The sequence below is a fragment of the Pseudomonas sp. S2_H10 genome (genome assembly GCF_054668285.1).
On the sequence record NZ_CP162754.1, the window covers coordinates 862,938 to 920,107 of the forward strand.

Below are 57,170 nucleotides of genomic sequence, written 5' to 3' on the forward strand. Positions count from 1 at the left end.
AATCCTCGATGACAAACGGGTGCCAGGCGCCAATGGCCAGGCCGGTCAGATAGCTGTCGATATGCTCGGCGACGCCCTGCAATGAGTAAAACCCAGGGTCGCGCGCATCGATATGCGCTTCGAACCATTCACGGTTGCGGATTTCGAAAGCCAACAAGGCTTCAGTGTCAGTCTTTTTCAACTCGCGAACGCTAAACGACTCCATTCCTCGCCTCTCCTTTGTCTTGTGCCGAAACGCCTCGAGTCTACCTCATACCTGATCAGCCTTGCCTTCCTGAGTCCCGCCGGCTTGCACAGTACATATGGAAAAACGTATATTCGAATAACCACATGTATCGAACCATGCCAATGCTCAATCCTGCCGCCGTATTCAAGTGCCTGTCCGACGAAACCCGCGCCCGGGCCACTTTGCTCATCACCCGCGAAGGCGAGCTGTGCGTGTGCGAGCTGGTCTGTGCCCTGGACGACAGCCAGCCGAAGATTTCCCGCCATCTGGCACAGCTGCGCGGATGCGGCCTGCTGCTGGACCGCCGCCAGGGGCAATGGGTGTACTACCGGCTCAATCCCGACTTGCCGGCGTGGGTCCGCGACGTGCTCGAGACCACGTTGCTGGCAAACGCCGACTGGCTCGAAGACAACATCGCTCGCCTGAACGCGATGGGCGACCGCCCTCTGAACACCTCCGTCTGCTGCTGACCTTCATTGCTCGAGAGATTCCACATGTTGATTGCGTTTGGCATTTTCCTACTGACCATGGTGCTGGTCATCTGGCAACCCAAGGGCCTGGGCGTCGGCTGGAGCGCTTCCCTGGGCGCCGTTCTGGCCCTGCTGGCCGGCGTCGTGACGCTGCACGACATTCCGCTGGTGTGGGCCATTGTCTGGAACGCCACCGCCACGTTCATCGCGCTGATCATCATCAGCCTGCTGCTCGACGAGGCCGGTTTTTTCCAGTGGGCCGCGTTGCATGTGGCGCGCTGGGCCAAGGGTGACGGGCGGCGCCTGTTCGTCTTCACGATACTGCTGGGCGCCGGCGTATCGGCGCTGTTTGCCAATGACGGTGCAGCCCTGATCCTGACCCCCATCGTCGTTTCAATACTGCTCGCCCTGCGTTTTTCGCCGGCCTCTACCCTGGCGTTCGTCATGGCGGCCGGTTTTATTGCCGACACGGCGAGCCTGCCGCTGGTGGTGTCCAACCTGGTCAACATCGTTTCGGCGGACTACTTCGGCCTGGGCTTCAGCGAATACGCCGCCATCATGGTGCCGGTCAACTTCGTTGCCGTGGCGACCACGCTCGCCGTGTTGTACTGGTTTTTCCGGCGTGACATTCCCCGGCACTACGCCCTGGAAGACGTGCAGGATCCACGCCGGGCCGTACGTGATCCGCTGACCTTCCGCGTCGGCTGGGTGGTCCTGGCGCTGTTGTTGATCGGGCTGTTTGCGCTGGAACCCATGGGCATTCCGGTCAGCGCCATCGCCGCGGTCTGTGCCGCGCTGCTGTTCGCCGTGGCGGCGCGCGGGCATGTGATTTCCACCCGCCGGGTGCTGCGTGAAGCGCCCTGGCACGTGGTGATCTTTTCGCTGGGCATGTACCTGGTGGTCTACGGGCTGAAAAACGCCGGACTGACCACCTACATGACGATGGCCCTGAACCACATGGCAGCGTTCGGCATCTGGGGCGCCGCGCTGGGCACCGGTCTGCTCACGGCATTGCTGTCATCGGCCATGAACAACATGCCCACGGTGCTGCTGGGCGCATTGTCGATCCAGGCCAGCGACGCCACCGGTGTGGTGCGTGAAGCCATGATCTACGCCAATGTCATCGGCTCCGACCTGGGCCCCAAGATCACCCCGATCGGCAGCCTGGCCACCCTGCTCTGGCTGCATGTGCTGGAGCGCAAGGGCATCCGCATTACCTGGGGTTACTACTTCAGGGTCGGCGTGGTGCTGACGCTGCCGATCCTGCTCATCACCCTGTCTGCCCTGGCCCTGCGCCTGAGCGTTTAACCCTGTGCGACTGCAAAGAGGAGCCACCATGCGCGTTCTGTTTATGTGTACCGCCAACAGCTGTCGCAGCATCCTGTCCGAAGCCATGTTCAACCATCTCGCCCCCGCAGGTTTTGCAGCCATCAGTGCCGGCAGCTTCCCCAAGGGACGCGTGCTGCCGCGCACCCTGAGCACCTTGCAAGAGGCCGGCATTGCCATCGACGGCTTGAGCAGCAAAGGCAACGAGGCGTTCGAAACCAACCTGCCGGACATCGTCATCACGGTCTGCGACAAGGCTGCCGGCGAGGCGTGCCCGGTGTACTTCGGGACGGCACTCAAGGCCCATTGGGGCCTGGAAGACCCATCGGACATCAAGGGCGATGAAGCGACGGTATCGGCCGCGTTCCACTCAACCCTGGCGCACATCGAAACGCGCTGCCGGGCATTGCTCGCCCTGCCCTTTGCACAACTTGACCGCGATGCGCTGGAGCGCGAACTCGAGCGCATCGGCACGCTGTAAGCGCAACCCGCATGGACGCGGGGAGATTACCCAGCGATGAACTTGAACCCCCACAGCACCGCCATCCCCACAGCCAGGGTCAGGACGGTGCTTCGCGTCTTCCAGGCGATCCACGCCGCGATAATGGCTGCGGGTATCTGCGGGTTGGCGAACACAAACGCTCCCTGCCCGCCGGGGTACACCACCGCGGGTAACACCAGGGCTGCCAGCACGCTGGCCGGCACGTACATCAATGCCCGACTCAGCAGCGGGGGAATTCGCCACCGGCCATAAAGCTCCACAAAGGAAAGGCGCATGACAAAGGTGCCAATGCCGACCGCCAGAAACATCCCCCACAATGCCCAATCACTCATTGCGATTCCCTCTCGACGTTACCGGTTGAAGCACTGCCCGAGGTTTTCCTGCGAGCGTTTTCAATCAGCAACCCTGCAATGACGCCACCGATGGAAGCGGTTACCAAGCCGAGGTTGTAGGGCAGCTTTACGGCTGACACTGCAATCAGCCCCCCTGTCACTGCGGCCCCCAGGCTCGCCGCACTGCGTATGCCCGGAACCAGTAGCGCCAGAAAGGAAAGCGGCACGGCAAAGCTCAACGACCACGCCTCGGGAATGCTTGCCCCCAGGTAAACCCCTGCGAACACTGACAGCTGCCAGGTCAGCCACATGGCAACGGCTGTGCCGGCATAAAAATGCGGCGCGAACCGACCCAGTTCTCCCGAGGAAAACTTCAGCGTGCAAAGGGCATAGGACTGGTCGGAAAGCAGGTAGGACACCGGCCACGTCCAGCGACGCGGCAAGTGGTGCAGGTAAGGGGCCAACGAAGCGCTGTACATGATAAAGCGCAAGTTGATGATCAGGGCCGTGACCACCACCGTCACCGGCAAGGCACCATTTTGCAGGAGCTGCAGTGCAACCAGCTGAGCGGAGCCAGAGTAGAAGAGCAATGTCATCCCCATGCTCATGCCGGGCGACATGCCCATCTCGATCGCCATGACCCCGGTGATCAAACCGAACGGAATGACCCCGGGAGTCAGCGGGATGAGCGTGCGTACGCCGTGGAAAAAAGCTTCTCTACCTGTTCGGTACGTCATGTCGTGTCCTTCAGTTAAACGGGCGACTCCCCTGCAAGCTGCAATCTAATAGCCTTTGGACCGATCGTGAAATGGATATTCGCCATCAGTTGTTTTTCAATTGCAGCAGCACCCATCCCGACATTCTTGGTATTCGGGACGGGTGTGCATAGCGCTGTCATCAGCCCGGTGAACTACCGGTCAGAGACGTCGATCCAGATGGTCTTGATTTCGGTGTACTGGTCATGGGCCCAGATTGACTTGTCGCGCCCGCCAAACCCCGACTCCTTGTAGCCGCCAAACGGCGTGGAAGCATCACCTTCACCGAAGCAGTTGACCGTCACGATCCCCGCACGGATTTCACGCGAGAGCTTGATGGCGTTGCGCAGGTTATCGGTATAGACCGAGGCTGCCAGGCCGTACACCGAGTCATTGGCCAGGGCGATGGCCTCGTCGACGGTGTTGAAGGTCGTCACCGCCAGCACAGGGCCGAAGATCTCTTCCTGGAACAGGCGGCTGCCGACACCAACACCATCGACAACGGTCGGCTCGACAAAGATTTCGCTCTCGGTGTTGCCGCCATAGACAACGTCGAGTTTCTCGACCGCGGCTTGCTCGAGGTAGGAGCGAACCTTCTCGAAATGCGCTTTGCTGACCATGGCGCCGAGGCGATTTTCCGGATCCAGTGGATTGCCCATTTTCCATTCGCGCATCTGCACACCGATGCGCTTCAACAACTCGTCCTTGATATCGGCATGCACGATCAGACGGGAGGATGCTGAGCAGTTCTCGCCCATGTTCCAGAACGCGCCATTGACGACGTGGCTGGCGACCAGGTCCAGGTCTTCGATGTCATTCATCACCACGGCCGGATTCTTGCCGCCACACTCCAGCACGATGCGCTTGAGGTTCGAGTCCGCCGCGTAGTTGAGGAACTTGCGGCCGGTGGCTGTCGAGCCGGTGAAGCTGACCATGGACACGTCCATGTGCCGGCCAAGCGGCTCCCCTACTTCGCCGCCCCCGCCAGACAGCACGTTGAACACACCGGCCGGCACGCCGGCTTCATGCGCCAGTTCGGCGACACGCAGTGCGGTCAAGGTGGTTTCCTTGGCCGGCTTGACGATGATGGAGCAGCCCGCGGCCAGCGACGGACCGATTTTCCACGCCAGCATCAGCAGCGGGAAATTCCAGGGCAATACCAGGCCCACCACGCCGATGGCTTCGCGCACAACCAGTGACAAGGCGCCGGAGCCGACCGGCGCGGTGCTGTCGTAGATCTTGTCGATCAACTCGGCATGCCAGCGGATCATGTGAATGGTTTCCGGTACATCCGTGAGCTGGCACTCGCGCACGGGTTTGCCGCTGTCCAGACTTTCCAGGACAGACAGCTCGTGGGAGTTCTGCTCCAGCAGATCGGCAAAACGCAACAGCACCTTCTTGCGCTCGCCCGGGCTCAACTTATGCCAGCGACCGTCTTCGAAGGCCTCCTTGGCCTTGGCCACCGCGAAATCGACGTCTTGAGCGTTGCAGGCGGTAATCTCGGCCAGCACGTCATTGGTCGCCGGGTTGGTTGTCGTAAAGGTTTTGCCCGATACCGAGCTGTAGGACTCGCCGTTGACGAACGACTGAGTCGGGAACTTCAGCTCCCGAGCGATGGCGGCGTATTCTGCCGCGCTGAGAAGGCTTGTCATTTTGCGCTCCCGGTCACCAGGGCGACGTCACGTTTGAGAGTGGTGATGATGTCCTGCAAAGCCTGTTTCTCGTGTTCGTACATCGGCTGCAGAGGCGAACGCACGCTGCCGGTGCGAAGGCCGTTGAACTCGCAGCCCACCTTGATCGACTGGACGAATTTCCCGCTTTCCAGGAAGTCCATCAGCGGCATGAAGGCGCTCATGATCTTGCGACCTTTATCGAAGTCCTTCTCGACGACACAGGCCTCGTAGAGTGCCACGTGCTCACGGGGAATGAAGTTCGAGCCGGCGCAGACCCAGCTGCGGGCTCCCCAGGCGAAGAACTCCAGCGCCTGGTCGTCCCAGCCACAGGACAGGCCGATGTTCGGGTATTCCCGGGCCAGGCGATGCACTTGCGCCATGTCGCCGGAGCTTTCCTTGATGGCCACGATGTTTTTGCTTTCGGCAACGGCGGCGAAATACTCCGGGCCCATGCTGACACCCATACGTGCCGGGTAGTTGTAGAGCATGATCGGCAAGCCGGCGGCGCGATCCACGGTCAGTGCGTGGATCGCGTTTTCTTTCTCGGTCGGCAGCGCATAAGGCGGGGAGCCCACCAGAATCGCATCGGCCTTGATCTCGCGAGCAGCCTTGGCATATTCGACGGAGTCTTCAGTGCGGATTGCACCGGTACCCACCACCAGCGGGAGACGTCCGCCGATGACATCCTTGGCCTGGGTGGCCAGTTCGATGCGTTCCTGAGCGGTGTGGGCGTAGTACTCGCCAGTCGAACCGCCAATGATAATGCCGTGCACCTTCGACTCGATCAGATACTCGAGCACATCGGCGAAAGCGGCCTTGTCGATTTCACCGCTCGCGGTCAAAGGAGTGATTGCCGGGGTATAAATGCCTTCGAATTTCATGATTGCCTCTCCATCACTAAGGGAATGTTTTTCAACCTGGCGTCCACCGCCATCTGTCACGGATCCAACTACTAATTGGTAAGCGCCGCCGCATCGCGCAAGTTCAGCGAACGTGTTTCGGGGGCCATGGCCCAAGCCGCCATCAGCCCGATAAAGGTGACCAACGCGGCGACGTACATGGTGTTGCCGATACCCAGTGTCTGCAGCGAAACAGGGACCAGGTAAGTACCCACCGCGGCGCCCACACGGGAAAGAGAAGTTCCGATGCCTACGGCAAATGCGCGAATTTCTGTGGGGAACAACTCATTCGGATAAACAAGTTGCAGCACCTGTGCTCCGCCGATAAACACCGCGTAGGCGCCGAACAGCAGGAGCACCAGCACTTCATTGCTGCTCGAGAAAGTCGCCAGCCCCAACAGCGCCAGGCCGGACCAGAGAAAGCTGTGAATCAGCATGCAGCGCCGGCCAATGGTGTTGATCAGCCTTGTCGCCAGGACACACCCCACAACAAACAGCATTGTGATCGCCATGGAGCCGTATGAGGCCCACTCGCCTTTCAGATTCAACGCCAGGAGAACCTTGGGGGCGAAGGCATAGACGGCAAACACCGGAATGATCGAGCAGGACCAGAAGATCGAAACAAAGAACAAGCGTTTCCCGTAACCGGAGTGAAGCAAATCCCGAAATGTCATTTTCTTCTGGTCTGGTTCTTCGGGCAGGTCTCGAAGCGAATAGTGCTGGCCGTACACACGCTTGATCACCTGTTCTGCATCTCCCTCGCGCCCTTTGCTCAAGAGCCAGCGCGCGGATTCGGGGGTGCCGACACGCAGCAACAGCAGCACCAGCCCGATGACGGCGGCACTGGCCAGTGCGTAACGCCAGGCGTCATCACCCCCTACACTCAGGATCGAAGTGCCGACCAGGTAGGCAAATGCCGCGCCGGCAAACCACAGGATGGTCAGCGCCGCGAGCCGGGGACCGCGTTGCTTCTTCGGCAGGAACTCGACCAACAAGGACGTGGCCACCGGATATTCGATACCCACCGCCAGCCCGATGATAAATCTGAGGGCGAACAATACCGGGGCTGACTCGACCCAAAACTGTGCCAACGAACAAAGGATGAACAATGTCGGCCCAACGAAATAAACTTTTTTGCGGCCCAACTTATCGGTCAGCCAGCCACCGATGAAACCACCAAAAAACACACCCATGAGTGCCGATGCGGCAATCATTCCCTGCCAGAACTCTGACAAGTCCAGCGCTGAGGTAATCTGCATCATCGCTATGCCGATAATGCTCAGTACATAACCATCGACAAATGACCCGCCCCCGGAGCGGGCCGTCAGTAAACGGTGAAAGTTATTAAGCGGAACATCCTCAATAGAGGTATTAGGACTTGTCATTATTATCTCCTGTTTCGCTTCGGCAATTCTTGGGGCTGAAGCGCAAAGCCAAATTCCGGGCAAACTAAAGCCGACTCGATAAGAAACCAGCGGCCTTGATGGACCAACTAATAAACCAAAACTTTAATCCAGAAACTTAGTGCTCAACTTGCCTGTCACTGTGTTGCGTAATCAGCTTTCTTTACCCGCCCGACACTGGCCCCACAGCAAGTTCATGTTCACGCCTGCGGAAAGCAGCGGTTCAGGTGGGTTTCTGTTAGGACCCGGGGACGACAACAGAAAGTCGATCAGCGGATCTTTCTTGCCTGCCAGCCAGTCGGCCAGCAAGGTCCCTGTCACCGTGCCACGGGTGACACCCAGGCCATTGCAGCAGAGTGCGCCATAGACGTTGTTGGCCAGTTGCCCGAAGTGCGCCATGTGGTTGCGCGACAACGCCAGCGACCCGCCCCAGGTGTACTCGAAGTTGACGTCGGGGAGCATGGGAAATCTGCGTTCAAACGAATCCTTGTGGCGCTGGCTAAAGCGCTCCAGGTATTTTTGATGGCTGCGGCCATCGGCATTGAAGCTGAAGCTGTTGCGCACCAACAGGCGGTTGTCCGTGGTCCGGCGCAACGTGGTGCCGAACGGATCGGCAGGAATCACGCCCCAGTACGGTTTGCCGCCCAGACGTGCCTGCTCGTCTGGCGTGAGCTGCCGGGTCAGGCTGCCATACGTGAAGATCGGCAGCATGCGCCCTTTCAAGAATCCGAAACTCATGGCGAAGGCGTTATTGGTCAGCAGCAATTTGTCCGCGACAATGCGCCCGTTCTTATGGGTAAGGATGGTTTTGTCGCCGTACTCCACCTCGGTGATCGGCGTGTTTTCATATAGCGTCACGTTAGCCGGCAAGCTGTCGGCCAGGCCTTTTACCAAGGCTGCCGGCTGGATGAGCGCGGTGCCAGGGGTGAACAACGCCTTGCGATAGAAATGCGTGCCGATGTGGTCCGGCAAGTCTTTCTCTTCGATCATCCGGTAATCCTGACCGAGCTTGTCCAGACCACGGCGATAAGCATCCAGAACCGAGATACCCCGGTCTTCAATGGCCGCCTGATACTTCCCGCACATACGGAACTGACAGTCGATCCGGTGCTTTTCCACCAGGTCCCTGAGGATGTGCTGCCCTGTCAGGTTCAGCTCCATGCTGATCTTCGCCGTGGTGATATCGCCGATGTAGTCATCGGCACCGATATCGTGAGGCAGGTCGATGGCGAACCCAGCATTTCTGCCGGAGGAGCCATAACCGACTTCCTGGGCCTCGATCAGGACGATCTCGTCATCCGGAAAATTCAGCGCCAGTTGGCGGGCGGCTGCAAGCCCGGTAAACCCGGCACCGAGTACGACCCAGCGGGCCGAGCGAATGCCGGATTGAGGCGAACGGGCCACTCTTGGCTGGCTCAGGTGGAACCAGCCGCATGTAGAGTCATCTGCAGGTGTGTATCTGATTTTTGCCATTTTTCGCGACCTGGGCTCTTTTATATTTGTAATGACTAAAAGCGTCCCTTCTGCACATGCTCTTCACACTGTTCATGCAAGTGGCATCGGTACTGCTTTCTAGTAGGTAAGTGCTACATCCAACCCTTCCGGCGCGGCGTATTCGGACATGCGACGTCGCGACAGTTCCAGATGCGCACGGACGATATCTCCTGCCAGAACCTGATCGTGGTTTTCAATGGCACTGATCATTTCGTCATGTTGTTGCGCCGCCACTTCCAGGTCCGCTTGCATGTCCACTGTCGTCGGATGGCGATAGAAGATCTTGCCCAACCGCGCATGGTCGATCAGCAAGCGCTGCAGGCTTGGCATCAAGTACGCGTTATGAGCCATCTTGCCGATCTGCAAATGGAATTCGTCGTTATAGAGCACGCGCTTCTCGACATCTTTTTCTTCGATGGCCGTGCGGAAAAACGCCTGGATGCGTTTCAACTCTGCAATCTCGGAAGGCGTCGCATGGGCAGCCGCCAGTTGAGTGGTGGCGATGTAAATCAGCGGTGCTGCCAGAAAGAAGCTTCGCAACGACTGGTAGCTCATCGACGAAACGCGGGCGGCGCGGTTTGCTTCGAGATCGATGTAGCCCTCGGCCGCCATCTGCCGCATCAGCTCGCGCACAGGCGGGCGGGAAAGGCCGAACTCGTCGCACAGGGCCAGTTCGTCGACGACTGCGCCAGGTGCCAGCTCCATGCTGAGGATCCGGCGACGCAGCGCCTCTCCCAGCACCGCTTTACGGTCAACGGGCAGATCCGTGCCGGCCTGTTGTTCGAGTTCTTTGGTAGCCATTTATGAGAAACCTTTGTACGGGTGAGTGAACGCTGTCTACTACCTGTATTCGAACTATAAAACAACGTTATTCTTTGTGTCTACAATTAAAATACACAAACAAAACAACCCTGAACACCTAGCGACAAGTGGTCGGTGAGACCGCGCTTTGGCGTGGCGGACAAGAGAACAAAGGGTGCTGGAAATCGGGCTCGGGCCCCGCTCCCCTGACGAGAAATCAAGGGATGATCGGGGTGCCTTTACTTGACCAGCCGGACTTCCTTCGACGGGCGATAGCCAAAGTAGGAGCTGTAGCACTTGCTGAAATGGCTGGGGGACACAAAACCACAGGCCACCAGCACATCGACCTGGGAAAGCTCCGTGTGCTGCAGGAGCCGACGCGCTTCGGTGATGCGCAGCTCCAGGTAATAGCGTTGCGGTGTAGTGCCCAGTTGCTCCCTGAACAGGCGTTCGAGCTGGCGGCGTGAGCGGCCGGCGTAGGCCGCCAGTTGCTCCAGCTCGAGGGGTTCTTCGAGGTTGGCATCCATCAGCTTGACCACCTCGCGCAGCGGTGCGCTCAAACAGATGTTTTCTGTCGGCTTGATGCGCCGGTAGCGCGACTCTTCAAACGCGAGAATGTCCTCGATGCCCTCGACCAGGGCTTTGTCGTGCAGCCCCTTGATCCAGTCCAGGGCCATGTGGAACGCCCCGGAAGGACTGGAGGCTGTCAGCCGGTCCCGATCGATCACATAAGGCTCGCTGCTGACTTGTGTCGCCTTGCAGAACTCGGCCAGCGCGGGACGATGCTCGGGATGGATGGCGCAGCGGTAACCGCTGAGCAACCCGGCGCGCCCCAGGAACCAGGCGCCATTCCACAGCCCGGCGAGCGTGATGCCCAGACCCGCGGCGGTCTTGAGCAACTGGATGAACTCATCGGACGCCCTGAGCTCGGTCCTGTAGCCGCCACAAATCACCAGCAGGTCCAGGTCCTGAAGGGCCAGACCATCAATACGCGCATCCGGGCGGATGACCAGGCCCAGATCACTGACGACCTCGCCGTCGTTCAAGCCGAATGTGCGGGAGGAGAACAGCCTGGGCCGCAGGAGATTCGCCGTGACGATCGTATCCAGCGCCTGGGTGAACGCTGGCAGGGAGAAATGCTCAAGCAGGAGGAATCCTGCTCGAACCATCTGCGCCGGCTGATTGGGGTTGTCATTCACATAGCGAAGATTTTTCCCCTTCATGCCTCCGCTAAACTGGCGTCTTTCGATCAATCTTCGATCCACTCTTTCACGTTCTGGAAGGCGTCATTTGCAACGTTGAGAAGCCCATCATCCTGATACCACCGCTGCCCGGTCAAGCAAGCTGAAAACCGTGACGAAGGGGATCCTTGTCGTCGACAAAAATAGTGTTGTGTCCGGTGATTTGCGCCCAGCCACCGATGCTCGGCCTGATGCCGTCAAACACCCCGACTTTCACCGACGCCTCAACCTTCCCTTCGAAGATCGTACCGATCAGGCTTTCGTTGCGGTAAGTCTGCCCGACCTTCAAGCGTCCTTTGCCAAACAGTTGCGCCATGCGCGCCGAGGTGCCCGTGCCACCGGGCGAGCGATCAATGGCCTTGTCACCGTAGAACACCGCACCGCGCCCATCGGCAGCCGTGGAGTGTTCTTCATCACACCAGATGACATGGTGAACGCCGCTGATCCTGCTGTTTTCCGGATGCACCGGATCACTGACTTGCACCAGGGCGGTGCGCAGCCTCTGACTCAGGCTGACGATGTCTGCCGTGGTCAATCCTTGCAAGCCGGACCAGTTTTCCTGCGGCTCGACCACCGCATAAAAATTACCGCCGTAGGCAATGTCGACGATGAGCTCGCCGACACCCGGCACATCGACCGCCACATCGGCGCTGTGCAGATAACTGGCCACGTTGAACAGGCGAATGGAATCGACATATTCGCCGTTCATGGTGTAGTCGACATCCACACGACCAGCCGGTGTCTCGATGGCCAGCCGGCCAGGTTCGCGAGGCGTGACCAGGCCTTCTTCGATGACGACGGTAGACAATCCGATGGTGCCTGCACCGCACATGGGCAAACACCCGCTGACTTCGATGAACAAGGCACCGAAGTCGCAATCTTCGCGGGAGGACGGGTAGATGATCACACCGGACATGATGTCGTGCCCACGCGGCTCGAACATCAACGCCGTGCGTATCCAGTCATGATCGCGCACGAAAATCTCGCGTCGCTCCGCCATCGACACGGAGGGCAACAATGGCCCGCCAGCCGTCACGACCCGAACCGGATTCCCGCACGCATGGGAATCAACACAAAAAAAGCTACGTCTCATTCTGGAAAGCTCTCACAGGAGTTTGCGTGGGGAGTGACGTTGCAGCGCGCCGCGAGACAGGCGATCGAGCAGGAGTGCAACAGCGACAATCGCCAGACCGGCACGCAGACCCAGGCCCATCTCCATCCTCGTGAGCCCTCGGGTCACTTCAGCCCCAAGACCACCCGCCCCCACCAGGCCTGCCAACACCACCATCGCCAGTGACAGGAGAATGCATTGGTTCAACCCCACCAACAGCGTCGGCGCGGCAGTCGGCAATTCGATCTTGAACAGGATCGACCTTGGCGAAGCACCAATGGCCTGGCCCAGCTCAAGGAACTCCTTGGGTAGCTGCTTGAAGGCCAGGGTCGTCAATCTGAGCATCGGTGGAATGCCGTAGACGATGGTCGCAATGATCGCGGGCACTCGCCCCAGGCTGAACAGCATCACGGCCGGGATCAGGTAAACCCAGGGCGGTACGGTTTGCATGATGTTGAGGATCGGCAGGAACGCCTCGTCGACCCGCTTCACCCGAGCGGCCAGAACGCCAAGTGGAAAGGCAATGGAGACTGAAATCAGCACCGAAACCGAGACCAGGGCAATGGTCTGCATGGATGCCATCCACAGCCCGGAGAACAGACAGAATGCCAACATCAATGCAGCAAACAGCGCCACTTTCTTGTTGGCAAAAAAGCATGCCAAGACCACGACCCCACCGATCAGGGCATAGGGATGCGGGGCAAGCAATGCACTCTCGACACCGCCCAGTACCGCCTCGATCACCTGGCTGATGACTTTGAACAACCCGTGCAGATGGGTGTTGAGCCAATCGACCGCGGGGGCGAGAAATGCGCCGGGTGAAAAATGGATTTGTGCAGCACTCATTTCGATTCTCCCATCCGCGACCGTGCCGCGCTCTGCGCCAGCCGATCCAGAATCATGGTCAGGATCACGATGGCAATGGCGGCGTTGATCGACTTGGCGATGTCCAGCGTGCGCACTGCACCATAGATCGATTCACCCAGGCCGCCGGAACCGACGATACCGGCGATGACCACCATGCCGAAAGCCATCATCAGGCTCTGATTGACCCCGGCCATGATGCTGGGCATGGCAAACGGCAGGCGGATCTTGAAAAACATCTGCCAGCCGGTGACGCCGCTGGCGTCCCCCAGTTCGATGAACTCTTTGGGCGTCATGCGAATCCCCAGGGAGGTCAGGCGCATGGCCGGTGGCACGGCCACGATGAACGTCGCCAACAGCGCCGTGGCGGTGCCATAGCCCAGCAGCGCAATGGCCGGCAGCAAGTAGATGTAGGGCGGCATGGTCTGGATCAGATCGAGGAACGGATCCACGACCCGATCGAATGAAGGCGCCAGACCCGCCAGCACGCCCAGTGGAATCGCGACCACCAGGGCAAGCACGGTAGCCGTCAGCACCAGAGCAAGGGTGCTGACTGTTTCCGGCCATAAACCGATGACGTTACAGAACAACAGGGCCAGCCCGCTCAGAATCGCAAAACGCAAGCCAACCGCGCGCCAACCGATCAGGGCAATGACAATCGCAATGACGTAATAAGGCGGATAGGCGATGCACCACTGCACAGCTTCGTAAACGCCCTTCAAAAACGCGTTGGTCGTGTCGAACACGGACTCTCCGTTGTCCATCAGCCATTCAAGGCTCGAATCGACGACCGAATCGAACTGGTCGGAAAAGTCAGGCGTGCTCATGTCGACGCCTCCAGCGCAGTGGCGGCAGGAGAAGCCGCGAACTCGTTTGGAATGCCTTGAACGCCGCGCAGCAAATCACGCGGTGTAACGATCCCGATCACCGCGCCTTTATCCACCACCGCGAGTGCGTCGCGCTCGGACTTCATCGTCAAGCCGATCAGCTCGTTGATATCGGCATCCACCGTGGTCTTGCTGAGCCTTGCGATGTCGCAGCCGGGGTTCGCGGCCTTGAATGCCTCGACGGGCGTCATGACGGAGTGCGCCCTGACCAGGTGCAACCTGGAGATGCCGGCGACAAATTCCGCGACGTAATCGTCAGCCGGGTTGAGGACAATCTCCTCGGCCGTCCCCACCTGAATGATCGCGCCGTCCTTCATGATCGCGATCCGGTCACCGATTCGAATCGCTTCATCCAGATCGTGAGTGATGAATACCGCCGACTTGCCCAGTTCCTTGGTCAGCTGGCGGAACTCATCCTGCAGCTGCCGGCGAATCAACGGGTCGAGCGCACTGAAAGGCTCATCCATCAGGATCACTTCGGGGTCTGCGGTGATTGCCCGGGCAAGACCTACCCGTTGCTGCATGCCCCCGGACAATTCGCTGGGGTAACGCGACATCCAGTCGCTCAACCCGACTTTGGCCAAGGCCTGCTCGGCGACCTTGTAGCGCTCGGCCTTACCCACGCCCTGCACTTCCAGGCCAAACGCGGTGTTCTCCAGAACCGTACGGTTAGGCAGCAATGCAACGCTCTGGAAAACCATGCCGATGTGACGCGCCCTCACCTCGCGCAGTTGTGCAGCATTCAACGAAGAGAGTTCCTTGCCCTTGACTACGATCTTGCCGGCGCTGGGTGTGATGAGTTTGTTCAACAGCCTTATCAGGGTAGATTTGCCACTGCCTGACAATCCCATGATGCAAAAGATCTCTCCCCGGCGAACCTGGAGACTGACGTCCGAGACCCCGACCACGCAGCCGTAGTTTTGCAGGATCTGAGTCTTGGTGAGCCCCTGTTGAACGACAGCATTCATCGCAGCAGGTGCGGCTTTCCCGAAGATTTTCCAGACTGACTGGCAATCTATCAGCACTTCGTTGGTATCTATGTTGGGCGTTGTCATTTTTCGTACCCGTCGAACCAGTTTTTCTGGTTTTTCTAATGAATCAAAGGGCGGCAGTGGCGTTTAAAAAGTGGCTCGTTATTTCTTTATGTTTTCCCAGCGCTTCAACAGATCTGCGTGCCCATCGGTCCAGCCCTGAATGGCTTGCTCCATGGTCTTGCCGTCCTTTACTTCACCGTTGATTGCAGTGATATCTGCGATCGGCACGTAGACGCTGGCCATGACTTCACGTGCACGTGGGTACTCCTTGGAGAAATCCTTATGACCAATCCAGTAGTAACCTTGTGGCGGCGGGAAGACACCTTTTGGATCCTTGAGGAACTTCAGGTCGAACTTCTGCGCCATCCATGAAGGCTCCCACACAGTGACTGCAACCCACTCTTTACGATCGACCGCCGATTTCAATGCCGCGGTCATGGCAGCGGTACTGCCTTCGAGCAATTGCAGCTTGATGCCGTAGTCCTTGACCGCCTTGCTCGCGTCATTCATCAGGCCCGAACCTGGTTCGATACCGATGATCTTGTTGCCGAACTTCTCGGCGTTGTCATTGAGTTGTTCGATTGAATCGATGTCGACGTATTTAGGTACGGCGATCGCCTGGTAAAGGCCATAAGAAACCGGAGAGAGTTTTTCCAGGCGATTCTTGTTTTTATTCCAGTAGTCATTCGCCGCGTAATCAGTTTGAGAGGCAAGAACCTGGATATCACCTTTGGTCAGAGCGGCATAAGCGATACCCCACTCGGAGAACTCAATGACTTTTACGCTATAACCGGAGTCTTCAAGCACCTTTTTGGTAATACCGGTAATAGGTGTCAAGTCTTCCCAGGTCAAGGTACCCATGGTGATTGTTTTTTCTTCCGCGTGAACAGGCAGCATGACCATGCCCATCATCGCGACCGCACAGACTGCCTTCCAAATCTTCTTCATGGCGTTCCTCGATCTACGTTTAAACTTATTGATAGTAGTCTCTAGACAATAGAGGCCCGTGGTGCACAGCTATAAGCTCACCATCTGTTTCAGTTGTTGTTGCCTATCAATCCATAGCCGGATTGATATTCAATGCCGTGTCTTCTTCGGCATCAACTTGCATCGACCCTCAAACTCTTCAGGCGAAGGTCGGTATTATTTAAGAGAAAGTGGCAGGTCTGCCTTCATCCCGTGGGGCGCGATAAACATTTCCATGTTTTCGCGAGAAAGTTCCCAATGTTCGAAAACCAGATCGACTACAGCGCTTTCGTCACGCTTCTCAATGGCTTCAATAAAACAATCGTGGTGCTCTGCGGAAAGCTCCAGCCGTTGTTCCATGTCCTCGTCGCGAGGGCGGAAAAAAGTATGGCCAATGCGTGCGTGATCAATCAGCAGTCTTTCGAGGCTGGGCTCGAGGTACTGGTTACCTGACATTTCACCCATGATTGCGTGGAATCGATTGTTTTCCACGACCATCATCAGAGCGTCGCGTGAAATCGTCGCTGCACGAAAACGGCGTTGCGTTTCCTTCAGGTCGACCAGTTGATGAGCCTTGAAATTCTGCACGGCCAGGCGACCTATCGCGGCGTACACCATGGGGGCGACCAGGAAAAAGTTTCGCAGCGTCGAGTGGTTCATGGGAATCACCCGGGCACCGCGGTTTTCCCTGATGTCGATGTACCCCTCACCCGCGAGACGCCGAAATACTTCTCGCACCGGAGTTCTCGACAGCCCGTACCGCTCGCTGATGGCAACCTCATCCAGCGCCTCGTCAGGATCGAGTTCCATCGTGAGGATCTGACGTTTGAGGTCGTCGTAAAGAGTGCTCTTGCCGTTTTTCACAATGACCTCCCAAGGCAGTCAAATCAGCGGTTACGGCTTGTTGTTGAATTCAGATTCGCACGGGTTTCGGGTGTCGTCAATGCTTTGTATTTTTTATGTATACACAGAAAATACTGTAAGAACACACATGTAAATTCTAATTATTTCTTATAAATCATGGCGTTATGTTTTCTATTCGAAATCGTATGGTCGTTAACAGAAATGTAACCTGTCGCAAATTGAACACCCTCTCGGCCCTTGGATCGGTCAGCCAACCGAACAGGATGTCCGCAGGCGTCATCGCATAGGCCGCATGCGACAGGCTATTGCCACCACCCACGCAAGAATCCTCGGGCCGAAAACGGACACCGTTGGCTATCAAGCAGCGGCTCCCTAGAACTTTTTCCTATTAATCGGTCTATGTGGACAGGCATATCCACTTTGCGAGCACGAAGGCTTCGCGAACCAGGTGCCACACGCCCAATTGTCAATCAGAGGTTGAATTCGCTCATGAAATTCCATGACCCACGGATGGTGCTCTTCGGCCTGTTCGCGTTCGCGGCGGTGGGCTCGGCATCGGCAGCACAGATGAAGACCTCGCCCCCTGCGCTCGCCACTGAGGTCGTGGCCGTCCAGGCCCCGGTCCAGGCCGCCGACAACCCCTGGCCGACCCTGGCCGCTATGCCCGGCAAGCAATCCGGCCCGTTGCTTGCCCATGACGACCGTTATTGGCATGACGGCCGCTGGCACGATCGTCGAGACGATTGGCGCCGGGACGACTGGCGCAGGGATCAGTGGCGTAGAGAACAATGGCGCAGAGAACAAGCCCGTCGAGAAGCCGAACGCCATGGCGACTGGGAGCGCCATCGCCGCTACGACGACGATGACCGCTACTATCGTCGCTAGTTCGACACCACGGAAAACTGTAGGAGCCGGCTTGCTGGCGATGGACTCCAGTACGCCGCGTTTATCCAGTTCATACGCGTTATCGTTAACGATCATCGCCGGCAAGCCGGCTCCTACAAAGGATCGCGTAATACCTGTAGGAGCCGGCTTGCCGGCGATGGACTCCAGTACGCCGCGTTTATCCAGTTCATACGCGTTATCGTTAACGATCATCGCCGGCAAGCCGGCTCCTACAAAGGATCGCGTAATACCTGTAGGAGCCGGCTTGTAGTGGTCAAATGTTTTTGGACCATGATGTAGGAGCGTCGACTTTAGGAATCATCATGGGATATCGGGTTGTTACATCTGAGGAAAAAGCGGAGGCGATCCGTTTGGTTGTGGAAATGGATTACTCCATACCTAAAGCCTGTGAAACTACCGGTGTTGGCGCTACAGCCCTGCGCCGCTGGGTTTCGCGTTGGCGGCGAGAGCAGGAAGGGATGGTGCAACCTCCTCGACTGCAGGATCAGGAACTGATCGAGTCGCTTCAGGCGAAATTGGCGCTACTCGAAGCTGAGAACCAAGTGCTAAAAAAGCAATTGCCCTCTCATCTAAAGGTTCTGTTTGGTCGAACCAAGTGATTGATGGCGTTAGAGGCGCGATGTCGATTAGGCGTATGTGCGCCGTGTTCGGTCTGGCCCGCAGCAGCTATTACGTGAAGCGCAAACCCGAACTGTTGCTACCTGCGCAGCGATGGCTGGGGCGCAAACTCCGTGCATTGCATAAGGAGCATCGCAAAGCGTTAGGTACTCGCGGGCTATCCAAGGAATTAAGAAAAGAAGGCATTTTCATTGGCCGCTATCGAATGCGCACCTTGATCAAGACCTTCGGTTTGCACCGGCGTAGGCCTCGCTACGCCCATTATCGCCGTGCGACGAAGCCGGCAGTCGCTGCACCGAACATACTTGATCGTCGTTTCAATCCGGTCCGGCCTGACACGCTTTGGGCAGGCGACATCACTTACATCAAGGTGGGGAGCGGCTGGTTGTATCTGGCCGTGGTGATGGACCTGTTTTCACGCAGGATCGTGGGGTGGGCTTGTTCGCGAACCGCTGATACTGAGCTGTCTATGAAAGCACTTAAGCTGGCAGTGGCGTTACGCCGTCCGATGCCTGAGTTGCTATTTCACTCCGACCAGGGCTGCCAATACACCGCTGATCGATTTGTTGCATGTCTGGCAGAAAACCGGATCGTTCAGAGCATGAGTCGTCGAGGCAACTGCTGGGATAACGCGGTGGTTGAGCGCTATTTCAGGACGTTGAAGCACGATTGGATGCCAGAAAACGGCTACCAAAATCATTTCGAAGCGGAGAAGGATGTGATGGGCTTCATCTCACATTACAACCATCGCCGTTGCCATTCCGCTTCAAACCACCTGCCGCCTGCGCTATTTGAGCAGCAAGCGGCTTAATGCTCCTACAGAGCGGTTCAAAAAAACTGAACCACTACAGCTTGCCGGCGATGGACTCAAGTGCGCCGCCTTGCTCGGCCACAGAGCCACGGCCCATTGTCGCTTGGCAGTCTTCAAAATGATGTCGTAATACCGGCACTCCTCGCTAATACCCAACGCAGACAGGTCTTCGGCTGTAACCCCCCCGCCTGCAAGCCAGATAAATAGCCAGCTATTGGTTATTGAATACCTGAAGTATTCATTTGAATTTTCGGATTCTTTCGTCGCTCCGCCTGTGCCTAACATCGGCTCCACAGCGAACCCGCCGCTTGATCGGCGGGTGCCGTCGAAGTGCTTTTGCAGTAGGCCCTGGGATTTTTGAGGATCACCGATGAAGCTGGAAATTTTTCGCACGCTGTGGGGTTACACCGCCAGCAAGGCTCAGGCACTCGAAGAGTTGCTGCAAGCGGGCTTTGACGGCATGGAAGCACGCCTGCCACTGGACGCCCGTGAACGGGCCGAGTTTGCTGCCTTTCTGAAGGCCAATCGCGTGGGCTATATCAGCACTGTCTTCACCGCGTACGACGTGCTGCCGGAGCAGTCGGCAACGCCTGCCGTGCACCTCGTTGACCTCGACCACAAACTGGCCTTGGCCGCTGATCTCTCCCCGCGTTTCGTCAACGTGCTGGCGGGCAACGACCGCTGGTCCTTGCCGCAGCAAGTGGAGTTTTTTGGCCAGGCGCTGGAGCTGGCGCGCAAGCACGGCCAGGTCTGCAGTTTCGAAACTCACCGCTCGCGTTCGCTGTTCAACCCCTGGGTGACCCTGGAGTTGATCCGGCAACTGCCCGACCTGTTGTTCACCAGTGACATCAGCCATTGGGTGGTGACCTGCGAGCGTCTGTTGAACGACCCGGCCGATGACCTCAGCGCTTTCGTCGAGCGGGTTCACCATATCCAGGCACGGGTCGGTTACGACCAGGGGCCGCAGGTTCCGCACCCTGCCGCGCCGGAATATGCCAGGGAACTGGCCTTCCATCAGCAGCATTGGGAAAGCATCTGGCGCTCGCAGCAAGCCCGCGGTTACCAGGTCAGCACCCTGACCCCGGAATTCGGTGCCGACGGCTACCTGCATCACCTGCCCTTCACCAATGTCCCGGTCGCCGACCTGTGGTCGTTGAACGTGTGGATGGGCCAGACCGAACGCGAACATTTCGAGCGATTCCACCACTCCAGCCATCCTTAGGGAGCCGATGCGTCATGCCTGACAATAAAAACAACAGCGCCAGTACTGACACACAAAAAGCCAACTTCAACAGCATCCCGGTGGTCAACATCGCCGGTCTGTTCAGCTTTGAACTGGAACACCGCTTGGCCGTGGCCGAACAATTGGGGCGCGCCGCCAGCGAAGTCGGGTTCCTCTACATCACCGATCACGGCATCGACCCGCAACTGATCGCCAACCTGCGCAAGGCTGCGAAAGACTTTTTCGACCAGCCCCTCGACACCAAGATGCAGCACTACATCGGCACCTCGCAAACCCACAAGGGCTTTGTACCCGAAGGCGAAGAGGTCTATTCCAAGGGCAAGCCGGACCACAAGGAAGCCTTCGACGTCGGCTTCGAAGTCCCGGCCGACGACCCGCTGGTGCTGGCCAACACGCCATTGCTGGGGCCCAACGACTGGCCGCAGCTGGCAGGTTTCAAGGCATCGGTGCAGGCCTACTATGAAGCGATCTTCGCCCTGGGCCGGCGCCTGTTCGGCGGCTTCGCCCTGACCCTGGGCCTGGAAGAAAACTACTTCGACAGCCTGGTCACCCGGCCACCGTCCAAACTGCGCCTGATCCACTACCCGTTCGACGGTGCGGCCCATGACGCACCGGGACTTGGCGCCCATACTGATTACGAGTGCTTCACCATCCTGCTGGCCGATAAACCGGGCCTCGAGGTGATGAACAACCTTGGCCAATGGATCGATGCACCACCGATCGCCGATGCCTTTGTGGTCAACATCGGCGACATGCTCGAAGTGATGACCGCAGGCGCGTTCGTGGCTACGGCGCACCGGGTGCGCAGCGTGAAGGAGGAGCGTTATTCCTTCCCGCTGTTTTATGCCTGCGACTACCACACCCAGATCAAACCGCTGCCCGGCTTCGCCCAGGCCGGCAACGACTACGAAGAGATCACGATCGGCGAACACATGTATGGCCAGGCGCTGCAGACCTATCAGTATCTGCGCCAAAGGGTGGCCAACGGGGACGTTCAACTGCCAGGCAAGGCACGCAAGCCCGCCAGTTTCGGACATTTGAAAAATCAGGTGCAACCGTCCTGATTGCAGTTTTCAGCTACATCCCTACCTACGCCGGAGTCAGTAAAAATGAAAAACAACAAGAAAAACCTTTTGAGCCTGGCTGTATTGGCAGCCGGCCTGTTCGGCGCCTCGGTGAGCATGGCCGCCGGTGACACGTTCAAGGTCGGCATGGAAATCACCTACCCGCCTTTCGAGTCCTATGACAAGGACAAGAACGTGGTGGGTTCCGACCCCGAGCTCGCAACGGCCCTGGCCAAACACATGAACGCCAGGGTCGAGTTCGTCGACACCAAGTTCCCGAGCCTGATCCTGGGCCTGAACTCCGGCAAGTACGACGCGATCATTTCCGGCATGTACATCACGCCGGAGCGCCAGACCCAGGCCCAGACCATCGCCTATGCCAACACCGGCGCCGCGGTCATGGTGCCCAAGGGCAGCGAGATCAATGCGAAAAAACCTGAAGACCTGTGCGGCCTGAAACTGGGCCTGGAACAGGGCACGACCTGGGTCAAGGAATTCAGGAAGCTGTCCGACGAATACTGCGTGCCGAACAACAAAGGCGCGATCACCGTCAGCGAGTACCCTTCGGCCCCCGAAGTGACCCAGGCCCTGCTGTCCAGGAACATCCAGGCCCAGGTCGAAATCGCCGGCGCCGCCAAAATGATCGCGGAAAAAACCGGTGGCCGTGTCGTGATTACCACCGAGCACCCGATCTATCAGCAGACCCTGGGCATCTTCGTCAAGAAAGGCAACGACGAAACCTACCAGGCCGTGCAGAAGGCCTTCGAGGAGACGAAAAAGAGCGGTGAATACGCCGCAATCCTCAAGAAATATGGCCTGGAAGAACCGACCGCCCACTAAGAACCTGCCCTTGTAGTCTGGTTATCTGCCGCCCCTGCACGGGGGCGGCAGATCGAGGTGTCCCATGCAATTCGATTGGTCGTATTTCTTCTCGCTGTTCTCCCTGCCGGACTTCTGGAATGCCTGTGTCACGGTGGTCCAGCTCAGCGCCCTGGCCTGGTTCATCGGCATGCTGCTGGGTTTTGTCCTGGCCTCGGCCAAGCTGTCCCAGTCGCCCTTGCTGCGCATTCCCGCAGCGGTCTACATCTGGTTTTTCCGCAGCATCCCGTTGCTGGTGCTGGTGGTGTTCGTCTACAACCTGCCGCAGCTGTTTCCCGGCAGCGGACCGATTCTGTCCAACCCTTTCTACTCAGGCCTGCTGGCCCTGGTGGTCACTGAAGCGGCGTACATGGCGGAGATCCATCGTGGCGGCCTGATCTCCGTGGCCAAGGGCCAAAAGGAAGCCGGACGCGCGCTGGGTGTCGGCCTGTTCGGCATGCAGCGCCTGATCGTGATTCCCCAGGCTTTCCGCATTTCCCTGCCCACGCTGATCAATGAATACATCACCGTGGTCAAGCTGACCTCGCTGGTCTCGGTCATCTCCCTGACCGAGATCCTCACGGTCGGCCAACGCCTCTACGCCACCAACTTCCTGGTCATGGAAACCCTGGCGGCGGTTGGCGTCTACTACGTGCTGATCGTCACCGTATTCGGCTATTTCCTGCAGCGCCTGGAGCGCTACCTGGACCTGAACTTCCGCAAGCCGCACACCCTCGACGACGCCACCATCGCCAGGTTCAAGGCCAGCGCCGAAGCCTTGCCCGACATTGCTCGCAAAGCCACAGGCAACAACACGACGCCGATCCTGCAACTGAACAACATCCAGAAGAGCTATGGCACGCACAAGGTGCTGCTGGGCATCGACCTGAATGTCGATTACGGCCAGGTGGTCTCGATCATCGGGCCATCCGGCTCCGGCAAGACTTCGCTGATCCGCACGGTCAACGGCCTGGAAAGCATCGATACCGGCGATATCCAGTTGTTCGGCGAAACGTTCATCGAAGCTTCGGACAAACCCAACAGCGCCCGCCTGCGCAAAGGCGTGCGGCAAATCGGCATGGTGTTCCAGAACTTCAACCTGTTCCCGCACCGCACCATTCTCGACAACATCACCCTGGCACCGCGTTACCACGGCCAGCCGGGCGAACTCAGCGAGCATCGCGCCTATGCGCTGCTGGACAAGGTCGGCCTGCTGGCCCATGCCCACAAGTACCCGCACCAGCTCTCCGGCGGCCAGCAACAGCGCGTGGCAATCGCCCGGGCCCTGGCGATGGAACCGCAGATCATGCTGTTCGACGAACCGACCTCGGCCCTCGATCCGGAACTGGTCAACGACGTGCTCAACGTGATCCGCGACCTGGCGAAGGAAGGCATGACCATGCTGATCGTGACCCACGAAATGGACTTTGCCATGTCGATCTCCGATCGGGTGATTTTCATGGAGAACGGCAATATTCAACTCGATGCCGCCCCTGAAACCATTCGCTGCGAGGCTGAAGGTGAGCGGGTACGGCGCTTCATGGGCATCGGTGCGCGATCGCCAAACCTGTCCGTAGCGGTGGATCACGCATGAACAGGCCAGCGTTTCATTTGAGCTTCTTTCAGTCAGGAACACACGCATGAATCTTGGAATTGCAGGACGCTGGGCGCTGGTGTGCGCCGCCAGCAAAGGCCTGGGCAAAGCCTGCGCACAGGCACTCGTCAGCGAAGGCGTGAACGTGGTGATCACCGCACGGGGCGAGGACACGCTCAATGCAACCGCCCGTCAGCTCAGGGCGATAAACCCTGAAGTGACGGTCATCGCCGTGGCCGGAGACATTGCCACGCCCGAGGGCCGGGCGGCCGCGCTCAAGGCCCATGAGCATTTCGATATCCTGATCAACAACGCCGGCGGCCCTCCTCCCGGGGACTTCCGCGAATGGAACCGTGACGCCTGGCTCAAGGCGCTGGATGCCAACATGCTGACCCCCATCGAGCTGATCAAGGCCACCGTAGACGGCATGGCGGCACGCGGTTTTGGCCGGATCATCAACATCACCTCGAGCGCCGTGAAGTCCCCCATCGAAAGCCTGGGCCTGTCCAACGGCGCACGCAGTGGCCTCACGGGGTTCATCGCAGGGCTTGCCCGGCAAGACAACATTGCCAGTCGCAACGTGACGATCAACAACCTGCAACCGGGCTCGTTCGACACCGATCGACTGCGCGGCAACCTGGTCGCCGCCGCACAGGAAACGGGGCAAGACAGCGAGGCATTCCTTGACGAATGCCGCAGCGAAATTCCGGCCAGACGCTTCGGTTCACCCGAGGAATTCGGCGCGCTGTGCGCCTTCGTCTGCAGTAGCCATGCCAGCTACCTGACCGGGCAGAACCTGTTGATCGACGGCGGGGCCATTCGCTCCAGCCAGTAATCACGGGAGGCACGATTGCAGGGGGTGGCACGGATACTTGTGCCATCCCCTGCGAAGAAGTGATGTTGAATCCACAGTCGTTTTCTGCCCCTCGCGACGGGCAGAAAACGGCCAAAAGGACACAGTCATCAGATGCGCCTGGCAAATCAAGAGTGATTCGCCAGGCGCCAGATTGCCAGATGCCAGATCCGCCAGTCAGAGTATAAAGTCCGCCGTGGTCGCGCTGTTGAGACCGACAATCTGGATGGCGAATTCGGCGGCGCTGTCGGCATCGGTATTGCCGTAGAGCACGCCCGCTGAAACCTTCAACTGGCCGGCCGCACTGAAGGCTGCGGTACTGCCGATGATCGAATTGAAGGCTTCATTGGTGACCGTCGCGGTGTTGGCGTCCAGCGTCGACAGGTCAATCTTGTCGGCCCCTCGGGTGAAGTCGCTGATGATGTCCCAAGTGGAACTGGTCAGCCCCGTTTCAGCGACGGCGTTGAAATCGAAGATGTCGTTGCCGGCGCCACCGATGAGAACATCCTTGCCCATCCCGCCGATCAGGATGTCGTTCCCGCTTCCACCGTTCAGCAGGTTGGCGGTGGCGTTGCCCGTGAGCCTGTCGTTGTAGCTGGAGCCGGTGAGGTTTTCGATGGCCAGCAGGGTGTCTGCGCCTGAACCACCGGTGGCCTGGGCCGTGGTCAGCGCCAGGCTGGCAGTGACGGCGCTGCCGGCAAAGAGGTAGGAGGCGGTGTCGATGCCGGTGCTGCCATCCAGGACGTTGTTGCCGGCCCCGGCATAGAGCGTGTTGTCGAGGCTGTTGCCCGCAAGGGCGGCGACCCCGCTCGTGAGGAGGCGCCCGTTCTCGACATTGGCGCCCAGGGTGTAGACGCTGAGAAAGCTGTAGACCGTGTCGCTGCCGCCGGTGCTGGCCGTGGCATTGGTTTCAACCACGACGTCACGAATGTTGTCGACGTAGTAGAGGTCGGAACCATCACCGCCGGTCATCCGGTCGAGGTCTGCGCCGCCATTCAAAACGTCATTGCCGGCGCCACCATTGAGCAGGTTCGCTGCGGCGTTACCCGTAAGCTTGTCGTTGTAGTTGGAGCCCGTGAGGTTTTCGATGGCTACCAGGGTGTCTGAGCCTGATCCGCCGGTTGCCTGGGCCGTTGCCACAGCCAGGCTGACGGTGACTGCACTGTCGGCATAGGCGTAGGAGACCGTGTCGACGCCGGTGCTGCCATTGAGGACGTTGTTGCCGGCCCCGGCATAGAGGGTGTTGTTGAGGTCGTTGCCCGTCACGGCAGCGACTCCGGTGGCGAGAATGCGACCGTTCTCGACATTGGCGCCGAGGGTGTAGGCGCCGAGAGCGCTGTAGACCGTGTCGCTGCCGCCGGTGCTGACCGTCGTATTGGTTTCAATCACAACGTCACCCGCGTTGTCGACGTAGTAGATGTCAGAACCGTCTCCGCCCATCAGCCTGTCGAGGCCTGCGCCGCCATCCAGAACGTCATTGCCGGCACCACCGTTGAGCAGGTTGGCTGCGGCGTTACCTGTGAGTTTGTCGTTGTAATCGGAGCCTGTGAGGTTTTCGATGGCCAGCAGCGTGTCTGAGCCTGAACCGCCGGTTGCCTGGGCTGTGGTCAGGGCCAGGCTGACGGTAACTGCGCTGCCGGCATAAATGTAGGAGGCGATGTCGACGCCGGTACTGCCATTGAGGACGTTGTTGCCGGCCCCGGCATAGAGAGTGTTGTTGAGGCTGTTGCCCGTCAGGGCGGCGACGCCGGTGGCGAGGATGCGACCCTCCTCGACATTGGCGCCGAGGGTGTAGGCGCTGAGCGAACTGTAGACCGTGTCGTTGCCGCCGGTGCTGGCCGTGGCATTGGTTTCAATCACGACGTCGCCGGTGTTGTCGACGTAGTAGGTGTCTGAACCCTCACCGCCCGTCATTCTGTCGAGGCCTGCGCCGCCGTTCAAAACGTCATTGCCGGTGCCACCATAGAGCAGATTGGCTGCGGCACTACCCATGAGCGTGTCGTCGTAGTTCGAGCCCGTGAGATTCTCGATGGCGATCAGGGTGTCGGAGCCTGATCCGCCGGTTGCCTGGGCCGTAGTCACGGCCAGGCTGACAGTAACTGCACTGCCGGCATAGATGTAGGAGACCGTGTCGACGCCGCTCATGCCATTGAGAACGTTGTTGCCGGCCCCGGCAATGAGGGTGTTATTGAGGCTGTTGCCGGTGAGAGCGGCAACCCCGGTGGCGGTGAGGCGACCGTTCTCGACATTGGCGCCAAGGGTGTAGGCATTGAGAGCGCTATGGACCGTATCGGTACCACCGCTGCTGAGCGTCGCATCGGTTTCGCGAACAACATCGCCAATATTGTCAACGTAGTAGGCGTCGTTGCCGAGTCCGCCAATCAAAGTGTCCGCACCCGACCTGCCGCTGAGGATATTGGCCCCATCATCGCCGGTCAGAACATCATTGAAACTACTGCCGATGATGTTTTCGATACTCCACAACTGGTCGGCAAAGTCTGAGATGGCGTGTTCCACGTCGTTGATGAAGTTCCCGATGCCGGTGCCCGGAGGAGGTCTGCTGTTAAGCAGAGCAATGGCACCCGTTGCATACCCAAGGCCGCTGGCCAGGTTCACGACCACGCTCGATTGGGCATTGGCATAACTGACGAAATCGTTGCCGGTGCCACCGTCGAGGGTTTCGCCGTGGTAGAACCAGAAGTCAAAGCCGCTGATCAGATTGCCGGATTCATCGTATGTCTTGCCGTAGTCAATCGACTCCAACGTCGCCGAATACCCCCCTTCAGCCATCAGGGTATCGTTGCCGCCTTCGCCCCTGACAACATCACGGCCGACATTGCCATCCAGGGTATTGTCTTGCGCGTTACCGATCAGGGTGTCGTTGAACTGGCTGCCGATCACCGCCTCGATGGTTCCCAGGGTATCCGTGCCGGAGCCGCCCGTGACTTGCGCGACGGTGATGCCCAGATTGATGGTGACAGCGTCCGCATACTCATAGGAAACAGTATCGAAGCCTGTATTACCGAAGAGACTATTATTGCCGCTACCTGCGTAGAGCACGTTGTCGAGAGCGTTGCCGCCCAGGTTGGAGGTCCCGGTCGAGAGAATGCGGCCACTCTCGATATTGGCACCGAGCACGTAACTGGCGAGGGAGTAGGCGACCAGGTCAAAGCCGCCTGTGCTGGTTTCGCTGACCACATCGCCGGAATTGTCGACGTAATAGGTGTCGTCCCCGTCGCCGCCCTGCATCAAGTCGGCACCTGTGCCTCCGTCCAGGACATCGTCGCCACCGTAGCCCATCAGGATGTTCTTGCCGCTGTTGCCGGTCAGCCGGTTGTTCAGGTCGTTACCGTCACCATTGATATTTTCGCTGCCTGTCAGCTCCAGGTTTTCCAGGGTGCTGCCCAGGGTGTAGGTGGGCAGGCTGGACTTGACCAGGTCGGTACCACCACTGTCCACTATTTGGTCCTGATCTATGTGGTAGTTGTAGAAGAAGCTGTCGCTGACGTTCTGTTCGGAGGCCAATCCCCCTTCAGACTCAATGGAAAACCACGCGGTGACAAACTTGCCGCCACGGGCGGCGTAGGTGCCTTGGCCCCAATACAGTCCGGATGATTCAGAAAAGAACATGGCGTCGATTTGCAGTTGACCGCCACTCCAGTAGCTGATCGTGGAGTAGAAGGGGCTCGTGAAACCGGAAACTCCGGATACATTGGTAAAGCCAGACTTCAGCTCGGGGATCTTGTCGAGAATGTAAATATCATCCCCGTCACCGCCATCCAGCGTGTCCAGACCTACACCGCCGTCGAGAATGTCATCCCCCGCCAGACCGATAATGCTGTCAGGCTCACGTGTCCCGACCAGATCATCGTTGTTCGTAGTGCCTCTTATCACGGCCATGTGTGATTTCCTTTATTCGACCGGCAGGGTGAAACCGCCAGGCATTTCATCGAAATTCGTTGAGGCTGCTACTGTCCGGCCGCAAAGATAGTGGCGCTCATTATATGTAGCCATTTGCCATCGTGCTCGCCCGATTGTCGCCTCTTATGGGGGGATGCTGGCAATTCATTGCGGCTATACCAAGCAAATTTCTGCAGTTCAGCCTGGCTGCCGGGCAGACCGGCAGAGATCAGCCAAAAGCGCTAATCGAAACCTTCAGAAAATGGTCTCTTCTCTTAGCCCGCCCCGCCCAAAAATTGCACCCTGCATTGGGGAACATCCCCCGTCATCGGGGGGTTTCACCCTGGCTTCTCATATCCCCGCCAAACGCCAGCTGACAAGGCTGCGCGGCGTTGCGCCATAGCCACCACCTGTCACTTCTGGTAGGAGTCTTGCATCGCTCTCATCCCGGCTCGAAATCAAGCATTTCGCCAGTCGGGCCAGAAGCAGTGGCTCGTTGGCCATGCATCGCCACGCGCTTCGAGGAATCCGTCAGAGGTGTTTGCGATGAAACTGGATACCGCAAGGTTGAATTCTAGTCCATTGTTCAAAACCAGGCTGGCGTTGAGTATCTCTGCTGCCGCGATCATGTTGGGGCTGGGTTTGTCCCAGGCCCGGGCGGTCCCTCTCGACAACACCGATCCCCCGCCACCTACCGACCCATCGGCGTTCAGCAATCCGCCCGCCGACCCCAATGCCGCATCGAGGGACTTGCTCAAGCAGCCTCCCGCAAACGTCGGCGCTTTCGACTTGCCCAATGGAGTCGGCGGTAACCGCAAGACTCCCTTGGTCGACAATGTGCTGCCACCCAATCTGCAAACCGGCTTCAACATCCCAACCAACGGTAATGCCAGCCCGGTTTTCGGGGCTCAACCGTTTACACAGAAGCTTGAACTTTTCGAGGAGTTCGGCTCGAACAGACTGGACCCGACCGACCCGCCATCACCCGTTCCGTTTCCGGTCCCGACGGTGGGCTCGGCACCGGCACAAGATCCATTGAAGGTTGCGCGTAGCGGCCCGTCGCCGGCGGCGCTGGATGCCTTTCTCAGGCAGCCTGCGTTGACGCCCTTCCCGACAGAGTTCTCCAATGTACTGGACCGCAACCCCTGGAAGGCGCAGATCGAGGACTTCCTCAATCGCCGAGTCGATTCGCCCGCAGAAGGCCGGCCTCCGGGAAAAGGCTGGTCGCACCAGCGCTTCAATGAGTTTCTCCCGCGCGACGCCTTCAAGACTGTGCAAGCAGGCGCGCACGTCAACAGCGGCTTGCGTGATCGCATGCAACGGCATAACTACGCCGTGGGGGAATTCGCGCCAGGCGGGCTCTATCACAACACCGACGGCAGCCCGGACAACGAGGGCACGACCAAGGGCATTCAGGTGCAGTTTCACCCCAACTTCCCTGTCCAGGACCACAATGCGCTGTGGACGTTCGACGGCACCTTTCCGCCCAAACTGCTCCTGGTGCGCTATGGCCAGGCGATGCTGATGCGTCATTACGATGCCTTGCCCATTGATCCGGCGGCGAACCGGGGCTTTGGCTTGCACACCCTCACCACCCATGAACACAACGGCCACTCCCCCGCGGAGAGCGACGGCTTTACCAACGCGTTCTTCTTCCCGGGCCAGTACTACGACTATCGCTGGCCGATCCAGTTGGCCGGGTACGACACCATCAACACCAAGGCTGAAGACCCGCGCGCGGCGTTCCCGTGCGACCCCGGTGAAAAGCTGTTCGTCAACGATGCCAGCCCCGGCTTCAAGACCTGCGACCACGGCACCATCAAGATCCGTGGCGACTGGCGCGAAACCATGAGTACCCACTGGTTCCACGACCACATGCTCGATTTCACCGCGCAGAATGTCTACAAGGGCAATGCGACGATGATGAACTACTACAGCGCCGTGGACCGTGGCAACGAGGCGGTCGACGACGGGGTCAACCTGCGCTTGCCCAGCGGTTCGGGGCTCGGTTGGGGTAACCGTGACTACGACATCAACCTGACGATCGCCGACAAGGCCTGGGACCAGGCCGGCCAGTTGTGGTTCAACCCCTTCAACACCGACGGTTTTCTCGGTGACCAGGTACTGACCAACTGGGAGTACAAGCCCTTCCTGGAGGTACGTGCCCGCCGCTACCGTTTGCGGATTCTCGACGGATCGGTTTCTCGCTTCTTCAAGCTGGCGCTGGTGCGCCAGGTCAATGGCAATGGTGGCGAGTTCCCCGGCCCGAACAACTCCGGGGTTTCATACAACCGGGTACCGTTCCACATGATCGCCAACGACGGCAACATCATGGAGCACGCTGTGCCGTTCGATGGCAGCCTGGACCTCGATGGCGACGGCGACAAACAGGACAACAATGCCATTCTGCCGATGCTGGGCGTTGCCGAGCGCTATGACATCGTCGTCGACTTCGCACAGAACGGCATCAAGCCGGGCGACAGGATTTTCTTCGTCAATATCGCGGAGCATGAAAACGGCAAGCTTCCAAAGCGTGACGTTCCATTGGCCGATGTACTCTCCGGCAGGTACCTGCCCGTCGTCAGGCAAACCAGCCACGGGCCACAGTGGATCAACGGTGACCCGGGCGTGGGTATGTTCATGCAATTGATCGTCAAGCCTTACACCGGCCAGGACGTCAGCATGAATCCGGCCGACTTCGAGCCCGCCAAGCCTGGCAAACCCGAGGGCAAGTTCATGATCCCGCTGCCCTTGCACCGTGATGACCCTGCCGATATCGCCCGGCTTGCCCAGGCGCGGCACCGCACCTTTATCTTTGGTCGCTCCGATGGCACGGACCTGACGCCCTGGTCGATCAAGTCCGATGGCGGCCCAGGCTTCAACATGGACCCGCGTCGGATTTCCGCTGCGCCGCAACTGGCCACTGGCCCGACACCGGCAGGGTTCAAGGGTGAAGGGACGCTGGAGATCTGGAAGATCCAGAACGGCGGCAATGGCTGGACTCACCCGGTGCATGTGCATTTCGAGGAAGGGATCATTCTCAGTCGAGGTGGCAAAACACCACCCGCCTGGGAAAAAGGCGCGCGCAAGGATGTCTACCGTGTAGGTTCCGATCCTGACAGCCTCGACAATGTCGAAATGGCCATACGCATCCGTGAGTTTGCCGGCACCTACATGGAGCACTGCCACAACACCCAGCATGAAGACACGTCGATGCTGCTGCGCTGGGACTCCGAGCACCCGGGTCAGTTCCAGTTGATGCCCACGCCATTGCCCAGCTGGGACGGCGTGAAATTCGTGAACTCGGTTGCATTACCGACATTCCGTACGGGAGATGGCGTCGGGCCGCAGGTCAAGGTCAACAATGGCCAAGGAGGTGGTAGTGGTAGCGGTAGCGGCGGTGTCAGCGGGGGCAAAGGCTAGCGTCGTTTAAAACCCAAAGCCGCCTGTCACCACGGTCGGCTTTGGGTCGATGGCGCATCCTCGTAACAGGCGCCAGTCGGCCAGTACGTGACGGTCGCAGCGCTTTCAACTGGGGCGAGTGGTCTCCCTGGGGCTGACCGAGCAGTTCGAGCCCCGACAACTGAGCATCGTGACGCGTCGCAATGGCGCACTGAGCAATCCGGCAGTGTGCTTCACCGAATGCCTGTTGCAAGTGATTCGGCGCCATGCGCGCTCGGCAAAAAAATAAGACCGCGCGCTGTTTGAAACCTTACGGCTGCGGTGAGGTGACCTACAGTTTCATGCCTGATACGTCAGGATGTCTAAGGGTCAGATCTGACCGTAGGTGCCGACGCCAAGCGTTCTCGCTCAAAAGCGCTAATCGATGCGCTTCAACACAACGCTTAACTGCCCTGATTGCCAGGCCATAGCATCCGCGGAACACAAACAGCCCCATCCAGAAGCAATCGGGCCGTTCTCATCAGACCGCAACTCACCAAACGATCATTGCCAAGACGCAATTCCACGGTGAACTCTCCGGTGGGGTGTTCGACCGAGAGTTGCTTGGTGTCACCCTGAACGACACTCGCCACCCCCACCGCCACACTGCCCTCGATCAGGCAGGCAACCGCCACACTGACCGCACCGAACACGCCGATGCTGGTATGGCACCGGTGTGGAATGAAGGTGCGGGTGCTGAGCGCCCCGCCTGCTTGTGCGGGTGCGATCAGGCACATCTTGGGCACGTTGCGCTGGCTCACGTCCCCCAGGTTCATGCGTGGACCGGCCTGCAAACGGATCGATTCAAGCCGGGCCTTCAACCGGGTGTCGGCATCCAGTTGCCCAGGTTGCTCGTAGCCACTGAGCCCAAGGTCCACGGCACGGATGAGGATGACCGGCATGCCATTGTCGACGCAGGTGACCTCTACACCATCGAACACATCGACCGCGTTGCCGGTGGGCAGCAATGCTCCGCAACTGGAGCCGGCGACATCCTCGAACTCCACGATCAACGGCGCGGCGTACCCTGGCACGCCGTCTATCCGTGCGTCGCCCGCATAGCAGACGTCGCCATCCGGTGTCGGTACCTGAGCAATCGCGATCTGCCCGGTGTTTTCCATGAAGATGCGTACCGAGGTTACCTCACCCGCCACTGCGACCAGGCCGCGCTCAATGGCGAATGGCCCGACACCGGCAAGGATGTTGCCGCAGTTCTGTCCGTAATCGACTCGCGGCTCATCGACCAACACTTGCGCGAACAGGTAATCGACATCGGCATCGGCGCGCGCGGAGGGCTTGATGATCGCCACCTTGCTGGTCAGCGAGTCGCCGCCTCCGATGCCATCGATCTGCTGCGCATCCGGCGAGCCCATGACCGCCAGCAATACGCGGTCGCGCAGCGCTTGCTCGGAAGGCAGGTCGCGGGCCAGGAAGTACGCGCCTTTCGAGGTCCCGCCGCGCATCAAGAGGCAAGGAATACGTGTCTGGCCCATGCTCAGTCTCCGAGTTCATCGAAGCTGTCGACGTAGCGCAGGCCCTTTTCCGCGAGGCGTTGGCGCATGTTGTAGATGTCCAGCCCCAATTCGCCCTTGGCCAGGCGCAAGGCTTTCTGTTCTTCCAGATCGGCGCGTGCGCGACTGGCTTCGACAACCTGCGCCACTTCGCCGCGACGCACGATGACCACGCCATCGTCATCGGCTACCACCACGTCACCCGGGTTGACCAATTGACCGCCGCACACCAGCGGCAGGTTGACCGAGCCAAGGGTTTCCTTGATCGTGCCCTGGGCACAGATGGCGCGGGACCAGACCGCAAAGCCCATCTCGCGCAGGGTGTGGGTATCGCGCACGCCGGCATCGATCACCAGGGCACGCACGCCGTGGGCCTTGAGCGAAGTGGCAAGCAGGTCGCCAAAGTATCCGTCGCTGCACGGCGAGCTCGGGGCGACCACCAGGATATCGCCGGGGCGGCACTGCTCCACCGCCACATGGAACATCCAGTTATCACCCGGTGCAACCAGCACCGTGACCACCGAGCCGCTGACGGCCACCCCTCTTTGAATCGGTGTGATCGCAGACGTCAGCAGGCCTTTTCGCCCCTGCGACTCGTGGATGGTCGCGACACCGAAGCGCCCCAGCTCATCGACCAACGCCTGCTCGGCCCTGGCGATGTTGCGCACGACGATGCCGGTCTTTCCGATCAGCTCGCTCATGCCAGGTTCTCCGTCACACGCGGGAAGATGCTCTGGTAGCCCTCGCCATAAATGATGTCACGGCTGGAGGTGATGCCTACGTTGCGCTTGGCCTGCACACCGCGCTGCAAGGCGACGCGCGTGTAGTACTCCCAGAGGTGTTCCTGACCGGCCATGCACTGGATGGCGGCGTACTTCTTGTCCCAGACCGGGGTGATGTCCAGCAACACATCAGGTCGCCATTCGCATTGCTCGGGCTGGTGCGGTTCGAAGCTGTAGACCGGCGGCGCACCGACAATTTTCTCGCCCGGCTTGTAGCCTTCGGCCTGGGCGATGATGCGCGCCTCTTGCGTCAGGTTCATGGCCAGCGGGTGATCGTAGTTGTAAGGGTCCTTGATCGAGTGACTGAGGACGAACTCGGGCTGGACTCGACGAAACACATCCGCCAGGCGAAACAGCGTTTCCTTGTCGGCTCGCATCGGGTAGTCGCCGATGTCGAAGAACTCGACGCTGGCACCGAGGATATCGGCGGCGGCCTGGGCCTCTTCGCGCCGCGCGCTTTTGACTTTCTCTTCGCTCATCTCGCCCTTGCGCCACAGCTTGGCGGACTCACCGCGCTCACCGAAGGACAGGCAGACGATATGCACGGCATAACCCTGTTGCGCATGCAGCGCGATGGCACCGCCCGCGCGCCAGACGAAATCGGCAGAGTGGGCGCTGACGACCAGCGCGTTTTTCGGTGACTCGATCATTGCGGATTCTCCTCCTGCGTTTCGAACGAGCATCGCACCGCGACCCGCCCCAGGAGTAATGCGTTGAAGTGTTTGAGGTATGCGTTTTTTTTATTGCCATCCACACAGGGCGGCGGCATAGTCCAGCGCAGATGCCCCTTTGCAGAGCCCGTGCCCCATGGAATCCACCGAACTGCCCAGCCTGATGCACATACGCGCCTTCGTCCGGGTGGCCGATCACGGGAGCGTTTCCAGGGCCTCGGTGGCGCTGTTTCGCGCTCAGTCGGTGGTGACCCGGTCGATCTCCGAGCTGGAGGCACGACTCGGCGTGCCACTGTTCGAGCGCCACGCCAACGGCATGCGCCTGACCGATTTCGGCGAGCGCTTGCTGCCGCGGGCACGTCGAGTGCTGGCCGAGCTCGACAGTGTGCCGCGACTGCTCGATGGCGCGGATAAACGCGCGGTCGAGCCGCTGTACCTGTTCCAGGCCCGGCGCCTGCAAGTGTTCGTCAAACTCTGCGAAACCCGGCACATGCAGACCGTCGCCAGCCTGCTCGGCCTGAGCCAGCCGGCCATCAGTTCAACCATCAAGGTGATGGAAAGTGGTTGCCGCCAACCGCTGTTCGAGCGCACGCCTCGCGGGTTGCAACCCACCCGTGCCAGTCACGAAATTCTCTTTGCGATCCGTCGGGCGCTGAACGAATTGCGCCACATCGAGACCGATATCACCGCTCTGCGCGGCACCTTGCAAGGTGTGGTGCACGTCGGCGCCCTGCCCTTGGGCCGCACCCGGATATTGCCCGAAGCCATGGTGCGCATGATGGCCGAACACCCGGGCATCCAAGTGATCACCAACGAAAGTCCGTTTGATCTGCTGGCCACAGAGCTGCGTGCCGGTGATGTCGATTTCGTCTTTGGGGCCTTGCGCCCGGAAGCCTACGCCAGTGACCTGGTCGGCGAAGCGCTGCTCACGGAAGACATGGTGGTGGTGGCGCGGCGCGGTCATCCGCTGTATTCGAGAAACGTGCTGCACGATGAACTGGGTGCCGCCCGCTGGGTGCTGCCTCGCGCCGGCTCGCCGGCCCGGCAGATGCTCGATGAATGTTTTACCCGGTTCGGCATTGCGCCCCCCCGGCCTGTGGTGGAAAGCGGCGATATGGCGATCATTCGCGGCCTGTTGTTGCGTTCGGACATGCTCGCCGCCGTGTCCGCCCATCAACTGGAACAGGAGATAGCCTCGGGCGAGCTGTGCATTTTGCCCCTGGAATTGAACCAGACCACCCGGGCTATCGGTTTGACTTATCGCAACGGCTGCCTGCACTCCTCGGTGGCTCAGGTCTTGATGGATATGATTCGCCGGGTGATCCACGAGCAGGCTCACTCCCACAGTTGACCACGGTCCAATGCAGGAGCGAGCCTGCTCGCGATGGCGGTGGTGAAACTTACAACAGACTGATCGGATAGCTGACGATCACCCGGTTCTCATCGAACTCATTGCTGCTGAAGCTCTTGCGAATGCTCGAATTGCGCCATTTGACGTTGAGGCTTTTCAGCGGCCCCGTCTGTACCGTGTAGCCCAGTTCACTTTCGCGCCCCCACTCCTTGCCATCGGTGATCGCGCCGGTGTGCACGTTGTCGCCGCTGATGTAGCGGTTCATCAGGGTCAGGCCGGGAATACCGAGGGCGACGAAGTTGTAATCGTGGCGCAGTTGCCAGGACTTCTCCCGCGCGTTGTCGTAGCTGTTGTTGTAGCTGTCATTGGCCAGGGTGCCGCCGCTGGTGCCGTTGACGCGCATCCAGGCATCGTCACCGGTGAGTTTTTGCAGGCCGACATAGAACGTGTTGCCGCCATACCGGGCCGACAGCAGCGCCGAGACGGTACGGTTGTCCAAGTCGCCGGCACGAGCACTGCCATCTTCGCGGCCCCAGAAGTAGCCGAGATTGGCGCCCAGCGTCCAGGCACCCAGGGGCTGGCTGTGGACCAGTTGCAGGTATTGCTGCTGATAGATGTCCTTGAGTTCAGCGTTCCACAGCCCGATCATCGTGCGCTTCTCGTTGAAGCCGTATTCGCCGCCGACGAAGTTGAAGCGATCGGAGGTGAACGCGGTCTTGCCCTGCATGAACATGTCTTCCATGCTCGCATCGTTGCGCGGACTGTTCTGCCGGAACTGCCCGCCGTACAAGGTCAGGCCGTCGACCTCCTGCGAAGTGACCTGACCACCACGAAAGGTTTGCGGCAACGAGCGACCGTCGTCGGAACGCAGGATCGGCAGCACCGGCATCCACTCCCCGACCTTCAGTTCGGTCTTGCTCACTTTCATTTTCCCGGCCACCGCCAGGCGACCGAAATCATCGGCGGGACGCCCGTCGCCATGGATCGGCAACAACTGAGTGCCACCGGTGCCCTTGCCGCCATCGAGCTTGACCGAGTAGAGCCCCAGCGCATCCACCCCGAAACCCACCGGGCCCTGGGTAAAGCCGGAGCGGAAGTCGAGGATGAAGTTCTGGGTCCACTCTTCGGCCTTGCTTTGCGGATAGGCAGGATTGGTGAAGTTGCGGTTGATGTAGAAGTTGCGCAGGTTCAGGTTGGCGCTGGCATCTTCAACGAAGCCCGCAGCGAATGCTTGCAGCGGTAGTGCGCAGATGGCTGCCAGCGAACAGACGATTCGATGATTGACGGCGGTTTTCATTGTTATTGTTTTCCGGTTTTTGGGGTAAAGGAAATGCCCTGCGCCCGCAATCACCGGGCACAGCAAGATCAGAAAAAAGGGATAGCGGCCCGGGACGAGCCGCTGAATTAACCGCTGATGATCAGCGCGGGCCTTTGCCCGCCACCGAGTAGAGCACCTGCTGGTTTCGGGTTTTCATGAAGTCCTCCAGGCTCTGCCCACGCATGGCGGCATAAACCTGCAAGTTGGGAATCCCGAGTACCGCCGCGAGCTTCTCCAGCACAAAGAAGATCGCCCCGTACTGAATCAGCCCGCGCCAGTCACGGCGGCGCAACAGATCCCGTTCCTCGTCGCTCAGGCCACCTTCATCGAACAACGCTTCCGGCGTTTCGAGAAAACGCTGGCGCCATTGCGGCTCGATCATGCGATGCAGGAACTTGTTCAGGCGATAGCCCTTGGCGCTGCGTTCCAGGGTGAACGGATAGGTGCCCTCGAGCTTTTCGATGCCGGCCAACTGGTGCTGCATATGTTGCAAGTGGCGTGCGTTGGCATCGGCAGGCACCGCTCGATCCTGGTTTTCCAGCAACAGGGTCGCGATACCGGTCATCGACGGCAGGTAATAGTCCTGATGCAGATTTTTCACCGTGGCCGACAACGCGCCGCGCATGATCAGCCAGGTGATCACCTCCGAGCCTTCCATGCCGCCCAGGGTGGCGTATTCGGCGTGGGTCAGTTCGGTCAGGCGCAGCGGGTCGTTGACCAGCAGATCGATGAACTGTTCGTCCCACTGCGGGTTGTTGAAACCGCAGCGCTCGCCATGCACCTGATGGGACACGCCGCCGGTGGCGACAATGGCCACCTTCAAGTCGTCGGGATAGCTCTCGATCGCGCGACGCAGGGCCTGGCCCAACTTATAGCAGCGCAACGCACTGGGAATCGGGAACTGCAACACCCCCACCTGCAGCGGCACGATTTGCACCGGCCACGCCGGATCACAGGGCAACAGCGCCGACATCGGCGAAAAGAAACCGTGGTCCAGCGGCTTGTCGCGGAAGAAGCTCATGTCGAACTCATCGGCCATCAGGCTTTGCCCGATGTGCCGCGACAGCGCGGCATGCCCGCCCACCGCAGGCAGCGAGCGTGGATTGCCGCCCTCGTCGGCGACCTCGTAACGCTCATCGACGCCCAGGGAGAACGCGCCATAGTGGTCGAAGAAAAACGACGTCACATGGTCGTTGAAGATGTAGAACAGCACATCCGGCTGTTGCTCCTTCAACCACACCTTGATCGGTTCGAATCCTTCGAAAATCGGCGCCCACGCCGCCTCGTTCTGCTTATCGTGATCGACGGCGAAGCCGATGGTAGGTGTATGGGAGACAGCGAGGCCACCGATAATGCGTGCCATGATGAGTTCCTGTGTTCGAAAAAGATTATTGCGCCAGCAGGGCCCGGTTGACCCGGCGCCGTGCATGACCGTTGGCCAGGATCGCCAGTGCGGCGATGAAGGCCGGCACGCTCAACAGGGCGAACAGAAACGGCAGGCCCAACCCGAGGCTGAGCACCGCACCACCGATGAGAGAACCAAAGATACCGCCGAAACGACCGATGCCGAGCATCCAGCTCACGCCCGTTGCACGGAATTCCGTCGGGTAATAACCCGGGGCAAACGCGTTGAGGCCAGTCTGCGCGCCGCTCATGCAGAAACCGGCGGCGACCACGCCAAGCGCCAGCAGGCTCGACTCCAGGCTGAAAGCCCCCAGCAGCAGGATAAACACCCCGCCCAGCGCATAGGCGGTGGCGATCACGCCGTTCGGATTGCGTCGGTCCATGACCCAGCCCACCACGATCGCCCCGACCGTACCGCCGATCTGGAACAGGCCGGTGATGGTGGCGGCGCGCTCGATGGACAGACCGCCTTCACGCAACAGGGTCGGCATCCAGCCCATGGTCAGGTAGATCACCAGCAGGCCCATGAAATAGGTCAGCCAAAGCGCCAGGGTGCCGGCCCGATAACGTTCGGTGAACAGCATGCGCACCGGCGCCTTGTGCTGGGCCTGGGGTTCGGCGAGGGTGAAGTTTGTCGTAGCCGTGAATTTGCCGCCAAGCTTGTTCAGTACCTTGGCGATCTGGGCGGCTGGCGCATTGCGCGCCGCCAGGAAACGTGCGGACTCAGGCAGCAACAACCAGAGGAACGGCAACAGCACCAGCGGCAGAATGCCGCCGGCGAGCAACACCGACTTCCAGCCGTGCAGGGGAATCAACCAGGCTGCCAACAAGCCGCCCAGCCCCGATCCCATGTTGAATCCGGTAAACATGATGGTGATGAACAGCGAGCGATTGCGCTCCGGCAGGTACTCGGCAAGCAGCGTGGTGGTGTTGGGCATTGCGGCGCCCAGGGCCACACCGGTCAACAGCCGCAAGGCCGCCAGCTCATAGGGGTTACGCGCAAATGCACACGCCAGGCTCAAGACACTGAACCCCGTCACCGCCAACAGCAGCACTTTCTTGCGTCCCACGCGGTCAGCGTAAGGGCCGGCGGTCAAGGCTCCAATGGCGAGCCCGACCATCCCGGCACTCATGACGGGGCCAAACGCCGCTTTGGACAATCCCCATTCCTGAATCAGTGAAGGCGCGATAAAGCCCATGACCGCCACATCGAGCCCATCGAATAAAACAATGAAGAAGCACAGGCTCATGATGAGCCACTGGTAGCCGGCAACCGGTCGGTTGTCGATCCACGCTTTGATATCGACCGTCTCGTGACTCATGTTTTCACCTTCTTATTGTTGTAGAGATACCGAACGGCCTGGAGATCGGTGCAAACCAGAGGCCGCCCGACAGCCGAACGCTGGACGTGACTTTAAAGCCGCAGTTGCCCGCACCGCCTCTGGGAAATCCTTAAACGGGTATCTGTTTTTCTTATCGGGTGATGAGCAGCGCGTCGCTGCGATGCCAAACGGCGTGGATTCAAGGCGCGGGCCTTTTGCGCAGATGTCGGTCATAGGGAAATGCCCATAAGAAAAACCGATACCTGCTTAATGTCTTCACAGACGACGCTCGGCAAGCGCTGCCTTAAGGTCGACCCACTGCCTTGACGGCGGTAGCGGTAATTGACTCTCTGTCGCTGCACATACTAATAAAACAAGGGTTTGAACATGACCACGCGTCTCGATGACACCCGCTTTTCCCGTCGCTCGCTGCTCAAAAACAGCTCCGTAGTGCTGACAGCCAGCGCCGCGCTTGGCCTGCCGCTTCTGAGCCAGGCCTCAAGCAACAGCCTGCAGAACGCAGACAATCAAGGCACCGATCAATTGCCCGGTACGGTTATGGATTCCCAATTACTCAGTCTGTTTTCGCAACCCAAGATCGATTGCCACCATCATGTGATCGACCCTGCCCAATATCCCTATCCCGCTGAGTCTACCTACCAGCCGGCAGGACCTGAGGTCGGCCCTGCGGCGTATTACGAGCAGGTCATGCAGGCCTATGGGATTCAACATTCAGTGATCGTGCAGCCGACCTCTGCGTATGGCTACGACAACAGTTGCCTCCTGGACACGCTGGCTCGCAACAAGGGCCGCCATAAAGGTGTGGTCGTGGTGCCGAACGACGTCACCAGCGAGACGCTCGCGCAGTACAAGGCACAGGGGGTCATCGGTGTGGCACTCAATGCGGCGCTGCTGGGTCCGGAACGCTTTTTGAAGATCGACGCCTTGATGGGGCGCCTGGCCGAGCTGGACCTGTACGCCCAGATTCAGGTGAAGGACGACCAGTTGCTTGCACTGTTGCCCTTGCTGCAGCGGACACGGCCACGTGTGCTGATCGACCACTCCGGTCGGCCCGATGCAAGTGCCGGCTTGCAGCAGCCAGCCTTCCAGGCACTCCTGTCTCTGGCCGGCAACGGGCGTACCTTCGTCAAACTCTCCGGGCTGTCGCAATACTCCCGGCAGAATTACCCCTATGCCGATGCCCAGCCCTACCAACGGGCACTGTTGCAGGCATTCACCGCCGAAAACTGTATGTGGGGCACCGACTGGCCGTTCTTGCGCGCCCATCAACACATGGAGTTGGGCACCGTTCTGACAAACTTCGGCGAGATGTTCCCCAATGCCAGTGACCGCCAGCAGATTCTGTGGGAAACGCCAAAACGCCTGTTCGGCTTTACCGCCTGACCCAAAACGTCACGGATAACCGCAAGCGCATGGACGGGGCGGCTGATCATTGTCTGCGCCAGGTGCCGGGGGGCGTGCCGGACTGGCGTTTGAAGGCGCGGCTGAACGTACAAATTAATAGGTTCGTGGCGGTTCGGTTTACCTTCTTTTGCGTACAGTTAGTGAGTTTTCTTGCTCTCATTGTCATGGCCGCCTGTTACGGCGATTGAACACATAAATGGAAAATAACCAACGCACTGAGTTTGATATCGGATAAGCGGTCTGTGGATACACGGCGCGCCATGGGTGATACGACTAACTTTATAGATCCGCGTTGCCAGTCCGGCACACAGTAGCGGTGACCCCCATGGAAAAGACTCCCCGAAAGTTGATCCACTCCCCTGTAAGCCGAATCACCGGAGCTGGACTTGTATTGGTAATGGGTTTTGGCGCGTCGGCAGGCGCACTGGCGGATGAGGCCTATGCGAAAAGCCAGCTCAAGAACATGTCCGACTATATGTCAGCGCAAAAAAGCATATCGTTCAACTACGACACTATCCTCGAAGTCGTGACCAAAGATCAGCAACGACTTACATTGGCGGGATCCGGCACGGTCGTTATCAACCGACCGGACAAGTTGCGCAACACGCGCTCCAGCGGGTTTACCGATATCGAGATGGTGTTTGACGGCAAGACGCTGACCTTGTTGGGAAAAGGTAAAAACATTTACTCGCAGGTCGAGATCCCGGGCACGCTTGACCACCTGCTCGATGTGTTGAGGGATAAATACAACAGGCCGCTGCCCGGCGCGGACCTGTTCATGTCCAATCCTCAAGATCAACTGATGGCCGGCGTGAACAACATCAAGGACCTGGGCAGTGGCGTTATCGGTGGCGTGGAATGCGATCACCTGGCCTTCAGGAAGAAAGAGGTTGATTGGCAGATCTGGATTGCCCAGGGCGATCGGCCTTATCCGTGTCGATATTCGATCACGTCCAAAACGATTGCCGGGAGCCCGCAGTACAGCATCCAGCTGAGAGACTGGAAAAGCGGCGATACCGTTGCAGCTGATGATTTTGTTTTTAACAATTCGACGGATGCGAAAAAGATCGATCTCAAGGACCTGCCCAACGCCGAGGGCCTGCCGAGCAATTTTGTGCGAGGAAAAACCAAATGAACCTCTTGATGAAGTCGGCTGGCCTGCTGCTGGGGGGATTGGTCCTGATATGCGCGCTTGAGTTGGGAGAGACCTTGTCGATCCCCGGTGTGCACAGTGTCATTGCTCCAGCCGAAGCTGTGGTCGGGCGTCCCCTCACCCCCGTGAGCGTTGCGGGAGTGGCAAGGCGCACGGCACGACGCAATTGAGCCCCCGGTCCCTTGTAGGAGCTGGCTAGCCAGCGATGGTCGTTAACGATAACGCGGGTAACCAGGATAAACGCGGCGCATTGAAGTCCATCGCCGGCAAGCCGGCTCCTACAGGAATTGCGGGTTGCCCGGAATTTTCGACCAGGACGCGGTCCTTGTAGGAGCTGGCTAGCCAGCGATGGTCGTTAACGATAACGCGGGTAACCAGGATAAACGCGGCGCATTGAAGTCCATCGCCGGCAAGCCGGCTCCTACAGGAATTGCGGGTTGCCCGGGATTTTCGACCAGGACGCGGTCCTTGTAATTGGATGGACTCGCCCAAGCCGAGGCGTCAATGCGCCACGGTGGCAGTCTAAACAGCCATCGACAGCGAGGGCGAGTCCATGAAAAATCATAGTTCGTTTGATCAATCCGTGTCTCCTTCCGATTTGTCGGCCTGCACAACCTTGGCGGTCGACCTGGCCAAACAGGTCTTTCAGGTCGCCGGTGAAAATATCCTCGGCCAGCTGCTCTACGAGCAGCGGATCAAGTCGCGCGAGGCGTTTTATGAGTTTCTCCGACAGTTGCCACCGCATGTCGTGGTTTTGATGGAGACCGGTCCGGGTGCCCAGGCCTGGGCCCGGCAGCTGCAAGACCAAGGCAATCCGGTGCGGATTCTTCCAGCCGGTTTGGTGGCCACACATCGCAGCGGGCCTAAAAATGATCGCAACGATGCGCTGGCGATTCTGCGGGCTAATCGCGATGAAAAAATCTGCGCAGTACCGGTCAAAAGCGTTGCGGCGCTGGCAATGCAGGCGTTGCATCGCGCCCGCCAGGGCTATGTGCGTCGACGCACGGCCCTCAGTAATCAGATGCGCGGCCTGCTGCTTGAGCACGGCATAGCCTTGGCACAGGGCGATGTTGCGATCAGCCAGAAAATCCCGCGGGTGCTGGAAGATGCTACACAGCCGGTGCCGGGCCTGCTGCGTGAACTGATCGACGAACTGTTGGCCGAGTGGCGCCATTTGGGCGAGCGCATCAGCGTACTGACGGGACGCCTGGAAGTGGCCGCCAACGCTGACATGACGGCGAAGCGGCTAATGACTGTGCGCGGCATCGGCCCGGTCACAGCCACGGCACTGGTGGCCAAGGAAACCAAGCCTGAGCGATTTCCCAATGCCCGCAAGTTTGCCGCGTACTTTGGCATGGTGCCTGACCAGCACAGCAGCGGGGAGACGGTCCGGTTGGGGGACATGACCAAGCGAGGTGATGCTTATTTACGCAGCCTGATGATCCAGGGCGCCCATGCGGTGCTGCAACAACTACGACCTGATTCCCAGCAACCCGATGACCGCCGCTTGTTGCACTGGATGAGCCGGTTGGGCCGCAAGGAGGCTGCGATCAGGCTAGCCAACCGCAACCTGCGAATCGTCTGGGTGCTTCTACAGAATGACCAGACTTATCGTCGCCACGCGGGTGATGGTCTGCCAGCGACGATGGGCCACTGAGCGACAGAGTTCTGCCACCGAGGTACTAACCGTCTGACCCTCTGCTGAAAAAAATTGACCCCAGGTAAGACCGGCGTGGATTGATGCCTAAGCTCCTACTGGCCTTCGAGGCCTGACTGTAATCGGCATACCACGAGCTTTTCCAATTTTGGCCAGAAGCCGAAGACGGCTTCCACGAATAGGCCTAATACATAGATGCAACGGGGCAGCGGTTTTTCAAAAGCGGGTAGACAGTGGGGGCGAGTCCATACATAGGAGCTGGCTTGCCAGCGATGGTCGTGAACGATAACGCTGGTAACCAGGATAAACGCGGCGCATTGAAGTCCATCGCCAGCAAGCCGGCTCCTACAGGTATTGCGGGTTGCCCGGGATTTTCGACCAGGATGCGGTCCTTGTAGGAGCTGGCTTGCCAGCGATGGTCGTTAACGATAACGCTGGTAACCAGGATAAACGCGGTGCATTGAAGTCCATCGCCAGCAAGCCGGCTCCTACAGGCTTTGTGTGTTTCGCGGGATTTTTGGAGACGTTTTTTAGGGGTAAATGGCTTATAACCACCGATTTTCACCCTGGAATATGCAAAAAAAGGCGAAAAAATCTGCACGGCTTTCATCAGCCTTCCGACTCGCCGAAAGCCTTTTAGGGCAACGGCTGCGCCCTCCAGTGATAGCAATGTGCAACTAACTACGACGTTGCCGCTGGTCAGCAAATTTGATCAAAAAATGAACGGAGATGGTTTTTTTCGTTCAGAATACGCAACAGGTGGCACGGGCAACGATGCTCACCTCACCCCCAGAAGCGGAAGTTAAACCTCATATAGACGCCCAGTGCGAATGAGGTTTTTTGTTACCTGAAAATGGAACTGGTCGAATGATTGAAAGTTCATTCGAGAAACTCGCTTTTTTCTTCGCAGCGCATTAGCCGCAAGATTAAATAATAGAAATTGCTGGATCACAACCGTAGTCGGCATCGGAATAAACCCAACTAATCCGTGCTGAAATCATGTTGATCCACTGTTAGATCAAAGAGGTAACCATGGAACTAAGTATACTGTCTTCGCCTGCCGCGGAATATATTCGCCTGGGTGTTGTATATTTCCATCTTATCGCCTGCTGCGTTGCAATCGGGCTTGTGTTGACCAGTGACGTTGCCATGGTCAAGCAACTCCTCAAGGGGGATGTGTCGGGTCACCATGATGACGCACACATGGAAAGCCTGCAAAAAACCGTAGTGCTTGCGCTTGTGGCTCTGTGGATTACCGGCATTGCTATTATCGGAATAGATTATGCCGGCAAGGGCATGGAATATTTCCTCAATCCAAAGTTGCAAGCCAAAATCGGCATCGTTGTGCTGTTGACCATTAACGGTTACCTCTTGCATAGCGCTGTATTGCCGGCGCTGAAAAAAGCCGGTTCGTTACTTAAACTTTCCTTCAACTTGCGCATGCTCGCACTGTTCTCCGGCGCGCTCTCCGGTGTGTCGTGGTTCTATGCCGCCATGCTCGGTGTCGGTCGTCCATTGGCCTGGAAATACTCGCTGGTCGAGTTGCTGGCAGCCTATCCGGTTCTGATCGTCGGGGGCTTTGCAATGATGGTGCTGCTCACTGCCTGGGCAAAAAACAAAGACGCTCAAAACCGTATGGAGCGAGGCACCTGGGACAACAGAAACGCTGCCCTGGCTGGCTGGTAAAGCCAGGTTGAATCCGCAGGTCCGGCTTTAGCCAAAGAATTCGCTGTTAACTTTTTACTGAATCTCACTTTCTCACTTGAGGATAATCAAATGAAATCCATTAAAGCTCTCTTCGTAATCGCTGCCCTGACCGCTTCTTCCCTGGCCATGGCCACGGGTGGTGGTGACAAGACGTTCAATCGCATGGAGTCGAACCGCAAAGTCTCGATGGAAGCCTTCCAGGTTGCGCAGAAGCAGAAGGCTGAAGCCGCTGTCGCTGTCGCTGAAAGCAAAGCCAAGGCGAGCAATCGCACCAACGGCTAATCGGTGTAGCACGGCCCGGTCGGTGTTTCGGGCCGCGTAAAACGATGGCAAAAAAGAAGTCGCAAACCCTGCAGGGTTTGCGACTTTTTTATACGCCCTTCAAACTGCCGGGACGTTATCTACGGGTATGCCTGCCGTTGCGTAGCGTGCAGGCCTAGTTCCGTACCTCAGGCACGTCTACATCCGGGGCGTCTGGGGCGTCCGGCGCGTCAGGGGCATCCGCCACATCCTGTCTGGCTGCCCTCGCCTCGGCCTTGGCCGCCTCTCTGGCCGCGTTCGCATCAACTTTGGCGGCGTTCCTGGTCGCATCTGCCGCAGCCCTGGCTGTGTCTCTGGCCGCATCTGCATCTGCCTTGGCGGCGTCCCTGGCGGCATCTGCAGCGGCCCGGGCAGCATCTCTGGTTGCATCCGCACCTGCTACGCCAGCCGCTTTTGCAGCGTCTCTGGCCGCATCTGCGTCAGCTCTTGCTGCATCCCGGGCCGCATCTGCGTCAGCTCTTGCCGCATCCCGGGCAGCATCTGCATCAGCCTTGGCAGTGTCCCTGGCTGCATTCGCATCATTTCTGGCGGCGTCCCTGGCTGCGTCTGCGGCATCGTTGTCCGCATTGTTATTGCCACGTGCATTGCCCTGGCCTGCATTGCCGGCAACACCTCCGTTGTCGGCATCGCCGCGTCCCAGCCCGCCATGCCCTGCGGCACCATTGCCGCCACCATCGCCATGGCCGCTGCCGGCGTTACCGCCTGCGCCATTACCACCGTGACCACTGCCTCCGGAGCCTCCATTGCCGGAGCCACCGCCGTGACCACCACTGCCACCACCGTTACCGCCGGCGCCACCGCCACCGCCACCAGCGCCGTTGCCACCATGGCCGCCTCCGCCGTCACCACCGTGACCGCCACCTCCGGAGCCACCGCCGCCGCCTCCATTACCGCCACCGCCTCCACTACCGCCCCCACCGCCGCTGCCACCATCTTTGGCATACGCGCTGGAGAAACTACCGACGTAATCGGGCACCAGCACAGTCGATGCCGACAGCACCGCGCCTATTGCCAGAGCCAACAAACATTTTTTGAGAAGCATGATGCACCTCCGCTTGGAGTTGCGTAGTCATGTCCGTATCGAACGCAATGTCCAGTGAGTTCCCGGCCGCCCATTGGAGCGGCCAGCCAACCGGCACGGCCATTAATTTGCAGCAGAAACAAGCAACTGCGGTTTCCGAAAGATCCTTCAACGCCAGTCGGCATCCAAACGTGGGAAATATTCCCACATATTTAGATTAGGCCTGTCAGCCCGTGTGTCAACGACCGAACATCAGGACGCGCGCAGGCGATGGCCGGATCGAGGCGGTGAACCTCCATCAGGGCAGGTAAACAGGCAGGTATCAGAATGTGTGGCTGAACAGCACGCCCGCCTCGGCATCCGGGCTGGCCTCGGAAAACCCCTGGACGGCATACAACTGGAACTTCCAGTGCTGATTGAGCTTGTGCGTGAGGAACAGGGTGAGCTCCTTGATCTGGTCACCCGTGGACACGACCTTCTGTCGCCAGTCGTAGGAGACGCCGGCCGTGGTGCGCGCGAACACGGGCATGGCGAAGCCCAGGCCGGCGAATATCGGATCGTCGAAGTCGGTGCCCGACGGGTCACCGAATTTTCTCCAGCCAAGGGTGGCGAACCCGGTCACAGGGCCGAAGACTTTGGCGACATCGACCTGGGCCGAATAGTCGGTTTTGCCGGTGCCCAGGCACTTGTCTTCGTCGGCCGTGGGCAACTTGACCTTGCCGATCAGGTCCACGAACAGTCCGCCAATGTTGCCGTCCACCACGGCATAGTCGGCTCCGGCGACGGTGTCGCCCAGACCGCTTTCCACTTTGCCGCAGCCGCCGGGCAACGGCACGCCGTCAGGACCGACCGAAGGGTTGGTGATGCGCAGCCAGGGCACAGTGAGCTTGTAGGTCATGGGGCCGGTTTCGTATCTGCCCACCAACGGTACGTACCAGGTTTCGGACGTCGTGCCGGTGCCATAGTCACCCCGCGAATAGTCGGATCCGATCGAGGCCGTGAAGCTATCGGCCAGCGCTGGCAAGGCCAGGCTGGCAAGTAAACCGGCGAGCAGGAAACGCTTGGGGGTCATGTTCACCTCGTATCTTGCGTCCTCGAAGTTCACTCGCATGCTTTGTTGCGTGACTTACCCAGCCTAGTTACTTATGACGAAAGTGCATCATGACTGCACTGTCTAACCCGACTTGCCGGAGTGATCGACTTTTTCAATCTTCTCGACCTTTTCGACTTTCTCCACCTTCTCTACCTTCTCGACCCTCTCCACCTTTTCGACTTTCTCTACCTTCTCGACTTTTTCTGGTCGCTCAACCTTCTCGACTTTCTCCGGACGTTCGACTTTTTCAACTTTGTCGACCTTGTCCAGCCTCTCCACTTTCTCTACTTTGCCGGATCGGTCGACCTTCTCGACACGCTCTGACTTGCCGGACTTGTCCACGTCCACGCGTTCTATCTTGTCGCCACCGCCATGACTGTCATTGCCCCCGTGGCGACTGTCGTCGACAACGCTGCCCTCGTTCCCTGAGCGGCCGCTCCTGTCGCTGCCTGAATTACCTGAGTCCCCTGAACTGCCAGAGCTGCCAGAATTGTCGGAATTGTCGGAATTGTCGGAATTGCCGGAGCTATCGGAGCCGCCCGAGTTGCTCGAGTTGCCCGATCCACTCGAGTCATCGCTGCTCTGCTCGCTGCTGCCGGACGGCCCGTGGCGGTTGCCGGCCGGCGAATCGGAGCGCTCACGGGGCAATTCGATGCGCGTCGCCTGCACGTCCCGCGCGCCGGTGAACACACCACTGATACGCACGCGGCGATCGAGCGTCAGCTGCGAAGACTGCATGCCGACAAACACGGTGTCGCGCGCCATCGTCACATTAAAGCCCCCCACCACCAGGCGACGGTCGTGCCGGCCCTGTACCAGGCCCTCGATCACCGCATTGTGCGCCCGACCCATGAAAGGCAGGCTCGGGTCGGGGCGGCTTTGCGATACGTCCAGCTCGCGACCCGACCAATGGCCGCGTACCAGCATTTCCTGGGCCTCCCCCGGGTGATTGGCCAGTTTGAGTCCCTGCAGATAACCGCTGCGATCTACCGGGCCGATGGCACTGGCCTCCTTGAGGCCCGGCGCTCGGTCGATGCGGCTGGCCACCACTTCACCACGGGCATCGCGCAACCCGCTGACGCGTACCGGATCACCCGGACGCAGGCCGGCGGCGACTTGAGCACCGTTGGCCAGGCGTACCGGTTGCCCCATGACACGCATGGGCAAGGAGTCTCGAGGCAGGGAGGTCAAAGGACCTTCGTAGACATGCAGGATGGAAATGCGCCCGGCCTCCAGACCGCGCCGGGAATTGAACGCCTCCACGGCAACCACCTGCCCTACCGCCAGGCGGGTGCTGGCGGCGGCAATGCCGTTCTCGCTGATCGGAACATTCTTGTTGAAGTGCACTTCCACGCCATTCACGCAGATCGAGGCGAACCCGGTGATGGTGCCGACAATGCCGGTGCCACCGATGCCACCGTTATCGTCGCTGATGCCCGTGCCACCCACGCCGCCCGCAACGGCACCGGTGCCGCCAATGCCGCCGGGACGTTTTTGCACGGGCGCGCCGGTACCGCCCATGCCGCCGTTGTCGTTGTCGCTGCCGATGCCGGTTCCGCCCATGCCGCCAGGCGCTGCGCCCGTACCGCCGGTGCCACCCGGAGCCTGGATGACCGGCACATCGAGGGTGCCCGCGTCATTCTGGCTGACACAGGCCGGAGCGGCTTGCAGCACAATCGCAAACCCGAGGCCCAGAACGAGGGCCGTTGCTTGAATCAGACGCAAATTGACGGTCATGGCTCAGGGGTCGTGGGCGAGTTGGGGTCGGCAGCTTCAGTGTAGAAGTACAGGCCGACCGTGATGCGCTGGCGCGGTTCGAGGCTGGGCAGGTCGTGAAATTCCAGTTCGGAGGCCTGTCGATTGAAGCTCAACAGGGCCTGCATGCCCTCGCAGGCAACGGCCTCGCGCAGCGCCTCGACGCTCTTCGGGGCCAGGGCGTCATAGTGCACGCTGCGTTCAAAAAAGGCCGGCCCCTCGCTGCTCAGGTTGTGTACCGCTGCGCAGGCATGATCGTGCAGGTTATGCCCCAGGTAAGCCGCTTTTTCATCGAAGCCCTTTTGCGGCACAAAGGCCTGGGCCTCGAGGTGCACGTGCTCTTGCTCGTCAAGGCGCACGACGCCCAGGCGCAACCACTCGTCCAGCACCACCCGCGCACGGATATCCGTGCTGACCTTCGCCACCAGGGCATCAAAGGATCGGTCGCCGCCGACACTGGCCAGGCGAGGCAGCGGCAGTGGCTGGCCGGCTTCATTGCAGAAGGGGGCGCTGGTCCAGGCGTTGACCAGTTGCGCACCGAAGGTGATGTTTTCCGGAAGCGTGGAAGCAGCAGGGTCGCTGGTGTTGCGCAAACGCCGTACGTCCTTGCGGTGCACGCCGGTGAGCAGGCTGATGCGGCTGTCGGTCGGCGCCTTGTCGTCGAGACGGAACTCACGGTCCGCCACATCGACGAAAACCTCCTTGAGCAGGTCGGCGAACACCAGGTACGTGACGCCTTTGCGCAGCATCAGGCGTACCAGCGGCCGCATGACATGGCGCAGGGCTTTGAGGAGCGAGGTGGGCAAGGTAGACGATTGCATTCAGCGCATTCCCGGATAGATAACCCCAGTATAGCTATGTGGGAAATAATCCCATGAATGCGGGTGTGATTTTTTGTGTGCCTCATGCAAAACCGGCCCCTCCCCGGTTTTGCATGAGGCATCAGGCCGCTTCAGGTCCGGCTGTTGTCGTCGCCGGGTTCGCCGCCGGCGTGGACGCCATTGTCGTCACCTGGTTCGCCGCCAGCGTGAACGCCGTGGTCGTCACCCGGTTCTCCGCCGACGTGAACGCCGTGGTCGTCACCTGGTTCGCCGCCGACGTGAACGCCGTGGTCATCACCTGGCTCACCGCCGACGTGGACACCGTGGTCATCACCCGGCTCGCCGCCGACGTGTACACCGTGGTCGTCACCCGCTTCTGCATGGGTCCCGCTACGACCGGAGTTCGAACTGGCAGAACCGGCATGGCCTGAATTCCCGCTTCCATGATCGCTGCCGCTGTGACCGCTGCCACCGCTTCCACTGTTGCCGCCATTGCCATTGCCGCCATTGCCATTGCCGCCATTGCCGCCGCTGTTACCGCCATGGCCTCCACTACCGCCACCGCCGTTGCCACCACCGCCATTGCCGCCACCACCGTTGCCACCGTGGCTTCCACCACCGCCACCGCCGTTACCACCACCGCTTCCGCCACCGCCATTGCCGCCGCCGCCGCCACCGCCATTGCCGCCACCACCACCACCACCACCACCACCACCACCACCACCATCCTTGGCATAGGCACTGGAGTCATGGGAAATGGAATCCGGGACCAAAACGACGGAAGCCGAGAGGACGCCACCGATTGCCAGCGCCAGTAAACCTTTCTTGAACAGCAGGTATGTATTCATCGTGCATTCTCCAGATGATTGACCGCGATCCGCGTTGCAATCCGAAGGCGGCATGGGAGCAAGCTTTACGATTATCCTGAATCTTTTGCGTGGGAAATTTTCCCACCTGTTGAAAGCTAGCCCTTTCTGGCGTCAGGTCAACCTGCACAGGAGAAAGACGACCGACGGTGCTCACGCCATCGGCTCGGGCACCAACAGAAGGGCTGCAGGGGCGTCCCCCGTCAGTGCAGCTATAGACGACCAACCTATAAGCTCACCTTATTTATGACATGTGATTAATCGATTTCAATTATTTTTCTTGAAGTGATTTTATTGCGCCATGCATCACTCCCCCACAAAAACAACATCGCCGGAGAAGATCATGACCAAAGCTGAATTTCCCACCACCCATGCCCTGGCAACACCAGCCCTGGGTGAACCCTACCTGCTGACACCAGGCCCACTGACCACGTCCAAGGCTACCAAGGAAGCGATGCTGCGCGATTGGGGTTCATGGGACGTATCTTTCAATCAGGTGACCGCTGAAGTTCGCCAGCATCTGCTGAGCATGGCCGGCGTCGAGGATGACAGCTTCGCCTGCGTGCCATTGCAAGGCAGCGGCAGTTACTCGGTGGAGGCTGCGTTGGCCACCGCCATCCCCAGGGACGGCAAGGCCCTGGTGCTGATGAACGGCGCTTATGGCCAGCGTGCCACCAAGACCCTGGAATACCTGGGTCGTGACTTCATCACCCTCGACAAGGGCGATTACCTGCCCCCGCAGCCCGAGGAAGTGGACGCCTTGCTCAAGGCCAACCCCGACGTCACCAATGTCTTTCTCGTTCATTGCGAAACCAGCTCCGGCATCCTCAACCCATTGCGCGAAATCGCCGATGTGGTGAAGGCGCATGGCAAGAGTTTGATCATTGACGCCATGAGCTCTTTCGGCGCCGTGCCGCTGACCATCGACGACATCGCATTTGACGTGGTGGTGTCATCGGCGAACAAATGCATCGAGGGCATTCCAGGTTTTGGCTTCGTGATCATCCGCCGCTCTGTAATTGAAGCCGCCAAAGGTCGCGCCAATTCGCTGAGCCTCGATATATACGAGCAGTGGACCTACATGGAGCGCACCGGCCAATGGCGCTTCACGCCACCGACCCATAGCGTCGTGGCGTTTCACAAGGCGTTGGAACAACACAGCGCAGAAGGCGGCGTGCACGGCCGCTTGGCACGCTACACGCGCAACCGCGATGTCCTGGTCTCAGGCATGCGCGGGCTGGGCTTCAAGACCCTGCTGGAAGATCGCTGGTTGTCGCCGATCATCACCACGTTCTTCAGTCCGGAACATCCGAATTTCGAGTTCAAGCGTTTTTACGATGAACTCAAAGCCCGTCAATTCATCATCTACCCGGGCAAATTGACGGTAGCCGACAGTTTCCGCATCGGCTGCATCGGCCAGATCGACGAACACATCGTCCACCAATTGCTGCGCGCCATCGCCGACAGCCTTCTGGCGATGAACGTCGACATGCAAAAGCCGGCAGCCTGATCGACCCCTTTAAAGGTCCCGGCCGATTCGAGCACAGGTGCAATGGGTAGCACCTTTGGGCGGGGATCTTTTTTTAAACAATGGATGCGGTGACTTATCGCTCGGCAATGCCGGGCAGGAGTCAGCGATCACAGCAATTCATTAATTCATGAAGCCTGACGCCATCCACACGGCCATCCAGACGATGGCGTGTGCGTGGACAGGTCTTCTGCACCGAAAACAAAAACAAAAACCAATTAATTGCGCTGTCTGGCACCTCATACGGGATCAGAACTCCATGAACAAGAACACCACAAGTCCTCTCGCGACCGGGTGGAAATCGTTGCAGCGTTGGCGCCTGCAGATATTCCTCATCACCTGGTTCGCCTATGCCGCGTTCTACTTCACCCGCAAGGCGTTTTCCGTGGCCAAGCTGGGTATTGGCGAGGACCCGGACTTCATGCTCGAAAAGGCCATGATGGCCAACCTCGATGCGCTCTACCTGACCGCTTACGCCGTGGGCCAGTTTCTCTGGGGCAATTTTGCCGACCGCTTCGGACCGAGGATCGTGGTGCTCAGTGGCCTGGTCATCTCGGCGCTGGCGGCGCTGCTCATGGGCACCTATGCCACGCTGCCGATATTCGTCTCCTGCATGCTGGTCCAGGGTCTTGCGCAATCCACCGGCTGGTCGGGCCTGTGCAAGAACGTGGGCAGCTTCTTCAGTACCGGCGAACGTGGCCGCGTGATGGGTTACTGGTGTACCTGCTACGCCTTCGGCGGACTGGTCGCCACCCCATTTGCCGGCTGGTGGGCCTACAGCGCATACCACGACTGGCGTCTGGCATTCATCAGCAGCGCGGTGGTCGTGCTGGTGGTGGCGCTGTTGTTCTTCTGGTTGCAACGCAACCGGCCGGAAGACGTCGGCCTGCCTCCCGTCGAGATCGAAATCGAGCCTGTCAGCAATGTCGTCGTCCCGCGTGAAAGCCTGTGGGCCGGTCTGCGTACCGTGATGAAAAACCGCACCGTGCTGGTACTCGGTCTCGCCTACTTCATGCTCAAGCCCGCGCGCTATGCAATTCTGTTGTGGGGTCCGGTGATCATCTACGAGCGCATGCCCGAGATCGGCAAAGTGGCCTCCGCCATCGTCCCCACGGCGTTTGAACTGGCAGGCCTGGTAGGTCCCATCCTCATCGGTTTCGCATCGGACAAGTACTTCGGTGCGCGTCGTATCCCGGCCTGCGTGCTGAGCCTGGTTGTCCTCACCATTTCCCTGGGGCTGTTCGTTCCCGCCATGCAGAGCGGCAGCCTTTACCTGGTGGTCGGCCTGCTGTTCATGATGGGCATGACCCTCTACGGCCCGGACTCGATGATCAGCGGCTCGGCTGCCATTGATTTCGGCAGCAAGGACGGCGCGGCCTCCTCCGCGGGCTTCGTCAACGGCTGCGGCTCGATAGGCGCAATCCTCGGCGGCTTGCTGCCCGGCTACTTCGACACCATCACCGTGTTCCTGGTCTTCACCGGTGCTGCGCTCCTGGCCAGCCTGATGCTGGTGCCCTTCTGGAACAGCCGCCCGAAAACACTCGAAACCAAGTCGCTCGACTCGCTGGCGATTCAGCCGGTCATCGTCGGCAGCACTTCCTGAACCCGAACGTCCAATCTCCCCATCACTGGAGCAATCACCATGCACTACCAACAACCTGATCAACTGCAAGCCGTGGTACTGGACTGGGCAGGCACCGTCGTTGACTTTGGCTCCTTCGCCCCGACGCAGATTTTTGTCGAAGCCTTTGCCGAGTTCGGCGTTGCGGTCTCCCCGGAAGAAGCCCGTGGACCGATGGGCATGGGCAAGTGGGACCACATCCGCACGCTGTGCAACGAGCCGCAGATCGCCGAGCGCTATCACACAGCCTTTGGCCGCCTGCCGACGGACGATGACGTCACCGCCCTCTACGAGCGTTTCATGCCGCTGCAGATCGAGAAGATCGCCTTGCACTCGGCGCTGATTCCCGGCGCGTTGGAGGCCATCGAGACCGTGCGTGACAAGGGCCTGAAAATCGGCTCCTGCTCGGGCTACCCGGCCGTGGTCATGGAGAAGGTCGTGGAGCTGGCGCGCAAGAACGGTTACGTCACCGATCATGTGGTTGCCACCGACGAAGTGCCCAACGGCCGGCCACATCCTGCGCAAGCCCTGGCTAACGTGATTGCCCTGGGCATCAGTGACGTCGCGGCTTGCGTCAAGGTCGACGACACCTGGCCGGGCATCCTCGAAGGCCGCAGCGCGGGCATGTGGACGGTCGCACTGACCTGCTCCGGCAACGCACTGGGCCTGACCTACGAGGAGTTCAAGGACTTGTCCCTGGAGGAGCTGGCCGAAGAGCGCACACGCATCATCAAGATGTTCAAGGACTCGCGCCCGCATTACCTGATCGACACCATCGTCGATTTGCCGGCCGTCATCGACGACATCAATGCCCGTCTGGCGCGCGGCGAAACTCCGCAGGGCTGCTGACAGCTTTCAGCCATCGCTGGCCGCCGCAAAAGCGGCCAGCGACCGAAACCGGCCTGCCTGTTCAACCGATAACAACAAGAGAACCTCATCATGATCTATGCCCATCCTGGCACTCCCGGTGCCGTCGTCTCCTTCAAGTCACGTTACGGCAACTACATCGGCGGCGAGTTCGTTGCGCCGGTCAATGGTCAGTACTTCACTACGACCTCGCCAGTGAATGGCCAACCGATTGCCGAATTCCCCCGCTCCAGCGCCGAAGACATCGACAAGGCGCTGGACGCAGCCCACGCAGCCGCTGATGCCTGGGGCAAGACCTCGGTGCAGGACCGCGCCCTGGCACTGTTGAAAATTGCCGACCGCATCGAACAGAACCTCGAACTGCTGGCCGTCACCGAATCCTGGGACAACGGCAAGGCCGTGCGTGAGACCCTCAACGCCGACATCCCGCTGGCGGCCGACCACTTCCGCTACTACGCCGGTTGCATCCGCGCCCAGGAAGGCAGCTCAGCGGAAATCAACGAACACACCGCCGCCTATCACTTCCATGAACCATTGGGCGTGGTCGGGCAGATCATCCCGTGGAACTTCCCGATCCTGATGGCCGCCTGGAAACTCGCCCCGGCCCTGGCCGCCGGCAACTGCGTGGTGCTCAAACCCGCCGAGCAGACCCCGCTGGGCATCACCGTGCTGGTCGAACTGATCGGCGACCTGCTGCCACCGGGCGTGCTGAACATCGTGCAAGGTTTCGGTCGCGAAGCCGGCGAAGCGCTGGCCACCAGCAAGCGCATCGCCAAGATCGCCTTCACCGGCTCGACCCCCGTCGGCTCGCACATCATGAAATGCGCTGCGGAAAACATC

50 protein-coding genes and 2 pseudogenes (2 of these 52 cut by a window edge) are annotated in these 57,170 nt (G+C 59.5%); 24 read left to right on the top strand and 28 right to left on the bottom strand.

Annotation, left to right across the window (positions count from 1 at the left end):
* Positions 1-205, bottom strand: partial view of a GNAT family N-acetyltransferase gene (locus AB4O16_RS03775; RefSeq protein WP_460157034.1) — the 5' portion only. It extends 296 nt beyond the left edge of the window; the window shows 205 of its 501 coding nt (coding positions 1-205); its start codon is at positions 203-205; its stop codon lies off the left edge, out of view.
* A gap of 143 nt (positions 206-348) precedes the next feature.
* On the opposite strand from AB4O16_RS03775, the gene AB4O16_RS03780 reads away from it, so the two are divergent.
* From AB4O16_RS03780 to AB4O16_RS03790, 3 genes are read left to right on the top strand one after another with little or no spacing between them, the layout of a single operon-like run.
* The gene (locus AB4O16_RS03780) at positions 349-696 is read left to right on the top strand and encodes a metalloregulator ArsR/SmtB family transcription factor (protein WP_460158030.1); all 348 of its coding nucleotides are present in this window, start codon (positions 349-351) and stop codon (positions 694-696) included.
* 24 nt (positions 697-720) lie between these two features.
* A complete protein-coding gene (locus AB4O16_RS03785; RefSeq protein WP_160386348.1) occupies positions 721-2,004 on the top strand; it encodes an arsenic transporter in 1,284 nt (427 codons plus the stop codon).
* A gap of 28 nt (positions 2,005-2,032) precedes the next feature.
* Positions 2,033-2,503 (top strand): arsenate reductase ArsC, encoded by a 471-nt coding sequence (locus tag AB4O16_RS03790; protein WP_160386349.1) that lies wholly within the window; start codon positions 2,033-2,035, stop codon positions 2,501-2,503.
* A gap of 26 nt (positions 2,504-2,529) precedes the next feature.
* Here AB4O16_RS03790 and AB4O16_RS03795 read toward each other — a convergent pair whose 3' ends face one another.
* From AB4O16_RS03795 to AB4O16_RS03860, 14 genes are all read right to left on the bottom strand, one after another.
* Entirely contained in the window at positions 2,530-2,856 is a 327-nt protein-coding gene (locus tag AB4O16_RS03795; protein WP_460157035.1) for an AzlD domain-containing protein, read from the bottom strand.
* Complete coding sequence (locus tag AB4O16_RS03800; RefSeq protein ID WP_160386353.1) at positions 2,853-3,593, bottom strand: AzlC family ABC transporter permease; 741 nt, start codon at positions 3,591-3,593, stop codon at positions 2,853-2,855. Before AB4O16_RS03800 ends, AB4O16_RS03795 begins: the two co-directional genes overlap by 4 nt.
* 173 nt (positions 3,594-3,766) lie before the next feature.
* Positions 3,767-5,263: an aldehyde dehydrogenase gene (locus AB4O16_RS03805; protein ID WP_460157036.1), complete on the bottom strand. Its 1,497-nt coding sequence runs from the start codon at positions 5,261-5,263 to the stop codon at positions 3,767-3,769.
* Positions 5,260-6,165: a dihydrodipicolinate synthase family protein gene (locus AB4O16_RS03810; protein WP_460157037.1), complete on the bottom strand. Its 906-nt coding sequence runs from the start codon at positions 6,163-6,165 to the stop codon at positions 5,260-5,262. The genes AB4O16_RS03805 and AB4O16_RS03810 overlap by 4 nt, the downstream gene beginning before the upstream one ends.
* A 71-nt stretch (positions 6,166-6,236) precedes the next feature.
* On the bottom strand, positions 6,237-7,568 hold the full coding sequence (locus AB4O16_RS03815; RefSeq protein ID WP_460157038.1) for an MFS transporter: 1,332 nt from the start codon (positions 7,566-7,568) through the stop codon (positions 6,237-6,239).
* Between the two features lie 171 nt (positions 7,569-7,739).
* Positions 7,740-9,059 (bottom strand): NAD(P)/FAD-dependent oxidoreductase, encoded by a 1,320-nt coding sequence (locus AB4O16_RS03820; protein ID WP_460157039.1) that lies wholly within the window; start codon positions 9,057-9,059, stop codon positions 7,740-7,742.
* 99 nt (positions 9,060-9,158) lie between these two features.
* Entirely contained in the window at positions 9,159-9,881 is a 723-nt protein-coding gene (locus tag AB4O16_RS03825; RefSeq protein ID WP_460157040.1) for a GntR family transcriptional regulator, read from the bottom strand.
* A 239-nt stretch (positions 9,882-10,120) separates the two neighbouring features.
* Positions 10,121-11,104 (bottom strand): GlxA family transcriptional regulator, encoded by a 984-nt coding sequence (locus AB4O16_RS03830; RefSeq protein ID WP_460157041.1) that lies wholly within the window; start codon positions 11,102-11,104, stop codon positions 10,121-10,123.
* Between the two features lie 112 nt (positions 11,105-11,216).
* The gene (locus tag AB4O16_RS03835) at positions 11,217-12,215 is read right to left on the bottom strand and encodes a 4-hydroxyproline epimerase (protein ID WP_460157042.1); all 999 of its coding nucleotides are present in this window, start codon (positions 12,213-12,215) and stop codon (positions 11,217-11,219) included.
* A 12-nt stretch (positions 12,216-12,227) separates the two neighbouring features.
* Complete coding sequence (locus AB4O16_RS03840) at positions 12,228-13,079, bottom strand: ABC transporter permease (protein WP_460157043.1); 852 nt, start codon at positions 13,077-13,079, stop codon at positions 12,228-12,230.
* Complete coding sequence (locus AB4O16_RS03845) at positions 13,076-13,924, bottom strand: ABC transporter permease (RefSeq protein ID WP_460157044.1); 849 nt, start codon at positions 13,922-13,924, stop codon at positions 13,076-13,078. The genes AB4O16_RS03840 and AB4O16_RS03845 overlap by 4 nt, the downstream gene beginning before the upstream one ends.
* Positions 13,921-15,039, bottom strand: a complete 1,119-nt coding sequence (locus AB4O16_RS03850; protein ID WP_460157045.1) for a quaternary amine ABC transporter ATP-binding protein — start codon at positions 15,037-15,039, stop codon at positions 13,921-13,923. The genes AB4O16_RS03845 and AB4O16_RS03850 overlap by 4 nt, the downstream gene beginning before the upstream one ends.
* Before the next feature lie 78 nt (positions 15,040-15,117).
* On the bottom strand, positions 15,118-15,966 hold the full coding sequence (locus AB4O16_RS03855; RefSeq protein ID WP_460157046.1) for a glycine betaine ABC transporter substrate-binding protein: 849 nt from the start codon (positions 15,964-15,966) through the stop codon (positions 15,118-15,120).
* Between the two features lie 195 nt (positions 15,967-16,161).
* Complete coding sequence (locus AB4O16_RS03860; RefSeq protein WP_460157047.1) at positions 16,162-16,848, bottom strand: GntR family transcriptional regulator; 687 nt, start codon at positions 16,846-16,848, stop codon at positions 16,162-16,164.
* Positions 16,849-17,337: 489 nt separating this feature from the next.
* Here AB4O16_RS03860 and AB4O16_RS03865 point away from each other — a divergent pair, with 489 nt between their 5' ends.
* The 8 genes from AB4O16_RS03865 to AB4O16_RS03900 all read left to right on the top strand — a co-directional run bounded on the left by AB4O16_RS03865 (position 17,338) and on the right by AB4O16_RS03900 (position 24,777).
* Positions 17,338-17,733 (top strand): hypothetical protein, encoded by a 396-nt coding sequence (locus AB4O16_RS03865; RefSeq protein WP_460157048.1) that lies wholly within the window; start codon positions 17,338-17,340, stop codon positions 17,731-17,733.
* Between the two features lie 278 nt (positions 17,734-18,011).
* A complete protein-coding gene (locus AB4O16_RS03870; protein WP_460156201.1) occupies positions 18,012-18,353 on the top strand; it encodes a transposase in 342 nt (113 codons plus the stop codon).
* Positions 18,354-18,388: 35 nt separating this feature from the next.
* A complete protein-coding gene (locus AB4O16_RS03875; protein WP_460156202.1) occupies positions 18,389-19,183 on the top strand; it encodes an IS3 family transposase in 795 nt (264 codons plus the stop codon).
* 370 nt (positions 19,184-19,553) lie between these two features.
* Complete coding sequence (locus AB4O16_RS03880) at positions 19,554-20,405, top strand: sugar phosphate isomerase/epimerase family protein (RefSeq protein ID WP_160386358.1); 852 nt, start codon at positions 19,554-19,556, stop codon at positions 20,403-20,405.
* A 14-nt stretch (positions 20,406-20,419) separates the two neighbouring features.
* Positions 20,420-21,490, top strand: coding sequence for an isopenicillin N synthase family dioxygenase (locus tag AB4O16_RS03885; RefSeq protein ID WP_160386360.1), 1,071 nt, complete (start codon positions 20,420-20,422; stop codon positions 21,488-21,490).
* Positions 21,491-21,535: 45 nt separating this feature from the next.
* Positions 21,536-22,330: an ABC transporter substrate-binding protein gene (locus AB4O16_RS03890; RefSeq protein WP_460157049.1), complete on the top strand. Its 795-nt coding sequence runs from the start codon at positions 21,536-21,538 to the stop codon at positions 22,328-22,330.
* A 64-nt stretch (positions 22,331-22,394) separates the two neighbouring features.
* Positions 22,395-23,942: an amino acid ABC transporter permease/ATP-binding protein gene (locus AB4O16_RS03895; protein ID WP_460157050.1), complete on the top strand. Its 1,548-nt coding sequence runs from the start codon at positions 22,395-22,397 to the stop codon at positions 23,940-23,942.
* 46 nt (positions 23,943-23,988) lie between these two features.
* A complete protein-coding gene (locus tag AB4O16_RS03900; protein WP_460157051.1) occupies positions 23,989-24,777 on the top strand; it encodes an SDR family oxidoreductase in 789 nt (262 codons plus the stop codon).
* A gap of 195 nt (positions 24,778-24,972) precedes the next feature.
* On the opposite strand, the gene AB4O16_RS03905 is transcribed toward AB4O16_RS03900, so the two are convergent.
* Positions 24,973-28,695, bottom strand: a complete 3,723-nt coding sequence (locus tag AB4O16_RS03905; RefSeq protein WP_460157052.1) for a beta strand repeat-containing protein — start codon at positions 28,693-28,695, stop codon at positions 24,973-24,975.
* A 546-nt stretch (positions 28,696-29,241) separates the two neighbouring features.
* On the opposite strand from AB4O16_RS03905, the gene AB4O16_RS03910 reads away from it, so the two are divergent.
* Both AB4O16_RS03910 and AB4O16_RS03915 read left to right on the top strand, forming a co-directional pair.
* The gene (locus tag AB4O16_RS03910; RefSeq protein WP_460157053.1) at positions 29,242-32,118 is read left to right on the top strand and encodes a multicopper oxidase domain-containing protein; all 2,877 of its coding nucleotides are present in this window, start codon (positions 29,242-29,244) and stop codon (positions 32,116-32,118) included.
* A 109-nt stretch (positions 32,119-32,227) separates the two neighbouring features.
* A pseudogene (locus AB4O16_RS03915) lies at positions 32,228-32,386 on the top strand (LysR family transcriptional regulator); the annotation flags it as partial.
* Positions 32,387-32,540: 154 nt separating this feature from the next.
* On the opposite strand, the gene AB4O16_RS03920 reads toward AB4O16_RS03915, so the two are convergent.
* Genes AB4O16_RS03920 through galB form a run of 3 tightly spaced genes read right to left on the bottom strand, consistent with a single transcriptional unit; the run spans position 32,541 to position 35,079 of the window.
* The gene (locus tag AB4O16_RS03920) at positions 32,541-33,629 is read right to left on the bottom strand and encodes a 4-oxalomesaconate tautomerase (protein ID WP_460157054.1); all 1,089 of its coding nucleotides are present in this window, start codon (positions 33,627-33,629) and stop codon (positions 32,541-32,543) included.
* Positions 33,630-33,631: 2 nt separating this feature from the next.
* Positions 33,632-34,348 (bottom strand): 4-carboxy-4-hydroxy-2-oxoadipate aldolase/oxaloacetate decarboxylase, encoded by a 717-nt coding sequence (locus AB4O16_RS03925; RefSeq protein ID WP_460157055.1) that lies wholly within the window; start codon positions 34,346-34,348, stop codon positions 33,632-33,634.
* Positions 34,345-35,079 carry a 4-oxalmesaconate hydratase gene (gene galB / locus AB4O16_RS03930; protein ID WP_160385856.1) on the bottom strand — a complete coding sequence of 245 codons (735 nt, stop codon included), beginning with the start codon at positions 35,077-35,079 and terminating at the stop codon, positions 34,345-34,347. The genes AB4O16_RS03925 and galB overlap by 4 nt, the downstream gene beginning before the upstream one ends.
* Before the next feature lie 157 nt (positions 35,080-35,236).
* Between galB and AB4O16_RS03935 the strand changes: the two genes are divergently transcribed.
* Entirely contained in the window at positions 35,237-36,451 is a 1,215-nt protein-coding gene (locus tag AB4O16_RS03935) for a LysR family transcriptional regulator (protein WP_160385857.1), read from the top strand.
* Positions 36,452-36,500: 49 nt separating this feature from the next.
* Here the strand turns inward: AB4O16_RS03935 and AB4O16_RS03940 are convergent, their stop codons facing one another.
* The 3 genes from AB4O16_RS03940 to AB4O16_RS03950 form a co-directional block, all read right to left on the bottom strand.
* Positions 36,501-37,748: an OprD family porin gene (locus AB4O16_RS03940; protein WP_460157056.1), complete on the bottom strand. Its 1,248-nt coding sequence runs from the start codon at positions 37,746-37,748 to the stop codon at positions 36,501-36,503.
* A 121-nt stretch (positions 37,749-37,869) separates the two neighbouring features.
* Positions 37,870-39,132 (bottom strand): gallate dioxygenase, encoded by a 1,263-nt coding sequence (locus tag AB4O16_RS03945; protein WP_460157057.1) that lies wholly within the window; start codon positions 39,130-39,132, stop codon positions 37,870-37,872.
* Positions 39,133-39,157: 25 nt separating this feature from the next.
* The gene (locus AB4O16_RS03950) at positions 39,158-40,495 is read right to left on the bottom strand and encodes an MFS transporter (protein WP_460157058.1); all 1,338 of its coding nucleotides are present in this window, start codon (positions 40,493-40,495) and stop codon (positions 39,158-39,160) included.
* Positions 40,496-40,882: 387 nt separating this feature from the next.
* On the opposite strand from AB4O16_RS03950, the gene AB4O16_RS03955 reads away from it, so the two are divergent.
* From AB4O16_RS03955 to AB4O16_RS03970, 4 genes and pseudogenes are all read left to right on the top strand, one after another.
* Entirely contained in the window at positions 40,883-41,899 is a 1,017-nt protein-coding gene (locus tag AB4O16_RS03955) for an amidohydrolase family protein (RefSeq protein WP_460157059.1), read from the top strand.
* A gap of 104 nt (positions 41,900-42,003) precedes the next feature.
* A pseudogene (locus tag AB4O16_RS03960) lies at positions 42,004-42,108 on the top strand (MAPEG family protein); the annotation flags it as partial.
* A gap of 137 nt (positions 42,109-42,245) precedes the next feature.
* Positions 42,246-43,055 carry a DUF2092 domain-containing protein gene (locus AB4O16_RS03965; RefSeq protein ID WP_460157060.1) on the top strand — a complete coding sequence of 270 codons (810 nt, stop codon included), beginning with the start codon at positions 42,246-42,248 and terminating at the stop codon, positions 43,053-43,055.
* 616 nt (positions 43,056-43,671) lie between these two features.
* Positions 43,672-44,730 (top strand): IS110 family RNA-guided transposase, encoded by a 1,059-nt coding sequence (locus AB4O16_RS03970; protein WP_460158031.1) that lies wholly within the window; start codon positions 43,672-43,674, stop codon positions 44,728-44,730.
* 184 nt (positions 44,731-44,914) lie between these two features.
* Here the strand turns inward: AB4O16_RS03970 and AB4O16_RS03975 are convergent, their stop codons facing one another.
* Positions 44,915-45,340 carry a hypothetical protein gene (locus AB4O16_RS03975; protein WP_460157061.1) on the bottom strand — a complete coding sequence of 142 codons (426 nt, stop codon included), beginning with the start codon at positions 45,338-45,340 and terminating at the stop codon, positions 44,915-44,917.
* Positions 45,341-45,762: 422 nt separating this feature from the next.
* Between AB4O16_RS03975 and AB4O16_RS03980 the strand changes: the two genes are divergently transcribed.
* Together AB4O16_RS03980 and AB4O16_RS03985 are read left to right on the top strand one after the other, a co-directional pair.
* Entirely contained in the window at positions 45,763-46,416 is a 654-nt protein-coding gene (locus AB4O16_RS03980; protein ID WP_460157062.1) for a hypothetical protein, read from the top strand.
* A gap of 90 nt (positions 46,417-46,506) precedes the next feature.
* Positions 46,507-46,719, top strand: coding sequence for a co-regulatory protein PtrA N-terminal domain-containing protein (locus AB4O16_RS03985; RefSeq protein ID WP_460157063.1), 213 nt, complete (start codon positions 46,507-46,509; stop codon positions 46,717-46,719).
* 417 nt (positions 46,720-47,136) lie between these two features.
* On the opposite strand, the gene AB4O16_RS03990 is transcribed toward AB4O16_RS03985, so the two are convergent.
* The 5 genes from AB4O16_RS03990 to AB4O16_RS04010 all read right to left on the bottom strand — a co-directional run bounded on the left by AB4O16_RS03990 (position 47,137) and on the right by AB4O16_RS04010 (position 52,296).
* Positions 47,137-47,700 (bottom strand): hypothetical protein, encoded by a 564-nt coding sequence (locus AB4O16_RS03990; RefSeq protein WP_460157064.1) that lies wholly within the window; start codon positions 47,698-47,700, stop codon positions 47,137-47,139.
* Positions 47,701-48,101: 401 nt separating this feature from the next.
* On the bottom strand, positions 48,102-48,851 hold the full coding sequence (locus AB4O16_RS03995) for a hypothetical protein (RefSeq protein ID WP_160385865.1): 750 nt from the start codon (positions 48,849-48,851) through the stop codon (positions 48,102-48,104).
* 102 nt (positions 48,852-48,953) lie between these two features.
* Entirely contained in the window at positions 48,954-50,609 is a 1,656-nt protein-coding gene (locus AB4O16_RS04000; RefSeq protein WP_460157065.1) for a DUF5666 domain-containing protein, read from the bottom strand.
* On the bottom strand, positions 50,606-51,448 hold the full coding sequence (locus tag AB4O16_RS04005; protein ID WP_460157066.1) for a DUF6502 family protein: 843 nt from the start codon (positions 51,446-51,448) through the stop codon (positions 50,606-50,608). Before AB4O16_RS04005 ends, AB4O16_RS04000 begins: the two co-directional genes overlap by 4 nt.
* Positions 51,449-51,579: 131 nt before the next feature.
* Positions 51,580-52,296 (bottom strand): hypothetical protein, encoded by a 717-nt coding sequence (locus tag AB4O16_RS04010; protein WP_460157067.1) that lies wholly within the window; start codon positions 52,294-52,296, stop codon positions 51,580-51,582.
* 361 nt (positions 52,297-52,657) lie between these two features.
* Between AB4O16_RS04010 and AB4O16_RS04015 the strand changes: the two genes are divergently transcribed.
* From AB4O16_RS04015 to exaC, 4 genes are all read left to right on the top strand, one after another.
* Positions 52,658-53,824, top strand: coding sequence for a 2-aminoethylphosphonate--pyruvate transaminase (locus AB4O16_RS04015; RefSeq protein WP_160385868.1), 1,167 nt, complete (start codon positions 52,658-52,660; stop codon positions 53,822-53,824).
* A 277-nt stretch (positions 53,825-54,101) separates the two neighbouring features.
* Positions 54,102-55,445 carry an MFS transporter gene (locus AB4O16_RS04020; protein WP_460157068.1) on the top strand — a complete coding sequence of 448 codons (1,344 nt, stop codon included), beginning with the start codon at positions 54,102-54,104 and terminating at the stop codon, positions 55,443-55,445.
* A gap of 39 nt (positions 55,446-55,484) precedes the next feature.
* Positions 55,485-56,312: a phosphonoacetaldehyde hydrolase gene (gene phnX, locus AB4O16_RS04025; RefSeq protein WP_460157069.1), complete on the top strand. Its 828-nt coding sequence runs from the start codon at positions 55,485-55,487 to the stop codon at positions 56,310-56,312.
* Positions 56,313-56,402: 90 nt separating this feature from the next.
* Positions 56,403-57,170: the 5' portion of an acetaldehyde dehydrogenase ExaC gene (gene exaC / locus AB4O16_RS04030; protein ID WP_460157070.1), read on the top strand. Its footprint extends 753 nt past the window's final position; the window shows 768 of its 1,521 coding nt (coding positions 1-768); it begins with the start codon at positions 56,403-56,405; its stop codon lies beyond the right edge, outside the window.

What these genes read in the sequence shown, in the direction of transcription:
- AB4O16_RS03800 (WP_160386353.1), bottom strand. Translation starts at nt 3,593, where the DNA reads ATGACGTACCGAACAGGTAGAGAAGCTTTTTTCCACGGCGTACGCACG.
- AB4O16_RS03835 (WP_460157042.1), bottom strand. Translation starts at nt 12,215, where the DNA reads ATGAGACGTAGCTTTTTTTGTGTTGATTCCCATGCGTGCGGGAATCCG.
- AB4O16_RS03925 (WP_460157055.1), bottom strand. Translation starts at nt 34,348, where the DNA reads ATGAGCGAGCTGATCGGAAAGACCGGCATCGTCGTGCGCAACATCGCC.
- AB4O16_RS03825 (WP_460157040.1), bottom strand. Translation starts at nt 9,881, where the DNA reads ATGGCTACCAAAGAACTCGAACAACAGGCCGGCACGGATCTGCCCGTT.
- AB4O16_RS03870 (WP_460156201.1), top strand. Translation starts at nt 18,012, where the DNA reads ATGTTTTTGGACCATGATGTAGGAGCGTCGACTTTAGGAATCATCATG.
- AB4O16_RS03995 (WP_160385865.1), bottom strand. Translation starts at nt 48,851, where the DNA reads ATGACCCCCAAGCGTTTCCTGCTCGCCGGTTTACTTGCCAGCCTGGCC.
- AB4O16_RS03855 (WP_460157046.1), bottom strand. Translation starts at nt 15,966, where the DNA reads ATGAAGAAGATTTGGAAGGCAGTCTGTGCGGTCGCGATGATGGGCATG.
- AB4O16_RS04020 (WP_460157068.1), top strand. Translation starts at nt 54,102, where the DNA reads ATGAACAAGAACACCACAAGTCCTCTCGCGACCGGGTGGAAATCGTTG.
- AB4O16_RS03850 (WP_460157045.1), bottom strand. Translation starts at nt 15,039, where the DNA reads ATGACAACGCCCAACATAGATACCAACGAAGTGCTGATAGATTGCCAG.
- AB4O16_RS03900 (WP_460157051.1), top strand. Translation starts at nt 23,989, where the DNA reads ATGAATCTTGGAATTGCAGGACGCTGGGCGCTGGTGTGCGCCGCCAGC.
- AB4O16_RS04010 (WP_460157067.1), bottom strand. Translation starts at nt 52,296, where the DNA reads ATGAATACATACCTGCTGTTCAAGAAAGGTTTACTGGCGCTGGCAATC.
- AB4O16_RS03875 (WP_460156202.1), top strand. Translation starts at nt 18,389, where the DNA reads ATGTGCGCCGTGTTCGGTCTGGCCCGCAGCAGCTATTACGTGAAGCGC.
- AB4O16_RS03885 (WP_160386360.1), top strand. Translation starts at nt 20,420, where the DNA reads ATGCCTGACAATAAAAACAACAGCGCCAGTACTGACACACAAAAAGCC.
- AB4O16_RS03985 (WP_460157063.1), top strand. Translation starts at nt 46,507, where the DNA reads ATGAAATCCATTAAAGCTCTCTTCGTAATCGCTGCCCTGACCGCTTCT.
- AB4O16_RS03890 (WP_460157049.1), top strand. Translation starts at nt 21,536, where the DNA reads ATGAAAAACAACAAGAAAAACCTTTTGAGCCTGGCTGTATTGGCAGCC.
- phnX (WP_460157069.1), top strand. Translation starts at nt 55,485, where the DNA reads ATGCACTACCAACAACCTGATCAACTGCAAGCCGTGGTACTGGACTGG.
- AB4O16_RS03920 (WP_460157054.1), bottom strand. Translation starts at nt 33,629, where the DNA reads ATGGGCCAGACACGTATTCCTTGCCTCTTGATGCGCGGCGGGACCTCG.
- AB4O16_RS03830 (WP_460157041.1), bottom strand. Translation starts at nt 11,104, where the DNA reads ATGAAGGGGAAAAATCTTCGCTATGTGAATGACAACCCCAATCAGCCG.
- AB4O16_RS04000 (WP_460157065.1), bottom strand. Translation starts at nt 50,609, where the DNA reads ATGACCGTCAATTTGCGTCTGATTCAAGCAACGGCCCTCGTTCTGGGC.
- AB4O16_RS03790 (WP_160386349.1), top strand. Translation starts at nt 2,033, where the DNA reads ATGCGCGTTCTGTTTATGTGTACCGCCAACAGCTGTCGCAGCATCCTG.
- AB4O16_RS03865 (WP_460157048.1), top strand. Translation starts at nt 17,338, where the DNA reads ATGAAATTCCATGACCCACGGATGGTGCTCTTCGGCCTGTTCGCGTTC.
- AB4O16_RS03845 (WP_460157044.1), bottom strand. Translation starts at nt 13,924, where the DNA reads ATGAGCACGCCTGACTTTTCCGACCAGTTCGATTCGGTCGTCGATTCG.
- AB4O16_RS04015 (WP_160385868.1), top strand. Translation starts at nt 52,658, where the DNA reads ATGACCAAAGCTGAATTTCCCACCACCCATGCCCTGGCAACACCAGCC.
- AB4O16_RS03805 (WP_460157036.1), bottom strand. Translation starts at nt 5,263, where the DNA reads ATGACAAGCCTTCTCAGCGCGGCAGAATACGCCGCCATCGCTCGGGAG.
- AB4O16_RS03840 (WP_460157043.1), bottom strand. Translation starts at nt 13,079, where the DNA reads ATGAGTGCTGCACAAATCCATTTTTCACCCGGCGCATTTCTCGCCCCC.
- AB4O16_RS03815 (WP_460157038.1), bottom strand. Translation starts at nt 7,568, where the DNA reads ATGACAAGTCCTAATACCTCTATTGAGGATGTTCCGCTTAATAACTTT.
- AB4O16_RS03895 (WP_460157050.1), top strand. Translation starts at nt 22,395, where the DNA reads ATGCAATTCGATTGGTCGTATTTCTTCTCGCTGTTCTCCCTGCCGGAC.
- AB4O16_RS03780 (WP_460158030.1), top strand. Translation starts at nt 349, where the DNA reads ATGCTCAATCCTGCCGCCGTATTCAAGTGCCTGTCCGACGAAACCCGC.
- AB4O16_RS03990 (WP_460157064.1), bottom strand. Translation starts at nt 47,700, where the DNA reads ATGCCAAAGATGGTGGCAGCGGCGGTGGGGGCGGTAGTGGAGGCGGTG.
- AB4O16_RS03785 (WP_160386348.1), top strand. Translation starts at nt 721, where the DNA reads ATGTTGATTGCGTTTGGCATTTTCCTACTGACCATGGTGCTGGTCATC.
- AB4O16_RS03820 (WP_460157039.1), bottom strand. Translation starts at nt 9,059, where the DNA reads ATGGCAAAAATCAGATACACACCTGCAGATGACTCTACATGCGGCTGG.
- AB4O16_RS03965 (WP_460157060.1), top strand. Translation starts at nt 42,246, where the DNA reads ATGGAAAAGACTCCCCGAAAGTTGATCCACTCCCCTGTAAGCCGAATC.
- AB4O16_RS03940 (WP_460157056.1), bottom strand. Translation starts at nt 37,748, where the DNA reads ATGAAAACCGCCGTCAATCATCGAATCGTCTGTTCGCTGGCAGCCATC.
- AB4O16_RS03945 (WP_460157057.1), bottom strand. Translation starts at nt 39,132, where the DNA reads ATGGCACGCATTATCGGTGGCCTCGCTGTCTCCCATACACCTACCATC.
- AB4O16_RS03975 (WP_460157061.1), bottom strand. Translation starts at nt 45,340, where the DNA reads ATGAAAGCCGTGCAGATTTTTTCGCCTTTTTTTGCATATTCCAGGGTG.
- AB4O16_RS03795 (WP_460157035.1), bottom strand. Translation starts at nt 2,856, where the DNA reads ATGAGTGATTGGGCATTGTGGGGGATGTTTCTGGCGGTCGGCATTGGC.
- AB4O16_RS03910 (WP_460157053.1), top strand. Translation starts at nt 29,242, where the DNA reads ATGAAACTGGATACCGCAAGGTTGAATTCTAGTCCATTGTTCAAAACC.
- AB4O16_RS03980 (WP_460157062.1), top strand. Translation starts at nt 45,763, where the DNA reads ATGGAACTAAGTATACTGTCTTCGCCTGCCGCGGAATATATTCGCCTG.
- galB (WP_160385856.1), bottom strand. Translation starts at nt 35,079, where the DNA reads ATGATCGAGTCACCGAAAAACGCGCTGGTCGTCAGCGCCCACTCTGCC.
- AB4O16_RS03935 (WP_160385857.1), top strand. Translation starts at nt 35,237, where the DNA reads ATGGAATCCACCGAACTGCCCAGCCTGATGCACATACGCGCCTTCGTC.
- AB4O16_RS04005 (WP_460157066.1), bottom strand. Translation starts at nt 51,448, where the DNA reads ATGCAATCGTCTACCTTGCCCACCTCGCTCCTCAAAGCCCTGCGCCAT.
- AB4O16_RS03950 (WP_460157058.1), bottom strand. Translation starts at nt 40,495, where the DNA reads ATGAGTCACGAGACGGTCGATATCAAAGCGTGGATCGACAACCGACCG.
- AB4O16_RS03810 (WP_460157037.1), bottom strand. Translation starts at nt 6,165, where the DNA reads ATGAAATTCGAAGGCATTTATACCCCGGCAATCACTCCTTTGACCGCG.
- AB4O16_RS03880 (WP_160386358.1), top strand. Translation starts at nt 19,554, where the DNA reads ATGAAGCTGGAAATTTTTCGCACGCTGTGGGGTTACACCGCCAGCAAG.
- AB4O16_RS03955 (WP_460157059.1), top strand. Translation starts at nt 40,883, where the DNA reads ATGACCACGCGTCTCGATGACACCCGCTTTTCCCGTCGCTCGCTGCTC.
- AB4O16_RS03905 (WP_460157052.1), bottom strand. Translation starts at nt 28,695, where the DNA reads ATGGCCGTGATAAGAGGCACTACGAACAACGATGATCTGGTCGGGACA.